The sequence below is a fragment of the Herbiconiux sp. J20-20 genome (genome assembly GCF_057365085.1).
In genome coordinates this window covers 2,527,856-2,582,394 of record NZ_CP195122.1, presented here as the reverse complement: position 1 = coordinate 2,582,394, position 54,539 = coordinate 2,527,856, and the positions used below count along the sequence as shown (strand labels likewise).

At 70.8% G+C, this 54,539-nt stretch carries 57 protein-coding genes and 1 tRNA gene (2 of these 58 running past the window's edge); 28 read left to right on the top strand and 30 right to left on the bottom strand.

Features of this window, described 5'->3' with window-relative positions; genetic code table 11:
* The 7 genes from ACR3ZA_RS12535 to ACR3ZA_RS12505 all read right to left on the bottom strand — a co-directional run.
* Positions 1 to 319 carry the 5' end (the start) of a F0F1 ATP synthase subunit delta gene (locus ACR3ZA_RS12535; protein ID WP_473658844.1) on the bottom strand. Its footprint begins 473 nt before the window's first position, so the window shows 319 of its 792 coding nt (coding positions 1-319); the start codon lies at positions 317 to 319; its stop codon lies off the left edge, out of view.
* The gene (locus ACR3ZA_RS12530; RefSeq protein WP_473556007.1) at positions 319 to 864 is read right to left on the bottom strand and encodes a F0F1 ATP synthase subunit B; all 546 of its coding nucleotides are present in this window, start codon (positions 862 to 864) and stop codon (positions 319 to 321) included. Before ACR3ZA_RS12530 ends, ACR3ZA_RS12535 begins: the two co-directional genes overlap by 1 nt.
* A gap of 25 nt (positions 865 to 889) precedes the next feature.
* The gene (gene atpE / locus ACR3ZA_RS12525; RefSeq protein WP_473556003.1) at positions 890 to 1,114 is read right to left on the bottom strand and encodes an ATP synthase F0 subunit C; all 225 of its coding nucleotides are present in this window, start codon (positions 1,112 to 1,114) and stop codon (positions 890 to 892) included.
* 46 nt (positions 1,115 to 1,160) lie between these two features.
* Positions 1,161 to 1,850: a F0F1 ATP synthase subunit A gene (gene atpB, locus ACR3ZA_RS12520; protein ID WP_486179535.1), complete on the bottom strand. Its 690-nt coding sequence runs from the start codon at positions 1,848 to 1,850 to the stop codon at positions 1,161 to 1,163.
* Positions 1,851 to 2,077: 227 nt separating this feature from the next.
* On the bottom strand, positions 2,078 to 2,515 hold the full coding sequence (locus ACR3ZA_RS12515; RefSeq protein WP_473658842.1) for a Cg1360 family ATP-synthase-associated protein: 438 nt from the start codon (positions 2,513 to 2,515) through the stop codon (positions 2,078 to 2,080).
* Entirely contained in the window at positions 2,515 to 3,810 is a 1,296-nt protein-coding gene (locus ACR3ZA_RS12510; RefSeq protein ID WP_473658840.1) for an MraY family glycosyltransferase, read from the bottom strand. The genes ACR3ZA_RS12515 and ACR3ZA_RS12510 overlap by 1 nt, the downstream gene beginning before the upstream one ends.
* Positions 3,807 to 4,484, bottom strand: coding sequence for an L-threonylcarbamoyladenylate synthase (locus tag ACR3ZA_RS12505; protein WP_473658838.1), 678 nt, complete (start codon positions 4,482 to 4,484; stop codon positions 3,807 to 3,809). Before ACR3ZA_RS12505 ends, ACR3ZA_RS12510 begins: the two co-directional genes overlap by 4 nt.
* 58 nt (positions 4,485 to 4,542) lie before the next feature.
* Between ACR3ZA_RS12505 and ACR3ZA_RS12500 the strand changes: the two genes are divergently transcribed.
* Positions 4,543 to 5,160, top strand: coding sequence for an HAD family hydrolase (locus ACR3ZA_RS12500; RefSeq protein ID WP_473658836.1), 618 nt, complete (start codon positions 4,543 to 4,545; stop codon positions 5,158 to 5,160).
* 11 nt (positions 5,161 to 5,171) lie between these two features.
* Here ACR3ZA_RS12500 and prmC read toward each other — a convergent pair whose 3' ends face one another.
* The 7 genes from prmC to lysA form a co-directional block, all read right to left on the bottom strand.
* A complete protein-coding gene (prmC, locus tag ACR3ZA_RS12495) occupies positions 5,172 to 6,065 on the bottom strand; it encodes a peptide chain release factor N(5)-glutamine methyltransferase (protein ID WP_473658834.1) in 894 nt (297 codons plus the stop codon).
* A 17-nt stretch (positions 6,066 to 6,082) separates the two neighbouring features.
* Complete coding sequence (prfA, locus tag ACR3ZA_RS12490) at positions 6,083 to 7,162, bottom strand: peptide chain release factor 1 (protein ID WP_473658832.1); 1,080 nt, start codon at positions 7,160 to 7,162, stop codon at positions 6,083 to 6,085.
* Positions 7,163 to 7,165: 3 nt separating this feature from the next.
* A complete protein-coding gene (gene rho, locus ACR3ZA_RS12485; RefSeq protein WP_473658830.1) occupies positions 7,166 to 9,193 on the bottom strand; it encodes a transcription termination factor Rho in 2,028 nt (675 codons plus the stop codon).
* Positions 9,194 to 9,339: 146 nt separating this feature from the next.
* On the bottom strand, positions 9,340 to 10,296 hold the full coding sequence (thrB, locus tag ACR3ZA_RS12480; RefSeq protein ID WP_473662249.1) for a homoserine kinase: 957 nt from the start codon (positions 10,294 to 10,296) through the stop codon (positions 9,340 to 9,342).
* On the bottom strand, positions 10,290 to 11,384 hold the full coding sequence (gene thrC / locus ACR3ZA_RS12475) for a threonine synthase (protein ID WP_473658828.1): 1,095 nt from the start codon (positions 11,382 to 11,384) through the stop codon (positions 10,290 to 10,292). The genes thrB and thrC overlap by 7 nt, the downstream gene beginning before the upstream one ends.
* Positions 11,385 to 11,388: 4 nt before the next feature.
* Positions 11,389 to 12,732, bottom strand: a complete 1,344-nt coding sequence (locus ACR3ZA_RS12470; protein ID WP_473658826.1) for a homoserine dehydrogenase — start codon at positions 12,730 to 12,732, stop codon at positions 11,389 to 11,391.
* Positions 12,729 to 14,147, bottom strand: coding sequence for a diaminopimelate decarboxylase (lysA, locus tag ACR3ZA_RS12465; protein WP_473658824.1), 1,419 nt, complete (start codon positions 14,145 to 14,147; stop codon positions 12,729 to 12,731). Before lysA ends, ACR3ZA_RS12470 begins: the two co-directional genes overlap by 4 nt.
* Positions 14,148 to 14,610: 463 nt before the next feature.
* Between lysA and ACR3ZA_RS12460 the strand changes: the two genes are divergently transcribed.
* Entirely contained in the window at positions 14,611 to 14,853 is a 243-nt protein-coding gene (locus tag ACR3ZA_RS12460) for a hypothetical protein (protein ID WP_473658822.1), read from the top strand.
* A 29-nt stretch (positions 14,854 to 14,882) separates the two neighbouring features.
* Here the strand turns inward: ACR3ZA_RS12460 and ACR3ZA_RS12455 are convergent, their stop codons facing one another.
* On the bottom strand, positions 14,883 to 15,719 hold the full coding sequence (locus tag ACR3ZA_RS12455) for an LmeA family phospholipid-binding protein (RefSeq protein ID WP_473658820.1): 837 nt from the start codon (positions 15,717 to 15,719) through the stop codon (positions 14,883 to 14,885).
* A gap of 2 nt (positions 15,720 to 15,721) precedes the next feature.
* Positions 15,722 to 17,374 carry an arginine--tRNA ligase gene (gene argS / locus ACR3ZA_RS12450; RefSeq protein ID WP_473658818.1) on the bottom strand — a complete coding sequence of 551 codons (1,653 nt, stop codon included), beginning with the start codon at positions 17,372 to 17,374 and terminating at the stop codon, positions 15,722 to 15,724.
* A gap of 66 nt (positions 17,375 to 17,440) precedes the next feature.
* Between argS and ACR3ZA_RS12445 the strand changes: the two genes are divergently transcribed.
* Positions 17,441 to 18,046, top strand: a complete 606-nt coding sequence (locus tag ACR3ZA_RS12445) for a hypothetical protein (RefSeq protein ID WP_473658816.1) — start codon at positions 17,441 to 17,443, stop codon at positions 18,044 to 18,046.
* Here the strand turns inward: ACR3ZA_RS12445 and ACR3ZA_RS12440 are convergent.
* The gene (locus tag ACR3ZA_RS12440; protein ID WP_473658814.1) at positions 18,039 to 18,845 is read right to left on the bottom strand and encodes a transglutaminase domain-containing protein; all 807 of its coding nucleotides are present in this window, start codon (positions 18,843 to 18,845) and stop codon (positions 18,039 to 18,041) included. The genes ACR3ZA_RS12445 and ACR3ZA_RS12440 overlap by 8 nt on opposite strands.
* Positions 18,846 to 18,868: 23 nt before the next feature.
* Here ACR3ZA_RS12440 and ACR3ZA_RS12435 point away from each other — a divergent pair.
* Positions 18,869 to 18,944 (top strand) — tRNA-Arg (locus tag ACR3ZA_RS12435).
* Positions 18,945 to 18,959: 15 nt separating this feature from the next.
* Here ACR3ZA_RS12435 and ACR3ZA_RS12430 read toward each other — a convergent pair.
* Positions 18,960 to 20,390, bottom strand: a complete 1,431-nt coding sequence (locus tag ACR3ZA_RS12430; RefSeq protein ID WP_473658812.1) for a helix-turn-helix domain-containing protein — start codon at positions 20,388 to 20,390, stop codon at positions 18,960 to 18,962.
* A gap of 124 nt (positions 20,391 to 20,514) precedes the next feature.
* Between ACR3ZA_RS12430 and ACR3ZA_RS12425 the strand changes: the two genes are divergently transcribed.
* From ACR3ZA_RS12425 to ACR3ZA_RS12390, 8 genes are all read left to right on the top strand, one after another.
* Positions 20,515 to 22,416, top strand: coding sequence for a phosphoenolpyruvate carboxykinase (GTP) (locus ACR3ZA_RS12425; RefSeq protein WP_473658810.1), 1,902 nt, complete (start codon positions 20,515 to 20,517; stop codon positions 22,414 to 22,416).
* Between the two features lie 82 nt (positions 22,417 to 22,498).
* Positions 22,499 to 23,089 (top strand): sigma-70 family RNA polymerase sigma factor, encoded by a 591-nt coding sequence (locus ACR3ZA_RS12420; protein WP_473658808.1) that lies wholly within the window; start codon positions 22,499 to 22,501, stop codon positions 23,087 to 23,089.
* On the top strand, positions 23,079 to 23,834 hold the full coding sequence (locus ACR3ZA_RS12415; protein WP_473658806.1) for a hypothetical protein: 756 nt from the start codon (positions 23,079 to 23,081) through the stop codon (positions 23,832 to 23,834). Before ACR3ZA_RS12420 ends, ACR3ZA_RS12415 begins: the two co-directional genes overlap by 11 nt.
* Before the next feature lie 98 nt (positions 23,835 to 23,932).
* Entirely contained in the window at positions 23,933 to 25,885 is a 1,953-nt protein-coding gene (locus ACR3ZA_RS12410; RefSeq protein WP_473658804.1) for a TPM domain-containing protein, read from the top strand.
* Between the two features lie 30 nt (positions 25,886 to 25,915).
* The gene (locus ACR3ZA_RS12405) at positions 25,916 to 26,641 is read left to right on the top strand and encodes a PspA/IM30 family protein (protein ID WP_473658802.1); all 726 of its coding nucleotides are present in this window, start codon (positions 25,916 to 25,918) and stop codon (positions 26,639 to 26,641) included.
* A gap of 59 nt (positions 26,642 to 26,700) precedes the next feature.
* Positions 26,701 to 27,540: an arginase family protein gene (locus ACR3ZA_RS12400; RefSeq protein ID WP_473658800.1), complete on the top strand. Its 840-nt coding sequence runs from the start codon at positions 26,701 to 26,703 to the stop codon at positions 27,538 to 27,540.
* A 9-nt stretch (positions 27,541 to 27,549) separates the two neighbouring features.
* Entirely contained in the window at positions 27,550 to 28,965 is a 1,416-nt protein-coding gene (locus ACR3ZA_RS12395) for an FAD-dependent oxidoreductase (protein WP_473658798.1), read from the top strand.
* Complete coding sequence (locus ACR3ZA_RS12390; protein ID WP_473658796.1) at positions 28,955 to 29,359, top strand: Fe-S oxidoreductase; 405 nt, start codon at positions 28,955 to 28,957, stop codon at positions 29,357 to 29,359. The genes ACR3ZA_RS12395 and ACR3ZA_RS12390 overlap by 11 nt, the downstream gene beginning before the upstream one ends.
* Here ACR3ZA_RS12390 and ACR3ZA_RS12385 read toward each other — a convergent pair.
* Both ACR3ZA_RS12385 and ACR3ZA_RS12380 read right to left on the bottom strand, forming a co-directional pair.
* Complete coding sequence (locus tag ACR3ZA_RS12385) at positions 29,346 to 29,702, bottom strand: SIP domain-containing protein (RefSeq protein WP_473658794.1); 357 nt, start codon at positions 29,700 to 29,702, stop codon at positions 29,346 to 29,348. The genes ACR3ZA_RS12390 and ACR3ZA_RS12385 overlap by 14 nt on opposite strands.
* Before the next feature lie 65 nt (positions 29,703 to 29,767).
* Positions 29,768 to 31,192, bottom strand: coding sequence for an amidase family protein (locus ACR3ZA_RS12380; RefSeq protein ID WP_473658792.1), 1,425 nt, complete (start codon positions 31,190 to 31,192; stop codon positions 29,768 to 29,770).
* A 141-nt stretch (positions 31,193 to 31,333) separates the two neighbouring features.
* Between ACR3ZA_RS12380 and ACR3ZA_RS12375 the strand changes: the two genes are divergently transcribed.
* From ACR3ZA_RS12375 to ACR3ZA_RS12360, 4 genes are all read left to right on the top strand, one after another.
* Positions 31,334 to 31,693 (top strand): GntR family transcriptional regulator, encoded by a 360-nt coding sequence (locus tag ACR3ZA_RS12375; protein ID WP_473658790.1) that lies wholly within the window; start codon positions 31,334 to 31,336, stop codon positions 31,691 to 31,693.
* Positions 31,694 to 31,715: 22 nt separating this feature from the next.
* Positions 31,716 to 32,603: an ATP-binding cassette domain-containing protein gene (locus ACR3ZA_RS12370; protein WP_473658788.1), complete on the top strand. Its 888-nt coding sequence runs from the start codon at positions 31,716 to 31,718 to the stop codon at positions 32,601 to 32,603.
* Positions 32,600 to 33,367 (top strand): ABC transporter permease, encoded by a 768-nt coding sequence (locus ACR3ZA_RS12365; protein WP_473658786.1) that lies wholly within the window; start codon positions 32,600 to 32,602, stop codon positions 33,365 to 33,367. Before ACR3ZA_RS12370 ends, ACR3ZA_RS12365 begins: the two co-directional genes overlap by 4 nt.
* Before the next feature lie 96 nt (positions 33,368 to 33,463).
* A complete protein-coding gene (locus tag ACR3ZA_RS12360; RefSeq protein ID WP_473658783.1) occupies positions 33,464 to 34,084 on the top strand; it encodes a hypothetical protein in 621 nt (206 codons plus the stop codon).
* Here the strand turns inward: ACR3ZA_RS12360 and ACR3ZA_RS12355 are convergent.
* From ACR3ZA_RS12355 to ACR3ZA_RS12340, 4 genes are read right to left on the bottom strand one after another with little or no spacing between them, the layout of a single operon-like run.
* Positions 34,069 to 34,491: a VOC family protein gene (locus ACR3ZA_RS12355; protein WP_473658780.1), complete on the bottom strand. Its 423-nt coding sequence runs from the start codon at positions 34,489 to 34,491 to the stop codon at positions 34,069 to 34,071. The genes ACR3ZA_RS12360 and ACR3ZA_RS12355 overlap by 16 nt on opposite strands.
* Positions 34,492 to 34,532: 41 nt before the next feature.
* Positions 34,533 to 35,135, bottom strand: a complete 603-nt coding sequence (locus ACR3ZA_RS12350) for a GNAT family N-acetyltransferase (RefSeq protein WP_473662238.1) — start codon at positions 35,133 to 35,135, stop codon at positions 34,533 to 34,535.
* Positions 35,122 to 35,814, bottom strand: a complete 693-nt coding sequence (locus tag ACR3ZA_RS12345) for a uracil-DNA glycosylase (protein ID WP_473662237.1) — start codon at positions 35,812 to 35,814, stop codon at positions 35,122 to 35,124. The genes ACR3ZA_RS12350 and ACR3ZA_RS12345 overlap by 14 nt, the downstream gene beginning before the upstream one ends.
* Complete coding sequence (locus ACR3ZA_RS12340; RefSeq protein ID WP_473662236.1) at positions 35,811 to 36,305, bottom strand: phosphoribosyltransferase family protein; 495 nt, start codon at positions 36,303 to 36,305, stop codon at positions 35,811 to 35,813. The genes ACR3ZA_RS12345 and ACR3ZA_RS12340 overlap by 4 nt, the downstream gene beginning before the upstream one ends.
* Before the next feature lie 58 nt (positions 36,306 to 36,363).
* Here ACR3ZA_RS12340 and ACR3ZA_RS12335 point away from each other — a divergent pair, with 58 nt between their 5' ends.
* A complete protein-coding gene (locus ACR3ZA_RS12335) occupies positions 36,364 to 37,872 on the top strand; it encodes an MFS transporter (RefSeq protein ID WP_473662235.1) in 1,509 nt (502 codons plus the stop codon).
* Here the strand turns inward: ACR3ZA_RS12335 and ACR3ZA_RS12330 are convergent.
* Positions 37,869 to 38,642 carry an SDR family NAD(P)-dependent oxidoreductase gene (locus ACR3ZA_RS12330; protein ID WP_473662234.1) on the bottom strand — a complete coding sequence of 258 codons (774 nt, stop codon included), beginning with the start codon at positions 38,640 to 38,642 and terminating at the stop codon, positions 37,869 to 37,871. The two genes, ACR3ZA_RS12335 and ACR3ZA_RS12330, sit on opposite strands and share 4 nt — an antisense overlap.
* Before the next feature lie 33 nt (positions 38,643 to 38,675).
* Between ACR3ZA_RS12330 and ACR3ZA_RS12325 the strand changes: the two genes are divergently transcribed.
* From ACR3ZA_RS12325 to ACR3ZA_RS12295, 7 genes are all read left to right on the top strand, one after another.
* The gene (locus ACR3ZA_RS12325) at positions 38,676 to 39,725 is read left to right on the top strand and encodes an acyltransferase family protein (protein WP_473662233.1); all 1,050 of its coding nucleotides are present in this window, start codon (positions 38,676 to 38,678) and stop codon (positions 39,723 to 39,725) included.
* A gap of 123 nt (positions 39,726 to 39,848) precedes the next feature.
* Positions 39,849 to 41,162 carry a bifunctional o-acetylhomoserine/o-acetylserine sulfhydrylase gene (locus ACR3ZA_RS12320; RefSeq protein WP_473662232.1) on the top strand — a complete coding sequence of 438 codons (1,314 nt, stop codon included), beginning with the start codon at positions 39,849 to 39,851 and terminating at the stop codon, positions 41,160 to 41,162.
* Positions 41,163 to 41,242: 80 nt separating this feature from the next.
* Complete coding sequence (metX, locus tag ACR3ZA_RS12315) at positions 41,243 to 42,499, top strand: homoserine O-acetyltransferase MetX (RefSeq protein WP_473662231.1); 1,257 nt, start codon at positions 41,243 to 41,245, stop codon at positions 42,497 to 42,499.
* Positions 42,499 to 43,365, top strand: a complete 867-nt coding sequence (locus ACR3ZA_RS12310) for a hypothetical protein (RefSeq protein ID WP_473662230.1) — start codon at positions 42,499 to 42,501, stop codon at positions 43,363 to 43,365. Before metX ends, ACR3ZA_RS12310 begins: the two co-directional genes overlap by 1 nt.
* A gap of 317 nt (positions 43,366 to 43,682) precedes the next feature.
* A complete protein-coding gene (locus ACR3ZA_RS12305) occupies positions 43,683 to 44,840 on the top strand; it encodes an ATP-binding protein (protein WP_473662229.1) in 1,158 nt (385 codons plus the stop codon).
* A complete protein-coding gene (locus ACR3ZA_RS12300; RefSeq protein ID WP_473662228.1) occupies positions 44,837 to 46,099 on the top strand; it encodes a hypothetical protein in 1,263 nt (420 codons plus the stop codon). The genes ACR3ZA_RS12305 and ACR3ZA_RS12300 overlap by 4 nt, the downstream gene beginning before the upstream one ends.
* Before the next feature lie 91 nt (positions 46,100 to 46,190).
* The gene (locus ACR3ZA_RS12295) at positions 46,191 to 46,811 is read left to right on the top strand and encodes a LuxR C-terminal-related transcriptional regulator (RefSeq protein ID WP_473558231.1); all 621 of its coding nucleotides are present in this window, start codon (positions 46,191 to 46,193) and stop codon (positions 46,809 to 46,811) included.
* Here the strand turns inward: ACR3ZA_RS12295 and ACR3ZA_RS12290 are convergent.
* From ACR3ZA_RS12290 to ACR3ZA_RS12280, 3 genes are read right to left on the bottom strand one after another with little or no spacing between them, the layout of a single operon-like run.
* Positions 46,749 to 48,041 carry an MFS transporter gene (locus tag ACR3ZA_RS12290; RefSeq protein WP_473662227.1) on the bottom strand — a complete coding sequence of 431 codons (1,293 nt, stop codon included), beginning with the start codon at positions 48,039 to 48,041 and terminating at the stop codon, positions 46,749 to 46,751. The two genes, ACR3ZA_RS12295 and ACR3ZA_RS12290, sit on opposite strands and share 63 nt — an antisense overlap.
* A 60-nt stretch (positions 48,042 to 48,101) precedes the next feature.
* Positions 48,102 to 48,440 (bottom strand): thiamine-binding protein, encoded by a 339-nt coding sequence (locus ACR3ZA_RS12285; RefSeq protein ID WP_473662226.1) that lies wholly within the window; start codon positions 48,438 to 48,440, stop codon positions 48,102 to 48,104.
* Complete coding sequence (locus ACR3ZA_RS12280; RefSeq protein WP_473662225.1) at positions 48,437 to 49,747, bottom strand: glycosyltransferase 87 family protein; 1,311 nt, start codon at positions 49,745 to 49,747, stop codon at positions 48,437 to 48,439. Before ACR3ZA_RS12280 ends, ACR3ZA_RS12285 begins: the two co-directional genes overlap by 4 nt.
* A gap of 126 nt (positions 49,748 to 49,873) precedes the next feature.
* On the opposite strand from ACR3ZA_RS12280, the gene ACR3ZA_RS12275 reads away from it, so the two are divergent.
* The 3 genes from ACR3ZA_RS12275 to ACR3ZA_RS12265 are packed head-to-tail and all read left to right on the top strand — an operon-like array spanning position 49,874 to position 52,345.
* Entirely contained in the window at positions 49,874 to 50,713 is an 840-nt protein-coding gene (locus ACR3ZA_RS12275; RefSeq protein WP_473662224.1) for a transporter substrate-binding domain-containing protein, read from the top strand.
* Between the two features lie 49 nt (positions 50,714 to 50,762).
* Complete coding sequence (locus tag ACR3ZA_RS12270; protein ID WP_473662248.1) at positions 50,763 to 51,614, top strand: ABC transporter permease subunit; 852 nt, start codon at positions 50,763 to 50,765, stop codon at positions 51,612 to 51,614.
* Complete coding sequence (locus ACR3ZA_RS12265) at positions 51,611 to 52,345, top strand: ATP-binding cassette domain-containing protein (RefSeq protein WP_473662223.1); 735 nt, start codon at positions 51,611 to 51,613, stop codon at positions 52,343 to 52,345. Before ACR3ZA_RS12270 ends, ACR3ZA_RS12265 begins: the two co-directional genes overlap by 4 nt.
* Positions 52,346 to 52,370: 25 nt before the next feature.
* Here ACR3ZA_RS12265 and ACR3ZA_RS12260 read toward each other — a convergent pair whose 3' ends face one another.
* On the bottom strand, positions 52,371 to 53,192 hold the full coding sequence (locus ACR3ZA_RS12260; protein WP_473662222.1) for an NAD(P)H-hydrate dehydratase: 822 nt from the start codon (positions 53,190 to 53,192) through the stop codon (positions 52,371 to 52,373).
* Between the two features lie 89 nt (positions 53,193 to 53,281).
* On the opposite strand from ACR3ZA_RS12260, the gene ACR3ZA_RS12255 reads away from it, so the two are divergent.
* On the top strand, positions 53,282 to 54,346 hold the full coding sequence (locus ACR3ZA_RS12255; RefSeq protein ID WP_473662221.1) for an oxidoreductase: 1,065 nt from the start codon (positions 53,282 to 53,284) through the stop codon (positions 54,344 to 54,346).
* A 54-nt stretch (positions 54,347 to 54,400) separates the two neighbouring features.
* Here the strand turns inward: ACR3ZA_RS12255 and ACR3ZA_RS12250 are convergent, their stop codons facing one another.
* Positions 54,401 to 54,539: the final stretch of a CNNM domain-containing protein gene (locus ACR3ZA_RS12250; RefSeq protein WP_473662220.1), read on the bottom strand. 902 nt of this gene lie beyond the right edge of the window; the window shows 139 of its 1,041 coding nt (coding positions 903-1,041); its start codon lies beyond the right edge, outside the window; the stop codon is at positions 54,401 to 54,403.

Sequence of the window (54,539 nt, the reverse complement as noted above, 5' to 3'; positions counted from 1 at the left end):
CCGCCGACTGGGCGATCGCCCGGATGCCGATCTCTTCGATGCCGTCCAGGAACTCGCCGCGGGTCGACCACCGCGCGCTCGCCAGGTCCGACAGGAGCGCCGACGCGGTGGCGTCGAGAGCTCCGAAGATCGACGTGATCAGGGCCGACTTCTCGGACGCCTCGATCGCCGGGTCGGCGAGGACCGCGCGCAGCTGCGCGGAGCCTTCGATCGCCCGACCGGCGGAGAGCAGCTGCTCTCCGCTCGCGAGGGTGACGCCCTTGCGCGCGGCGAGGTCCTGCTTCGCCGCCGCGAGGGCGGTCCGAGTCGCCGAGCCCATTACTTGCTCGCCTTCTCGAGGTCAGCCAGGAAGCGGTCGACGACGCCGGCCGACTTCTTGTCGTCGCTGAGGTTCTCGCCGATCACGCCGGACGCGAGGTCCAGCGCGAGCGAGCCGACCTCGGCCCGCAGCGAGACGAGAGCCGCCTGGCGCTCGGCCTCGATCTGCACCTGCGCGTTCGCGGTGATGCGCGCGGCTTCGGCGCTGGCCTGCTCCTTGAGCTCGGCGAGGATCTGCGCGCCTTCGGCACGCGCCTTGTCGCGGATCTGCGCGGCCTCGGCACGCGCCTCGGCGAGCTGAGCGTTGTACTCGTCGAGCGCGGCCGAGGCGCTGGCCTGGGCCTCCTCGGCGCGCTTGATGCCGCCCTCGATCGCGTCCTTGCGCTCGTCGAGCGTCTTGTTGACTGCCGGCAGCACCTTCCAGAAGAAGAATGCGAGCAGGACAACGAAGACGACGAGCGACCAGAAGACGTCGTAGAACTCCGGGAAGAGGAGCGAGAACTCGGTCTCGGTTTCCTCTTCGGCGGCCAGGAATGCGTTCAGCATTCCGCCTCCTTAGGTTTCGGGGTGACTACGGGAACGGGATGAAGCCGACGGCGATCGCGACGAAGGCGAGCGCCTCGGTGAACGCGATGCCGAGGAACATCAGACCGGTCAGACGGCCCTGAAGCTCGGGCTGACGCGCAACCGACTCGACGGTCTTGCCGACGACGATGCCGACGCCGATGGCCGGGCCGATGGTCGCGACGCCGAAGGCGAGCGGGGCGATGTGACCAGTGACTTCAGCGAGGTTCACGGTTTTTCCTTTCGGTGGAGAGTGTTCGCGGCGGGCGCCGGAACGATTAGTGCTCGTCGGCCAGCGAGAGCTGGATGTAGACGGCGGCGAGGAAGGTGAAGACGTAGGCCTGGAGGACGGCGACGAGGATCTCGAACAGCGTGAAGATGAAGCCGAACGCGAGGGTGCCGATGCCGAGGAAGCCGAGCAGGTTTCCTTCGGCCAGAACGGTGAAGAAGAAGAAGTGCGTCGCCGAGAAGCAGAGCACCAGCAGCATGTGGCCGGCGACCATGTTCATCAGGAGACGCAGGGTGAGCGTGACCGGGCGGAGGATGAAGGTCGAGAGGAACTCCATGATCGCCACGAGCGGCAGCACGATCGCGGGAACGCCCGCGGGGAACAGCGCGCTCTTGAAGAAGTTGAGCCCGTGCTTCTTGATGCCGGCGTAGATGAACATCACGTAGGCGATCACCGCGAGCACCAGCGGCAGGCCGATGACCGAGGATCCGGCGATGTTGAGTCCGGGGATGATGCCGGTGAGGTTCAGTCCGAGGATGAGGAAGAACATCGCCATCAGGATCGGCATGAAGCGCTTGCCGTCCTTCTCGCCGAGCGTCTCGATCACGATGTTCTGGCGCACGAAGCCGATCGCCATCTCGGTGACGACCTGGCCGCGACCGGGCACGACGCTCATCTTGCGGGTGCCGAGCCAGAAGAGCAGCATCAGCACGGCCACGACGAGCAGCCGGATGATCATGATCCGGTTCAGCTCGAAAGGAGTACCGGCGAAGAGAACCGCATCGGGGAAGAAATCCGCGAGGGTGGGACCGTGGAAACCACCGTCACCCGTTTCGTCATCTGTGGCGAACGGGAGGAGGGAGGCGAGGGCGGAAGCTAGCAGTGCTTTCTCCTGCTTCGGGGCGTGCGGTGACGCGGGCGAATTAGGGGGAAGGTTCGCTTCACCCTATCAACATTTTCGGGTGGTCAGGGACGCTCGTCGGGCAGATCGATGTCGCTCACGTACGGAACGCGCGAGCGCTGGAACGCGAGCACGTCGACGACGAGCGAGCCGAGCACGGCGACGATGACGCTGCCGAAGAACACGTACGGGTCCAGCCAGTCCTGGGTGCGGAGCCAGATCGCGGCGATCAGGAACACGACGAGCTTGAGAACCCAGGCGCCGAGGACCACGCCGAAGAAGAGCGGGCTCCCCGGATCCCCCGTCGTCAGGCGCGCGGCAAGCAGGATGCTCGCCGCCGTGACGCCCATGAAGAGCGCCGCCAGCGCGGCGCCGAGGATTCCGCCCCACAGCCCCGGCATGCCGAAGACGAGGTAGCCGACGACACCGCCGACGACCGCGACGGCGATCGCCAGGATGGCGCCATAGCGCAGGGCACGAGTCAGAATCGGGGCAACACTCATCAGGAGTCCTCTCGGTGGAGCCGACGATAGGCGTCGAGCGCCTCGGGGTCGTCGGCCGGGTCCTCGGGTGCATCGTCGGACGCCGCATCCAGCGGGTCGAAACGGTCGAGGGGGTCGGTATCGGGTCCGTCCTCCGCCAGCTGCGCCGCGGCCTCCAGGCGCTTGCGGCGACTGAGCGGCGCGAGCGTGACGATCGTGCAGATCGCCAGGGCCGCGAGGGTGAAGGCCAGCGGCCACCACCAGTCGGCGATCACCAGGAACAGGAAGCAGCCGACCGAGGCGGCGGCGGTCCAGCCGTACAGGATCAGCACGGCGTGGAAGTGCGAGTGCCCCATGTCGAGCAGACGGTGATGCAGGTGCTGGCGATCAGCCGAGAAGGGCGACTTGCCGGCGCGGAGCCGCCGGATCACGGCAAGACCGAAGTCGAGCAGCGGGATCACCAGGACGGCGAACGGCAGAAGGATCGGGATGAAGGCCGGCAGCAGCCCGCTCGCGCCGAGCAGCTGGTTGCTGTCGACGGCGCCCTGACCGGTGATCCGCGCCGGGTCGATCGTGCCGGTCACCGCGAGCGCCGAGGTGGCCATCAGCAGGCCCACGAGCATTGAGCCGGCGTCGCCCATGAACATCTTCGCCGGGTGCCAGTTCAGCGGCAGGAACCCCACGCACGCGCCGATCAGCACGGCGCTGACGAGCGAGGCGAGGTTGAAGTAGTCGCTCTGCTCGGTGGGCCCGTAGGTGATCACGTAGGTGTAGATGAAGAAGACGCCGTTGGCGATGATCGCCACACCCGCGACGAGTCCGTCGAGACCGTCGACGAAGTTGACCGCGTTCATCACCAGCACCACGGTGAAGACGCTGATCACCAGCGACATCGTCGGCGAGATGAGCGCGAGCGTTCCGCCGGGGATCGGGATCGCGCCGAGCTGGACTCCCTGCCAGGCGAGCACGAAGGCGGCGATGAACTGCCCGGCGAGCTTGGTCAGCCAGTCGAGATCCCAGACGTCGTCGGCGACGCCGAGCAGCACGATGATCGAGGCTGCCCCGATCACCGCGAGGATCTTGCCCGGCTCGTCGTAGACGAGCGAGAGGGGCGGCAGCAGCGCGCCGATTCCGAACGCGATCACGACGCCCGCGAACATCGCGATGCCGCCGAGTCGCGGGGTCGGCCTCGTGTGCACGTCGCGCTCGCGCACCTTCGGATACAGCCGATGCTTGAGGCTCAGTCGATAGATGACGATGGCGAGCACGAACGTGACGATCGCCGCGATCAGGGCGACCGCGACGTAGAAGATCATGCGCATCGTTCGGCCCCGACCACCCGAATGATCTCGGCGTCGGGGATGACCCCATGGCGGACGATGCGCAGCTTGCCGTCAGGGTGCTCGAGCGCCGTCGCGTCGACGATCGTCGACCCGGAGCGCGGGTCGGCGCTCGGATAGCTGGAGCCGACCGGTCCGGCGTCGAGGTAGACGGCGACGCGGTCCCCCAGCATGCGCTCCGCCTCCTCGGCGGTGGTGGCGGCCGGCTCGCCGGTCAGGTTGGCGCTGGACACCGCGAGCGGACCCGTCTCCGACAGCAGTTCGAGGGCGATCGGGTCGGCGGGCTGACGCAGCGCGACGGTTCCGCGCGTCTCTCCCAGATCCCAGTCAAGGCTCGCGCGCGCGCGAAGGATCACGGTGAGTCCCCCGGGCCAGAACTCCTCGACGAGTCGGCGGACCTCGGGCGGCACGACCTCGGCCAGCGCGTCAAGGGTCGGGATCCCCGGCACGAGCACGGGCGGCGGGGACGTGCGACCGCGCCCCTTCGCCTCCAGCAGTGCGTCGACGGCGTCCGGCGAGAAGGCGTTCGCCGCCACCCCATAGACGGTGTCAGTGGGGATGACGACGAGTTCGCCTCGCCCGAGCGCTGCCCGAGAAAGCCGCATCCCCGTGAGCAGTTCGGACGGGACCGAAGTGTCGTAGCGCGCCATGTCGGGTCCATGTTATCGGCGCGCGACCGAAGGCGAGGTGCGAGAGGATGGAAGAGCCATGACCCTTCTCTTTGTCTTCGACATGGACGACGTCCTCTACGACTACGACTGGCGACGCCGAATGGAGGGTCTCGTCGAGCTGACGGGCGTGCCCTTCGCGGAGCTGCGTCGACGCTGGTGGCACGACGAGGGCGAGTTCGCGGCCGAGGCCGGGGCCTTCCCCGATGCCGACAGCTACCATCGCGCCGCCCTCGCGGCCTTCGGCGCCGAGGTCAGCGTCGAGGACTGGATCACGAACCGCCGACGCGCGATGACCCCGTTCCCCGACTCCTTCGCCGCCGTGGCGCGAGCGCGCGAACTGGGCGCGGTGAGCCTGCTCACCAACAACGGGCCGCTCGTGCACGCGCACCTCGCCACGCTGGCGCACGAGCTCGTCGAGCTGTTCGAGCCGGAGGACCTGCGCACCTCGAGCTTCTACGGCGCACGCAAGCCCGACCCGCTGGTCTTCGAGCGGATGCTCGACAGCTACCGAGCCGACCCTGCCGACGTGTTCTTCGCCGACGATCTGCCCGAGAATGTCGCGAGCGCGGCGGGCCTCGGCATCACGGCGCACCGCTTCACGGATCCCGCCGGGCTGCGCGCGGCCATCGAGGACTTCGCCGCGTCGCGCGGCTGAACCTTTCCGCGCTAGCGGGTGGCGGTGGTCGCGCGATCGCGGCCGAGCAGGTCGCGGTGCGTCATCGCCATGCGCCAGCCGTCGGCCTCCAGCAGCGCACGCACGGCCGCGCCCTGCTGCTCGGCGTGCTCGAGCACGAGGCTGCCGCCGGGGCGAAGCCACCGGAGCGCACGGCGCGAGATGATCCGCACCAGGTCGAGCCCGTCCGCTCCCCCGAACAGCGCCATCTCCGGATCGTGCAGGCGCACCTCGGGGTCGCGCGGGATCGCCCCCTGCGGGATGTACGGCGGGTTCGAGACGACGACGTCGAACGCCTCCCCGGCATCGGGGAGCACATCGGCGAGGTCGCCGAAGATCAGCCGCAGGTTCTCACCCGCCAGCTCGCGAGCATTCTGCTTCGCCCAGATGAACGCAGCGGGCGAGGCCTCCACGGCGACGACGCCGGCGTGCGAGACCTCGGTCGCCAGGGAGATCGCGATCGCTCCGCTGCCCGTCCCGAGATCCAGAGCGCGAGGCTCGGGATGCGGCACCTCGAGAAGCGCGTCGATCGCGAGCTGCGCCGCGAGCTCGGTCTCCGGCCGCGGCACGAAGACACCCGGCCCGACGGCGAGCTCGAGGTGTCGGAACGGGGCGCGACCGGTGATGTGCTGCAGCGGCTCCCGGGCGGCCCGGCGCTCCACCGCCGTCGCGACCGCCAGATAGTCATCGAGTCCCAGTTCGGAACCGCCGATCGCGCGCGCCTGGACCTGACCGCGCGAGATCCCCATGACGTGCCCGATGAGCAGCTCGGCGTCGACCTCGGGGTGGGCGATTCCGGCGGCGGCGAGCGTGCCGACCGCCCATTCGCGCACGGCAGCCACGCGGCGCGCCGGCGCCGCCTCCGAGGTCGTCGCGGGATCGGTCATCGCCGGGATCGACACGATCAGGACTCGTCGCCGAGGGCGGCCAGTCGGGCCTCCTCGTCGGCGCGGATGCACGACTCGATCACCGGCTCGAGAGCCCCGTTGAGCACGGCGTCGAGGTTGTAGGCCTTGTAGCCGGTGCGGTGATCGGCGATCCGGTTCTCGGGGAAGTTGTAGGTGCGGATGCGCTCGGAGCGATCCATACCGCGGATCTGGCTGCGGCGCGCGTCGCTCGCGATCGCGTCGAGCTCCTCCTGCTGCTTCGCCAGCAGCCGTGCGCGCAGCACGCGCATGCCCGCTTCGCGGTTCTGCAGCTGGCTCTTCTCGTTCTGCATGCTCACGACGATGCCGGTCGGCACGTGCGTGATGCGCACCGCCGAGTCGGTCGTGTTGACGCTCTGGCCGCCGGGGCCGGACGAGCGGAACACGTCGATCTTGAGGTCGTTGGGGTTGATCTCGACCTCTTCGGGCTCGTCGACCTCGGGGAAGACGAGCACACCGGTGGTCGAGGTGTGGATGCGCCCCTGCGACTCGGTCGCCGGCACCCGCTGAACGCGGTGCACGCCGCCCTCGTACTTGAGGTGCGCCCAGACGCCCTGGGCCGGGTCGCTCGAGCTGCCCTTGATCGCGAGCTGCACATCCTTGTAGCCACCGAGATCGGACTCGGTGCGCTCCAGCAGCTCCGTCTTCCACCCCTTGCTCTCGGCGTAGTGCACATACATGCGCACCAGGTCCGCCGCGAACAGGGCCGACTCCTCGCCGCCCTCGCCGCCCTTGATCTCCATGATCACGTCGCGCCCGTCGTCGGGGTCGCGCGGGATCAGCAGTCGACGCAGCTTCTCGGCCGCGACCGGGAGCGCCTCTTCGAGCGCCGGGATCTCCTCGGCGAACGTCGCGTCCTCCGCCGCGAGCTCCCGCGCGGCATCGAGGTCGTCGCTCAGCTTCTGCCACTCCGAGTGCGCCGCGACGATCCGGCTCAGCTCGGCGTAGCGCCGGTTGACCTTCTTGGAGCGCGCCGGATCGGCGTGCAGCGCGGGGTCGGAGAGCTGCTGCTGCAGGTCCTCGTGCTCGGCGAGGAGCCCGGCGACGGACTCGAACACCGCTTACTCCTTGTGGCCGTTGGTGCCGTTCGGCAGCGACTTCTGGATCTGCACGAGGAACTCGGTGTTCGACTGCGTCTCCTTGAGCTTGCCCAGCACGACTTCGAGCTGCTGCTGCAGTTCGAGACCGGCCAGCGCGCGGCGCAGACGCCAGGTGATCTTGACCTCTTCGGCCGAGAGCAGCTCCTCTTCGCGGCGGGTGCTCGACGCGTAGATGTCGACCGCCGGGAAGATGCGCTTGTCGGCGAGCTGACGCGAGAGGCGCAGCTCCATGTTTCCGGTGCCCTTGAACTCCTCGAAGATCACCTCGTCCATCTTGGATCCGGTCTCGACGAGCGCCGTCGCGAGGATGGTGAGCGAGCCGCCGCCCTCGATGTTGCGCGCCGCGCCGAAGAAGCGCTTCGGCGGGTAGAGCGCGCTCGCGTCGACGCCACCGGAGAGGATGCGTCCGGAGGCCGGCGCGGCCAGGTTGTAGGCGCGGCCGAGTCGCGTGATCGAATCGAGCAGCACGACCACGTCGTTGCCGAGCTCCACCAGGCGCTTGGCGCGCTCGATGGCGAGCTCGGCGACGGTGGTGTGGTCCTCCGCGGGGCGGTCGAAGGTCGAGGCGATGACCTCGCCCTTGACCGAGCGCTGCATGTCGGTGACCTCTTCGGGGCGCTCGTCGACGAGCACGACCATGATGTGCACCTCGGGGTTGTTCACCGCGATGGCCTTGGCGATCGCCTGCAGGATCAGCGTCTTGCCCGCCTTCGGCGGAGCCACGATGAGACCGCGCTGGCCCTTGCCGATCGGCGCGATCAGGTCGATGATCCGCGTCGAGAGCTTCTCGGGCGTGGTCTCGAGGCGCAGGCGCTCGTTCGGGTAGATCGGCGTCAGCTTGCCGAACTCGACGCGGTCGCCCGCGGAGTCGACGGTGAGGCCGTTGATCGAGTCGATCTTGACGATCGCGTTGTACTTCTGGCGCCCGCCCTGCTGGTCGCCTTCGCGCGGCTGGCGGATGGCGCCGACCACGGCGTCGCCCTTGCGCAGGTTGTACTTCTTGACCTGGCCGAGCGAGACGTAGACGTCGTTCGGGCCGGGCAGGTAGCCGGTCGTGCGGACGAAGGCGTAGTTGTCGAGCACGTCGAGGATGCCGGCGACCGGGATGAGCACGTCATCGTCGCTGATCTCGGGCTCGTCGATGTCGTTCTGACCGCCGCGCCCGCGCTTGCGGTCGCGGTAGCGGCCCCGGCCACGGCCTTCGCCGTCGGCCTGCGCGCCGCCCTGGTTGCCCTGGTTGCCCTGCTGGCCGCCCTTGCCGCCCTCGTTCGAGTCGCTGCTGCCGCCCTCGGAGGCGTTGTCGCCACCCTGGCGGTTGCCGCCGGAGCGGTTGCGGCCCCGACCGCGGCCGCGGTTGGACGAACCGCTCTCGCCGTTGTCGGCGGACTCGGTCGATCCCGACTCCTTGTCGGCGGAGCCGGCGGTCTTCGCGTCGTCCGATTCGGCGGAGTCGGCGGACTGCTTGGCGGAGGCCCCCTTCGACGAGGCGCGGCGGGCTCCGTTCTTCTCGGCGCTGCCGTAGGTCTTCTCGGGCAGGAGCTTCTCGAGCTCGACACCGAGCTCAGCGGCCGCGACGTGGCCACCGGTGGCGCGCACCGGCTCGGTCGAGGCCTTCGGCGCGAGCTCGGCGGCGAGGCTGGCAGCCTCGGCGCTCGACGCGGAGGCGCGACGCGACCCGCGGCGTGCGGGCGCGGTCTTGGCTGCCGGAGCGTCGGCGGCCGGAGCGGCCTCGTCGCTCGGCGCGACGGCCGGAGCAGCCGCGTCGGCGGTGGCCGGAGCGGCGTCCGAGGCGGCGGGCGCCGCAGCGCCGGTCTCGGCGGCGGTGCCGTCCTGGTTGTCAGCGAGGATGTCCACGAGTTCTCCCTTTCGGAGCTTGGCCGCACCGGTGATCCCCCGTTCGGCCGCGAGAGCCTGGAGTTCGGGGAGGCGCTTGAGCGCGAGCTCAGCGCGGGCATCCGCGGCAGGGGCGGAGGCGTTGACGTCAGTCACAGTGCAGGGTTCCTTTCGGCCCGGGCACAGAACATCCCGGGGTTCAGCGCCGTCGGCTGCGGAGTCGGATGCACGAATAATGCGGAAACCGCGGTCGGCGAGTGCCGGTGAGATCGCACCCTGTCGCGGGTTCGCGTCGCTGAGCTCTAGGCCACAGCTTCGATCGGGTGCGAGACCACTGTAGCACCACGGAAGTCGACCGCGAGCACCAGGCAGTCCCAGGCCGTCGTGGCGTTCTTCTCGATGAGCTCCGTGGCCAGCAGGCGCTGGGCGGGATCGCTGCCGAGCACCAGGATCGACGGGCCCGCACCGGAGACGACCGCGGCGAGGCCTTCGGCCCGCAGCATGCGGATGAGGGCATCCGTCTCGGGCATGGCGCTCGCCCGGTAGCTCTGGTGCAGCTTGTCCTCCGTCGCCTCGAGCAGCAGCTCGGGGCTCTGGATGAGCGCTGCGATCAGCAGAGCGGAGCGCGAGACGTTGAAGATCGCGTCCTCGTGCGGCACCGAGACGGGCTGAAGACTGCGCGCGAGCGCCGTCGACATCGTCGTCTCGTTGGGCACCGCCACCAGCGGCGAGACGCCGCGGTGCACGATGAGCTTCTTGTGCCGCGGGCCCTCCGGGGTCATCCAGGCGATCGTGAGACCGCCGAACAGCGCGGGGGCGACGTTGTCGGGGTGACCTTCGAGCTCGGTCGCGAGCGCCAGCAGCTGCTGCGAGTCGAACTCGACGACGCCCTCGAGCAGCCCCTTGGCCGCCATGATCCCGGAGACGATCGCGGCCCCGCTGGAGCCCATCCCCCGACCGTGCGGGATCGCGTTGCGCGCCACCAGGTCGAGGCCGGGCAGCTTCTGCCCGACGGAGGCGAAGGCGTGCGCGATCGACCGGACGACGAGGTTCGACTCGTCGGTCGGAACCTCGCCGGCGCCCACGCCCTCGACGCGCACGCGCGCACCGGGTTCGGCGCTCGCGGTCACCTCGAGCTCGTCGTACACCGACAGGGCGAGCCCCAGGGTGTCGAAGCCGGGTCCGAGGTTCGCGGTGGTCGCCGGAACCTTCACCGTGACGGTCCGCCCGACGAGCGAGGCCGGGGCCGCGGTCACGATGACGCCGTATCGGTGGAGTTCTTGGCCAGGCCGAGCACCTCGGCGATGCTCGCGGTGTCGACCGGGACGCTCGTCGGCTGGATCTCGGCGCCGTCCGGCGTGCGCAGGGCCCACTGCGGGTCCTTCAGGCCGTGTCCGGTGACCGTCAGCACGACGGTCGCGTCCTTCGGCACGGCGCCGGCCGCGGCGCGCTCCAGAAGGCCGGCGACGCTGATCGCCGAGGCGGGCTCGACGAAGACGCCGACCTCGGCCGACAGGATGCGGTGGGCTTCGAGGATCGTGTCGTCGTCGATCGCCCCGAAGTAGCCGTTCGTCAGATCGCGCGCCTCGAGCGCAAGCTCCCACGACGCCGGGTTGCCGATGCGGATCGCGCTCGCGATCGTCTCGGGGTGCTTGACGACCTCGCCGCGCACGATCGGGGCGCTGCCAGCGGCCTGGAAGCCGAACATCCGCGGTAGCTTCGTCGTGGCGCCGCGCTCGACCTCTTCGCGGTAGCCGCGCGTGTACGCGGTGTAGTTGCCGGCGTTGCCGACCGGGATGAAGTGGAAGTCGGGTGCGTCGCCGAGCACCTCGACGACCTCGAACGCGGCCGTCTTCTGGCCTTCGATGCGGTCGTTGTTGACCGAGTTCACGAGGTGCACCGGGTAGTTGGCGGCCAGTTCGCGGGCGATGTCGAGGCAGTCGTCGAAGTTGCCCTGCACCTGCAGCAGCTCGGCGCCGTGCGCGATCGCCTGAGCGAGCTTGCCCATCGCGATCTTGCCTTCGGGCACGAGCACGGCGGCGGTGATGCCCGCGTGGGTCGCGAACGCCGCGGCCGAGGCCGAGGTGTTGCCGGTCGAGGCGCAGATGACGGCCTTCGCACCGTGCTCGACGGCCTTCGACACCGCCATGGTCATCCCGCGGTCCTTGAACGACCCGGTGGGGTTCATGCCCTCGAACTTGACCCAGACGCGCGCGCCGGTGCGCGCCGACAGCGCGGGGGCCGGGATGAGCGGGGTTCCGCCCTCACCGAGCGTGATGATCGGCGTCGCGTCCGTCACATCGAGACGATCGCGGTACTCGTGCAGCACTCCGCGCCACTGTGCCATGTCTTTACAGTCCCTCTACTCGCAGAACGCTCGTCACCTCGGCGACGACCTCGCTCGCCTCCAGAGCGGCGACGGTGTCGGCCAGTGCGGCCTCGGTGGCCTCGTGCGTCCCGATGACCAGGGTAGCGGTCGGCGCCGGGGCCTCCTCGCCAGCCTCGTGACCGTGCTCGGGCTCGGTGGCGACCGACTGCTGCACGGCCTCGACCGAGACCTCGTGCGTGCTGAACACCGTGGCGATCTCGGCGAGCACGCCCGGGCGGTCGAGCACCTGCAGCGTGATCTGGTAGCGGGTCGTGACGCTGGCGATCGGCAGCACGGCCAGGTTGGCGTGCGTCGACTCGGCCACCCCGGGGCCGCCGATGACGTGGCGACGGGCCGCCGAGACGACGTCACCGAGGACGGCCGAGGCGGTCTGGATGCCGCCGGCGCCGGCGCCGTAGAACATCAGGCTGCCGGCGGCCTCGGCTTCGAGAAAGACCGCGTTGTTCGCGCCGTGCACGGCCGCGAGCGGGTGCGTGGCGGGGATGAGCGCGGGATGCACGCGAGCGCTCACGCCCTCGACGCCGGTCTCGGGGTCGACGAGCCGCTCGCACACCGCGAGCAGCTTCACGACGAACCCGGACTTCTTCGCAGCCACCACCTGATCGCGTGTGACGCCGAGAATGCCCTCGCGGTGCACGGCGTCCAGCGGGACGGTGGTGTGGAAGGCGAGGCTCGCCAGGATCGCGGCCTTCTGCGCGGCGTCGTAGCCTTCGACGTCCGCCGTGGGGTCCGCCTCCGCGTAGCCGAGCTCCTGCGCCGTGGTGAGCGCCTCGTCGAGGCTCGACCCCTCGGTGTCCATGCGGTCGAGGATGTAGTTGGTGGTGCCGTTGACGATGCCGAGGATGCGGTGCACGCGGTCACCGGCGAGGCTGTCGCGCAGCGGACGGATGATCGGGATCGCTCCGCCGACCGCGGCCTCGTAGTACAGCTGGGCGCCGACCTGGCTGGCCAGCTCGAACAGCTCGGGACCGTGCGTGGCCAGGAGCGCCTTGTTCGCGGTGATGACGTCGGCACCCGAGGTGAGTGCGAGCGTCAGGTACTCGCGGGCGGGTTCGAGCCCGCCGATCAGCTCGACGACGATGTCGGCGCCGAGGATCAGCGAATGAGCGTCCGTGGTGAGGAGGTGGCGCGGGATGTCGATGTCGCGCGGCGCATCGAGGTCGCGCACGGCGACGCCGACCAGCTCGAGGCCGGCACCGACGCGGGCCGCGAGCTCGTCACCATGCTCCAGCAGAAGACTCGCGACCTGGGAGCCGACCGAGCCGGCGCCGAGGAGGGCGATTCGAAGGTTGCGGTATTCCATCATGCGCGGACTGCTCCCTGGGGTTGCGCGCCGAGATCACGGCGGAGAAGGTCGTCCTCGGTCTCGCGACGCACGAGCAGGCGCGCACGCCCGTCGCGCACCGCGACGACCGCGGGTCGGGTGAGGTAGTTGTAGTTGCTCGCGAGAGAGAAGCAGTAGGCGCCGGTCGCCGGGACGGCGAGCAGATCCTCCGGGGCGACGTCACCGGGAAGGTAGTCGGCGCGCACCACGATGTCGCCGGACTCGCAGTGCTTGCCGGCCACGCGCACCAGCGCGGGCTCCGCCGATGAGGCGCGATTGGCGATCCGCACCGTGTAGTCGGCCTCGTACAGCGCGGGGCGCGCGTTGTCGCTCATCCCGCCGTCGACGCTCACATACAGACGGGTCGCGCTCCCCCCGTCATCGAGGGTGACCTCGACGGGCTTCGTGGTGCCGACCTCGTAGAGCGTGATGCCGGGGGTGCCGATGATGGCGCGGCCGGGCTCGATGGCCAGGTCCGGGACGGGGATGCCGCGCGCCGCGCACTCCGCCGCGATGACGCGCGCGAAGTCGGCCGCGATCTCCTCGATCGGGGTGACGCGATCGACGCTCGTGTAGGCGATGCCGAAGCCGCCGCCGAGGTTGAGCTCGGGAACCGGGCCCGTCTCGAGAAGCTCGGCGTGCACGGCCAGCAGCCGCCGCGCGGCCTCGGCGAAGCCGTCGGACTCGAAGATCTGCGAGCCGATGTGCGAGTGCAGGCCGAGGAACGCGAGACTCGCGTGCTGGCGGATGCGGGCGACCGTGTCGACCGCCTCCGCGAGCGGGATGCCGAACTTCTGGTCCTCGCGCGCCGTCGCCAGGTACTCGTGCGTCGAGGCGTGCACGCCCGAGTTGATGCGCAGCCGCACCGGCTGCACGCGCCCGGCGGCGTGCGCCGCCGCCGCGACCCGGTCGATCTCGACCAGGCTGTCGACGATGATCGTGCCGACGCCGACGCCGACGGCGCGGTCGATCTCGGCGAGGCTCTTGTTGTTGCCGTGAAAGCCGAGCTCGGCGGAGTCGACCCCGGCGGCGAGCGCGACCGCGAGCTCTCCGCCGCTGGCGACGTCGATCCGCAGACCCGCCTCCGTCATCCAACGGGCGACCTCGGTCGACAGGAACGCCTTGCCGGCGTAGTAGACGTGGACTGCCGCTCCGAGCGGCGCGAGTGCCGTCGTGAACGCGTCTCGCACGCGCATCGCGCGGTCCCGAGCGTCCTGCTCGTCGAAGACGTAGAGCGGCGTGCCGAACTCCGCGGCGAGCGCCGAGGCGCTCACGCCCGCGATTCGAAGCTCGCCGGTCTCGCCGCGGTCGGCGTGCGCAGGCCAGACCGCGGGAGCGAGCGCGTTCGCATCGACCGGTGGGCTGAGCCACTCGGGTGCCAGCGGATTTGAAGTCACAACCTGCCTCACGAGGACGTCGGAACGAAGGGTGAGGCGAGCGAACCCGGATTGGTCCCTGAAGCCGCCAGACAGTCTACCGGGGCGCGGGCCTGGCTCGAATCTCCGTTCCGAGATCAGCGGGGGCGCGACGAATAGGGTTGCATCATGGCCATCACGAGCCCCGCGATCGAGGCTCTTCGGCGTGCGCGTGTCACGTTCCGGCTCATGCCCACCGCCGACGCTCACGGCGAGGAGCCCACCAAGCAGACACAGGGTCTGATCAAGCCGTTCCGTCCGGTCGCCTGCTGCGCCGTGCACCGAGCGGAGCTCCCACCCGTGTTCGTGGTGCTGTCGCCTGAGCGCACGATATCTCGGCGCAAGGTCGCCGATGCCGTCGAGGGCACCATCACATCGATCAGGTCGCGGGAGCCGGGCAGCGTCGCGACGCAGTTGGGCGCCACGCGTCCCCGTGTGGGAGCGCGTGGAGCCCTACTTCGCGGTCACTGCCGACGGGATCAGATCGCTCGAGGCCGGCAAGGAGCACTTCCACGTGGGCCGCGGTGAGATCTACTTCCCCGAGGTTCGCCAGATCGTGAGCATCGGTGCCACGGACGAGTACCTGGAGTGCTTCGACCGTGCGATCGCGGCGGCCAAGCGACATCATCCGAAGCCGTCAGCCTCCGAGCACGCGGCAGCGCACTTCGCCTTCCTCAAGGAGCGCTAGCTGCCCTGACCACGACGTCTGGTGACCGGTCAGTCAGCGCAGCTTCCGCGCTCCCCCGGCGAGCCCACGGCGATGTCGCTCGCGGTGAAGGTCACCACCAGCTGATCGCCGACCACCTCGACGTCGTCGAGGACGATCGCCGCGGGAAGCATGTCCGCCAGACAGATCGGCTCCTGCTGCAGGAACATCCGGGCGAGGCTCTCGAACACGGGGTTGCTGGTGAGCTCCTCCGCCGTGAGCGCCTCGTCCCCCAGCCGGAAGCTCGTCGGAGTGAACACGAGCGCCCCCTCGTCGATGCCGGGCTCCACCCCGAGCCCGACGGTGAACTCGAAGCCGAACAGCTCCAGGGTGGCCGTGACGACGATCTCCGGCGCGTCGAGGGTGATGCTCTCCGGGTCCAGCCCGCTGAGCTGAGCCGCCACCGCGAGCAGCGCGCCGGCATCGATCGTGAACCGTCCCGTCACCAGGTCCGTCGTCGCCGTCTCGTCCAGCGGCACCGACTCGGCGTGCAGTTCGAGCGCTCCGGTGAGCTCCCCCAGCGTGAACTCCGAGATCTCGATGTCGATCGAGTCGAGGCGGCCGGCGATGAGCTGCGGGATGACGGGCGAGCTCCCGAGGGTCACCTCGACGTCGTCGGCCGACTCGAGCTCGAACTCGGCGGCGACGCGCGCGGCGATGGTGTCGGCGACGTAGCCGCGCGCCACGCCCTCCGCCAGGACGACCGCGACGGCGAGCACCAGCACGATGACGCCGCCGAGCACCCACGGCCAGCGTCGACGACGTCGGGGCACCCGGGTGATCGCGGTCGGCGCCACGACCATCGTCTCCGTGGAGCGCGGGTGGGGGGTCTCGGGCGCCGGGTTCACCTCTACATCTTTTCGGGTGCGCCGACCCCGAGCAAGGAGAGCCCGTTGCGCAGCACCTGGCTGGTGGCCTTGTTCACCATCAGGCGGGAGGCGTGCACCGGCTCGATCGGCGCGTCGCCGAGCGGGATCACGCGGCACGCGGCGTACCAGGTGTGGTACGCCCCGGCGAGCTCCTCGAGGTACCGCGCGATGCGGTGCGGCTCGCGCAGCTCCGCGGCCTGACGCACGATCCGCGGGAACTCCGCGAGCTGCCCGAGCAGCGCGCTCTCGGTCTCGTGGACGAGGGTCGAGGCGTCGAAGGCGTCGGTGGTCACCCCGGCCTCCGCCGCGTTGCGCGCGACGGCGCAGGTGCGGGCGTGGGCGTACTGCACGTAGAAGACCGGGTTGTCGTTCGTCTTCTTGGTCAGCAGGTCGAGATCGATGTCCAGCTGGCTGTCCGCCGAGCTGCGCACGAGGGCGTAACGCGCCGCGTCGACGCCGACCGCCTCGACGAGATCCTCCATCGTCACCACCGTGCCGGCCCGCTTGGACATCCGGACCGGCTCGCCGTTGCGAACCAGATTCACGAGCTGTCCGATGAGGATCTCGAGGTTGACGTAGGGCTCGTCGCCGAACGCGGCGGTCATCGCCATCAGCCGCTTGACGTAGCCATGGTGGTCGGCGCCGAGCAGGATCAGGTTCCGCTCGAAGCCGCGCTCGCGCTTGTTGAGGTAATAGGCGAGGTCGCCGGAGATGTAGGCGCCCTCCCCGTCGCTCTTGATGACGACGCGGTCCTTGTCATCGCCGAACTCGGTCGTCCGCAGCCAGGTCGCGCCCTCGGACTCGAAGATGTGCCCGAGCTCCCGCAGGCGCTCGACCGCGTGCTCGACGGCGCCGGACTCGTGCAGCGAGTCCTCGTGGAAGTAGACGTCGAAATCCACCCCGAAGTCGTGCAGGCTCTGCCGGATCTCGCCGAACATCAGCTCGACCCCGTGCGCCCGGAAGTGCTCGGTCTGCGCCGCGCGATCGAGCGCGGCGATGTCGACCTCGCTGGCGGCGACGACGCGCGCGGCGATGTCGTGGATGTACTGGCCGCCGTAGCCGTCCTCCGGGGCGGGTTCGCCGAGGTACGACGCGACCAGCGAGCGGGCGAAGCGATCGATCTGCGCCCCGTGGTCGTTGAAGTAGTACTCGCGCGTGACCAGGCCGCCCTCGGCCTGGAAGACACGGGCCAGCGAGTCGCCGACCGCGGCCCAGCGCGTGCCGCCGATGTGGATCGGGCCGGTGGGGTTGGCCGAGACGAACTCGAGGTTGATCGTGACGCCCGCGTACAGGTCACCGTGACCGTAGGACTCGCCCGCGTCGACGATGCGCGCGGCGACAACGCCCGCCGCGGCGGCGTCGAGTGTGATGTTGACGAAGCCGGGCCCGGCCACCGAGGCCTCCGCGATGCCGTCGACCCGGGCGAGCGCGGTCACCAGCTCGGCCGCGAACTCTCGGGGAACCCGGCCGAGGCGCTTGCCCAGCTTCATCGCGACGTTGGAGGCCCAGTCGCCGTGCTCGCGATTGCGGGGACGCTCGAGCGTCACATCGGCGTCGGAGATCTCGCCCGCGCGCTCCCCCGCGACCTCGCGAGCGGCGTGGAGGACAACGGCAGTCAGTTCGGCGGGATTCACGAGGGACGATCCTATCTGCCGGGCGTGGCGTGCACGGGCACTCGTCGACCGCCGCACAATGGTCGGGTGCTGAATCGAGTCGTTCGTCGTCCTGCCGGAGTCACCATCGCGGCCACCGTCGCCGGTGGCCTCCTCCTCCTGCTGTCCGCCTGCGCGGTCGCGCCGGCGCCGCTGCCGGGCGCCAGTGCCTCGAGCGAGCCGACGCCGACGGTGTCGACGATTGCGACCCCCGACGCCTCGCCGACCCCCGAGGTCGAGGCCTCGATCCCGCTGGAGCTGGGGTGCGCCGACCTGATCTCGGCGGACACGATGTTCGCCTTCAACCCGAACTTCGCCGCCCTGTCCGAGTGGACGCCCGAGGCGGGCACCCCCGGGGCCGCCGCGCTCGCCGCGGACGGCGTCGCCTGCCGCTGGGTGCGGGAGTCCGGCGGCGCGAGCGTCGACCTCGCCGCGTCGCGTCTCGGCGAAGCGGCGCTCGCGGCCGCGATCGACGCTGCAACCGGAAGCCCGGCCGCGTTCGGCGACGAGGCCTACTTCTCGAGCGATGCGAACGAGCGCGGGACGCTCGTGGTCTTCTCCGGCTCCGCCCGGCTGGTGCTCTCCAGCGTCTACTTCGGCGAGGCGGGCGACGCGACGGTGCTCGTGGAGTCGGCGCTCGACGCGCTCAACTGAGTTCGACGAGCTCGTTCGGGTCGTCGGGCTCGAGCTCAGACGCCTGGGCCGACACCCGCAGCTCGGTGAGGTCGACGTCGGCCAGCGTGTTGGTGAGGAACGCGGTGTCGGCGGCGTCACGTCCCGTGGCGATGCGCACCATCGCCCGCCGGGGCGCCAGCCGCGTCGCATCCACCAGCAGCCAGCGATCGTCGATGAGTGCTTCGACCACGGCGTGGAAGTCCATCGGGACCAGCCCCGGGGCGTACACCGCGACCAGTCGCGCGGGCACATCCAGCGCCCGCAGCAGCGCCAGCACGACGTGGGCGAAGTCGCGGCACACGCCGACGCCGGAGGCGAGCGTCGCCTCGGCCCCGCCGCGCCAAGCCTGGTCGGTCGACGCGTAGCGCAGGCGCTCGTGCACCCACCGCTCGACCGCCAGCAGCAGGTCGACCCCCGCCAGGCCCGCGAACTGCGAGCGCGCGAACGGCGTCAGCACGTCGGCCTCGACGTAGCGGCTGGGGCGCGCATAGGCGATGACGTCGAGCGGATCCACGGGCGCGGTCGGAGCTCGCCCGACCCGCGCCTCGTAGGCGACGCGCAGCACACCCGCCTCGGCCGCACCGACGTGCAGCCGGGTTCCGTGCGGACCGGCGAGCTCACGCACGGGGAGCTCAGCACCGTCGAGGGTCACGGCGAGAGTCTCGGCGACCTCGGAGTGGGTGGCCGAAACCGCCACGGAGAGCACGAATTCGGTGTGCGCCACCACGGTGGCGGCGAATTCGGCGCGAACGACGCGGTCAGAGTCGAACGAAGCCATACTGCTAACCTAGTTGCGCATCCGCCCTCGTAGCTCAGTGGATAGAGCGCTTCCCTCCGGAGGAAGAAGTCGCACGTTCGAATCGTGTCGAGGGCACCATGATCTGACGCCGCCTCACTCGCGCGCGTGCGCCTCGAGAAACTCGTACAGCTCGCGATCGTCGACGCCGGGGAAGGTCCCGGCTGGCAGCGGCGAGAAGATGTGCGCGTGCACCTTGGCGCTCGACCAGGCGCGTCCCGACCAGCGCTCGGAGAGCTCGGCCGCCGGCCGCTTGCAGCAGCTGAGCTCGGGGCAGGTGGAGCGGTAGCGCACCTTCGTCTCGCGCCCGCGGAACCACTTGGACTCGGCGAACGGCACGCCCAGGGTGATCGAGAACTCGTCGGTCGCCCCGGACCCGGTCTGCGTCGACTCGAAATAGGTGCCCGCCGGGGTGTCGGTGTACTGGTAGTACTCGGTCGTCCGGTTGGTGCGCTCGAAGGCCTCCCGGGCGCTCCAGTGCCGGCACACGATCTCGCCTTCGATCGAGCCGGTGGCGTCGACCGGGAGCGGAAGATCGTCGTTCTCGTAAGCCTTCGAGATCGAACCGTCGCCGCCGACGCGCAGGAAGTGCAGCGTGATGCCGAGATGCTCGGTCGCGAGGTTGGTGAAGCGCAGCGCCGCCGCCTCGTGCGTGACGCCGAAGGCGTCCCGGAAGTCCTCGATCGCGATATTGCGGTCGTCTTTGGCCTGCCGCAGGAACTCCAGCGACTGCGTGAGCGGCATCAGGCAGGCTGCCGCGTAGTAGTTGATCTCCAGCCGCTGGCGCAGGAATTCGGCGTAGCTGGTGGGCGCCGCGTGGCCGAGCAGCCGGTGAGCCATCGCCTGCAGGGCCATCGAGCGCAGGCCGTGACCGCCCGGGATCGAGGCGGGCGGCAGATAGATGCGGCCGTTCTCCAGATCGGTCACCGATCGCGCCGAGTGCGGCAGATCGTCGACGTGGACGAGTTCGAAGCCGAGGCGTTCGGCCATCCGGCTCACGGATCGGTGAGTGAGTGCGCCGGTCGTGTGGCCGACCGCGGCGAGCGCCTCCTCGGCGAGCACCTCGATGTCGGGCAGGTAGTTGTTGCGGGTGCGCATCAGGGCGCGCAGCTCCGTGTTGGCGCGCCGCGCCTCCTCGGGGGTCGCGACCGCTTCGCGCGCCCTCCGCTCGATCTCCCGATGCAGCCCGACGAGAGCACGAAGCACGTCATCGGTCATCGCCTTGGAGGCGCGCAGCGGCGGCAGCCCGAGCTCGCGGTACGTCGACGCGGACTGGGCGCGCTCCAGTTCGATCTCGAGGGCCGCTCGCTCGCTCGGCGGCTCCGCCTCGAGGAGGGTGCCCACGGGGATCCCGAGCTCGTCGGCGACCGCCGAGAGCAGCGACAGGCGCGGCTCGCGTCGACCGTTCTCCATCAGCGAGAGCTGGCTGGCGGCGACTCCGACCGCAGCGCCGAGCTGATCGAGGGTCAGCCCCGCCTCGGTGCGGAAGTGCCGCATGCGCTGACCGAGGGTCGCAAGATCCTTCATGTCTCCACAATACCGAAAGAACAGGAGAACTTTTCGCAGTGATCTGGCACATGGCCCGCAAAAACTGCGGAAAGTGGAGACAAGAAGAGATCTTGCCACCGGATCACGACACCTCGGAGTAACGATGACCGTTATCGACCGCCCCACCGCCCCCGTCGCCGGCAGCCGTCCGACGCCGGCCGCCGCGCTCCGCCCCGTCGACGCGGCCGCGCCGGCCGCCTCCCCCGCACCCGCCGGAACGAACCCGCAGATCGTCGCATGGGTGGACGACATGGCCGGTCTGGCCCGGCCCGACCGCGTCGTCTGGTGCGATGGATCCCGCGCCGAGCGGGACCAGCTGTTGCGCACCCTGGTCGACAACGGAACGATCGAGCGCCTCAACGCCGAGCTGCGGCCCTACAGCTTCCTCGCGCGCAGCGACCCGAGCGACGTCGCCCGCGTCGAGTCCCGCACCTTCATCTGCTCCGAGCGCGAACAGGACGCCGGCCCGACGAACCACTGGGTCGATCCGGACGAGATGCGCATCACCCTCGCCGAGAAGTTCGCAGGCGCGATGCGCGGCCGCACGATGTACGTCGTGCCCTTCTCGATGGGCCCCATCGGAAGCCCGCTGTCGCGCTACGGCGTGCAGCTCACCGATTCGCCCTACGTCGTCGTCAGCATGGGCACGATGACCCGCATGGGTTCCGCTGCGCTCGAGCGGATGACGGCGGGCAGCGCGTGGGTGCCGGCGATGCACTCCGTCGGGGCGCCCCTCGAGCCGGGCGAGACCGACGTCGCCTGGCCGTGCAACGCCGAGAAGTACATCAGCCACTTCCCCGAGACGCGCGAGATCTGGTCCTACGGCTCGGCCTACGGGGGCAATGCGATCCTCGCCAAGAAGTCGTTCGCGCTGCGCATCGCCTCGGCGATCGCCCGCGACGAGGGCTGGCTCGCCGAGCACATGCTGCTGCTCAAGGTGACCAACCCGCGCGGTCGCGTGTTCCACGTCGCGGCGGCGTTCCCGAGCGCGTGCGGCAAGACGAACTTCGCCATGCTCAACCCCAGCATCCCGGGCTGGACCGTCGAGACGATCGGCGACGACATCGCGTGGCTCGCCCCGGGCGACGACGGAAAGCTGCGCGCGATCAACCCGGAGGCCGGCTTCTTCGGGGTCGCGCCGGGCACCGGCGTCGACACGAACAAGACGGCGATCGACACCCTGTGGGGAAACACCGTCTTCACCAACGTGGCGCGCACCGACGACGGCGATGTGTGGTGGGAGGGGCTCACCACGACACCGCCCGCCCATCTCACCGACTGGCAGGGACAGGACTGGACGCCCGACTCGGGTCGCCCCGCCGCGCACGCCAACTCCCGATTCACCGTGGCCGCCGAGCAGTGCCCGAACATCTCGGACGACTGGCAGGACCCACGAGGCGTCGTCATCGACGCACTGATCTTCGGCGGCCGCCGAGCCACAAATGTGCCTCTGGTGGCGGAGGCACGGGACTGGGAGCACGGCGTCTTCGTGGGCGCCACTCTCGCCTCCGAGCGGACGGCGGCCGCCGAAGGAACCGTCGGCGAACTGCGCCGCGATCCGTTCGCGATGCTGCCGTTCTGCGGCTACCACATGGCCGACTACTGGCAGCACTGGCTCGACGTCGGGGCGCAGCTGCGCCGCACCGGCTCGGTTCCGCGGGTGTTCCAGGTGAACTGGTTCCGCAAGGACGAGAACGGCCGCTGGCTCTGGCCCGGGTTCTCCGAGAACAGCCGCGTCCTGGCGTGGATTCTCGACCGCGTCGACGGCAGCGCTCCCGCGGTCGCCAGTCCTGCCGGCTGGATTCCGGCCCCCGGCGCGATCGACTACCGCGCCGCCGGGGTCAGCGACGACGACTGGGCGGCGCTGTTCGACATCGATCCGGAGGCGTGGCTGGCCGAAGCTGACGACACCGAGTCGTTCCTCTACGGTTTCGGCGACCGTGTGCCGGCGGCGGTGCGAGCCCAGCTCGCCGAGCTCCGCAGTCGGCTGCACGCCGCCTCCTGACCAGCCGTCTCGCGGAACCCGGCCACACCCCAACGTTTCCCCGCACCTCGTCGTCTGACAGGGTGAAGGCAAGAAACGGGAGGTGGGTGTGCGCCGGGTTCCGGAATGGGAGCAGACGGTCGCGCGACTCGTGGACGAGCGCGGCGACGCGCTGCTGCGCTACGCGCAGCTGCTGTGCGGCGACCGCGAAGACGCCGCCGATCTCGTGCAGGACGCTCTCGTGCGCACCTTCGGACGCCTCCGCAACGGCTTCTCGATCGAGAGCGCCGAGTCCTACGTTCGCCGCGCGATCCTGAATGGTGCGGTCGACCGCACCCGCCGGCGCACCCGGTGGCGGCGCATCGCTCCGCTCGAGTACCGACCCGACGAGCACGAGCCCGATTCGCTGGCCAGCGAGACGCGCCTCGATCTTCACGATGAGCTGCGCAAGCTCAGCCCGCGCGAGCGCGCCTGCATCGTGCTGCGCTACTACGACGATCTCAAGGTCGACGACATCGCCGCCGAGCTCGGCATCAGCGCCGGAACCGTCAAGCGCTACCTGAGCGACGGACTCGCCAAGATGGCGATCACCCTCGCCGACGATGGCACTCGCGCCGATCGGCTCGGCCCCGGCGGAGCGATGCCGCCCGCATCCCGTTCCCTGACCGACCGTGGAGGACTCCGTGGCAAGTGAGACCGACCTGCGCCACCGCTTCCGTGACCCGGAGACGCCCGCGGGCACGATCGATGTCGACTCCGTGGTGCGCCGCGCTCGCGCTCGACGACGGCCCCGCGTGATCGCCGCGGCGAGCGCGTCGACCCTGGCCGCGGTCGCCATCGTCGTGCCGTTGACGCTCGTCGGCATCGGATCGCTTGCGCCGGCGGGCCCCGACGCCACCCTCGCGGGGGGCACGGCCGAGTCTTCTGCCGACGCGAGCCTCACCGACTCCGACGCGACGATCGAGCGTGCCCCCGCCTCGCGTCTCAACCTGTGCGAAGGCGCCCTCGCCCAGGTCGACACGACTGACAGCGGTCTCGCGCTCGCGGTGCCGACGCTGGCGGCGACCGCCGCGGCCGGCCCGATCGTGCTCGATGTCACGCTCGCCAACACGAGCGATGCGGAGATCCGCGGGACCGTCCTCGGGGATCCGGTCCTCACCGTCAGCGACGAGGGCATCGTGGTCTGGCACAGCAACGGCCCCGACACCGGCGAGCAGCGGCCGTTCGTGCTGCAGCCCGGAGAGTCGACGAGCTTCGAGGCGCACCTCGAACTGGTGCGCTGCGAGATCGCGGACGACGAGGGGTCCGGGTTCCGGCCCGATCTGCCGGCCCTGCCGGCGGGCGAGTACACCCTGACCGCTCTGCTTGAGATCGACCTCGGCGACGGCGAGGGACCGATCCTGGTCGGGGGTCCCTCGGCGCCGATCCGCGTCGACTGACTGCCCGTCCCGCTGCGTGCGGGCCTTTGCGCTCTGGTCGAAATCCCACCCGTTCTCGCTAGGATTCCTCCCACTGCACGCCATCGGGAGGAGCACGAATGCTCAGCCGGACCGCCGCCGCCGTTGCCGCCGCCGGTATCGTCCTCGCGAGCCCGGTCGCCGCATCCGCTTCCCCGTTGACCGACCCGGTCGATCTCGGCGGTGCCTACCTGTTCGACTCCACGGGCGTCGTGGGAACTGACAGCGCCGACGTGACGGCGGCGCTCGATGAGCTGTACGAGAGCACCCGGTCGCAGCTCTTCGTGATCGTCGTCGACCGGTTCACCGGCGCCGCCGACGACCAGTCGTGGGTCGACACGAGCGCCCAGCTGAGCGGACTCGGCGAGGCCGACGCCCTGCTGGCGATCGCCGTCGACGATCGCACCTACCGCTGGTCCGTCAGCGAGTCGTATCCACTCAGCGACGACACCCTCAACGAGATCGCGCAGGAGCGGCTCGTGCCGGAGCTGCGGCAAGACCGCTGGTCTGCCGGCATCATCGGCTTCGCCGATGGACTGTCCGAGTCGATGAGCGGCGGCCCGTCGCTGCTGCTGCCGGTTCTCGGCGGCGTCGCCGTGCTGGGCGTCGGCACGGCCGTCATCGTCGCGGTGCGGCGGCGACGCCGCGGCGCGGAGCTCGCGCCGGGTGAGCAGAGCCAGGCGCAGCTGGATCGCACGGCGGGAAGCCTGCTGGTGCAGCTCGACGATGCCCTGCGCGAAAGCGACGAGGAGCTGGGCTTCGCCGAGGCCCAGTTCGGAGCCGCGGCGACCGCCGAGTTCCGTGCCGCGCTGGCGTCGGCCCGCGACCAGGTGCGGCAGGCCTTCGCGATCCGCCAGCGTCTCGACGACGCCGAGGTCGAGACCCCGGAGGAGCGTCGTGCGCTGACCCGTGAGCTGATCGAGCTGTGCACCGCCGCGGACGCCTCCCTCGACGCCCACGCCGACGCCTTCGAGCAGCTGCGCGACCTCGAGGCGAACGCCGGCGCGATGCTCGCCGACCTGACCACGGCCCACGCCGCGCTGCCCGGCCGGATCGCGACGGCCGAGACGACGCGCGACCGGCTCCGCGAGCGCTACGGCGACGACGCCGTCGCGTCGATCGCGGGCGCCGTCGAACAGGCACGCGAGCTGGAGTCGTTCGCGGCGACCTCCCTCGGTGCCGCGCGCGATCAGCTCGCCGCCGGCGCCTCGAGCGAGGCCGCGATCTCGGTCCGCGCCGCGCAGCAGTCGATCGCGCAGATCGAGCAGCTCGCGCTGAGCATCGAGACGCTCAACACCGAGCTGCCCCGGATGGTGGAGCGGCGCGACGCCGCGGCCGCTGACCTCCGCGCCGATCTCGGGGAGGCCCGGTCCCTCAGCGCGAACGCCACCGGCGCGGTCGACGCCCCCGCCCTCGCGGCCGCGATCGCGACAGCCGAGTCCGCCCTGGCTGCCCTCGGCACCCAGGACCCCGGCAGCGCACTGGCGTTGCTCGATGCTGCGGATGCCGCGCTCGCGACGAGCCTCGCCGCCGCGCGGGAGCGGCAGGAGCGCCAGGCCCGGGCGCAGCAGCAACTGGCGCGCACGCGGGAAACCGCGCTCGACCAGATCTCGAGCGCGCACTCGTTCATCTCGACCCGACGCGGCGGAATCGGCGCCGGTGCCCGCACGCGCCTCGCGGAGGCCGAGCGCCACCTGGAGCGCGCCGCGGCTCTGGAAGCCGCCGACGCTGAGGCGGCACTCGCTGAGGCACGCCTCGCGGCAGAGAACGCCCGCGAGGCGCTCCGTCTGGCGCGCAGCGACGTCGCCGGCCACGCGAGTGCGGGCCGCTCGTCGACGACACCGGACCTCGGCGCCGCCCTGCTCGGCGGACTGCTCGGCGGAAGCCTCGTCGGCCCGTCCCGCGGCGGGCGCTCCGGCAGCTCCCGCGGCGGATTCGGCGGCGCGTCCCGGCGCTCGTCCCCCACGTCCGCACGCCGGTCGGCCCCCCGCGCCCGCCGTTCGTCTCGTCGCGGAGGCGGCGGACGCTTCTAGACTCCATCCATCCACTCAGGAAGGCACACCATGGCAAAGCAATCGATTCTGGGCCGCATCTCGCAGCTCATGCGCGCGAACATCCACGCGCTGCTGGACCAGGCCGAGGACCCCGAGCTCATGCTCGACCAGTTGGTCCGCGACTACACCAACTCCATCGCGGAGGCGGAGAGCGCGGTCGCGCAGACGATCGGCAACCTCCGTCTGATGGAGCAGGACCACGCCGAGGACGTCGCCGCCGCCACCGACTGGGGCCGCAAGGCGCTCGCCGCGAGCTCCAAGGCCGACGAGCTGCGCTCCGCGGGCGACACCGCGGATGCCGACAAGTTCGACAAGCTCGCGAAGATCGCGCTCGGCAAGCAGCTCGCGGCCGAGAACGAGGCCCGATCGGCCGAACCGACCATCGCCTCGCAGAACGAGGTCGTCGCCAAGCTGAAGGATGGCCTCGACGGCATGCGCTCGCGCCTCGGCGAGCTGACCGCCAAGCGCAACGAGCTGGTGGCGCGTTCGAAGACGGCGGCCGCGCAGAGCCAGGTTCACGACGCCATCAAGAGCATCGACGTGCTCGACCCGACGAGCGAACTCGGTCGCTTCGAGGAGAAGGTGCGCCGCGAAGAGGCCAAGGTCCTCGGCCAGCAGGAGCTCGCCGCCTCGAGCCTGGATGCGCAGTTCGAGAGCCTCGAAGACCTCGACAAGCAGGTCGAGATCGAAGCTCGGCTCGCGGCGCTCAAGTCCGGCGGCGCGCTGGAGTCGTAGAGCGCGATGACTGCGCACATCCGCTGTGCCCCGTCGGGTCGCCGACGTAGAGTGGCGGGGTGAGCGTGCGCTATCTCGTCGTGCCGCAGTGGCAAGGGTCGCCGTCGGATCGAGCGATGACGCTCATCGACGGCGCCCGCGCCATCGCCAGCGACCTGCCGGCGTCGGTGACGACGACCCTCGAGGTGCCGCTGGAGGCGGGCGACGCGGAGGGCACCGGCATCCACCGGCACAGCTCGCTGCGACTGGTTCAGCAGCGTGTGGCCCGCGCGCTGCACGATGAGCACTCGCCGGTGATCACGATCGGCGGCGACTGCGCGGTCAGCTACCCGGCGGTGCGCCACGCGGCCGCGCAGGGCACCGCCGGCGACCTTGCTCTCGTCTGGTTCGACGCCCACGGCGACTCCAACTCGGTGGAGACCTCGTCCTCGGGCGCGTTCGCCGGAATGGCCGTCCGGGCGCTGGCGGACGACGGCATCGTGGCGGCTTCGCAGATCGTGCTCGCCGGGACGCGCGCCTGGGACGACGCCGAGCGGAGCTGGGTCGCCGAGGCAGGTGTTCGCGCGATCGCTGCCGACGCCATCGGCGCGGCCGGCCCGGTGCTGGACGCGGTGACGGCGACCGGAGCCTCGCGCCTGTATCTGCACATCGATCTGGATGTCCTCGACCCGTCCGAAATCTCCTCCACCGCGTGGGCGGAGCCCTTCGGTGCCAGTCTCGACAGCCTTCTCGCGGCGCTGCGCGAGCTGCGCGAGCGCTACCCGCTTGCCGGGGCGACGATCGCCGGATTCTCGCCGCGTGACCCCGAATCCACGGCGGGCGATCTCGCGACCGTGCTGCGCATTCTCGCCGCGCTCACCTCGCGCGCGAGCCAGCCCCGTGACGGAGCCGAAGGCTAGCCTCGACGGATGACAGCACGCGAATACGACGTCATCGTGATCGGAGCCGGCGCGGTCGGCGAGAACGTCGCGGACCGCACCGTGCAGGGCGGTCTGCGCACCGCGATCGTGGAGGCGGAGCTCGTCGGCGGCGAATGCTCCTATTGGGCGTGCATGCCCTCGAAAGCCCTGCTCCGGGCGGGAACGGTGCTGCGCGCCGCGCGGGCCGTCGAGGGGGCGAGCGCCGCGGTGACCGGCGAACTCGATCCGCGGGCGGCACTGGCTCGCCGCGACCGCATCGTGCACGAGTGGAACGACGACTCCCAGGTGTCCTGGCTCGACAGCGCCGGGATCGACCTGGTTCGCGGCCACGGCCGGCTGACCGGCGAGCGCGCGGTCGAGGTGACGGCGGCCGACGGCACCGTGACCGAGCTCCGCGCCCGGCACGCCGTCGTGCTCAGCACCGGAAGCGCCGCGCTGCTGCCGGGGATCCCCGGCCTCGCCGATTCGGCGCCGTGGACGAGTCGCGAGGCGACGAGCGCCAAGACCGTGCCCGAGCGGCTCGCGATCATCGGCGGAGGCGTCGTCGCCGCCGAGATGGCGAGCGCCTATGTCGATCTCGGCGCGCAGGTCACCCTCCTGGTGCGCAGCACGCTGCTGGCAGATCAGGAGCCGTTCGCCGGCGAGGCGGTGGCCGAGGCGCTGCGGGCTCGCGGCGCGAGGATCCTCACCGGCGTCGAGCCGACCTCGGTCTCGCGCGACGGCAGTGGCGCGCACCTGCTGCTGAGCGACGGCTCTCGCCTCGACGCCGATGAGCTCATCGTCGCCACGGGTCGGACTCCGCGCACCGAGGATCTCGGAGTCGAGACGGCGGGCCTCACCCCCGGCGCATGGCTCGACGTCGACGACACGCTCCGCGTACGCGGCGTCGACTGGCTGTACGGCGTCGGCGACGTGAACCACCGCGCCCTGCTGACGCACCAGGGCAAATATCAGGCGCGCGCCGCCGGAGATGTCATCGTTGCGCGCGCCACCGGCGCCGCGGTCGACGACGCCCCGTGGGGTCGCCACGTGGCCACCGCGGACGCCCGCGTCGTGCCCCAGGTGACGTTCACCGACCCGGAGGTCGCCTCGGTCGGACTGACGGCGGCGGCCGCCGAAAAGGCCGGCATCCGGACCCGGGTCATCGACTACGACCTGGCCTGGGTCGGCGGTGCGACGGCGCAGTCGGACGACTACCGGGGGCAGGCGCGCGCGGTGGTCGATGAGGATCGGCACGTCCTCGTCGGGGTCACGTTCGTCGGCCCGGAGGTGGGCGAGATGCTGCACGCGGCGACGATCGCGATCGCGGCCGAGGTGCCGCTCGACCGGCTGTGGCACGCGGTGCCCGCCTACCCGACGGTCAGCGAGGTCTGGCTGCGCTTCCTCGAGACCTATGGTCTCTGACGGCCGCATCCGCGGCTTTGCCCGTGCCGTCGCGTGCTGGCCGCCGGTCGCCCGCACCGGGTTCGCGTTCGCGACGGTGTGCGCGTTCCTCTGGGGCTGTCTGTGGCTCGGCCACTACCAGCACCGCTGTGGCGTGCACTTCTTCGAGCACCTGCCGCGCTGGGCGTTCGGGCGCGGCGGCACCACGATCGGGGCGATCTATCTGACGCGCACGAACACGAGCGAAGCGGTGCTCGCGCACGAGCGCGTGCACGTGGAGCAGTGGCGCCGCTACGGCCTCGCGTTCATCCCGCTCTATCTGGTGGCGGGCCGCGAGGCGACGCGCAATCGCTTCGAGATCGAGGCGGGGCTGGAGCGCGGCGGCTACCTGCCGCGGCGCGTCAGTCGCTCGTGAGCGCGCGGGCGGCGCGGTCGCCGGCGAACCAGGCGTAGACGCGGTGCGTGCGCGCGGCGTCGGTCGGCAGCATCTCGGCGAGCCACGCCTCGGCGGCGCGCGCGGAGGACTGCCCCCGGTCGGCGTCGAGCCAGGTCACGCAGACCCGACCCGGGGCGCGGAGCTCGCGCGGTGCAACTCCCCCGCGCGACTCGAGGAAGACCTGGCCGCGGGTGCGCGGCGGCAGCGTCTGGAGCACCGTCTCGACCAGCTCGAGGTCGCCTTCTCGCGCGGCGAGCAGCACGACGTCGCCGGAACCGGGGTTCCAGGAGATCGTCGCGGGCAGCAGGTCGGAGAGCAGCATCACGCTCAGTATAGGTAAGGCTTGGCTAACTCACCTGACCGTGAGCATGGCGCTGCCCGACCGCGCTACCACTGCGGCGGGTGGTGGCGGTCCCAGCGCAGGCGTCGTTCCAGCTGCGCGCCGATCGCCAGCAGCACGTCCTCCCCGCCCGGCCGCCCGATCAGCTGCACCCCCATCGGGATGCCCTCCGCCGTGCGCGCGACCGGGAGTGCGAGCGCGGGAAGCCCCGCCACGTTGACCATGCTCGTGTACGGGCTCACGCGCACCTGCTGCGCGAAGTTGCGCTCGGCATCCTCGGCGTCGTACCAGCCGAGCGCCGGCGGCGTGACCGCGAGCACGGGCGTCAGCACGGCATCGAAGCTTGCGAAGCGGGTGATCAGCCGACGCTCGAACGCGGCGGCGAACTGCAGCGCCTCGCCCAGTTCGCGCGCCGCCATCGCGCGCCCCTGGGCGATCAACCAGCGAGTCAGGGGCTCAGTGCGCGCGAGAGCGTCCCCCTCGAGCGGAACTCCGGCCGCCGCCGCCTGCCACAGTCTCGAGAACATCCGCGGATAGTCCGGCTCCGGCTCGAGTCCGAACTCCTCGACTCCGTGGCCGATGGCCGCCAGCTCGGCCGTCGCACGCTCGAGCGCGACGCGCGCCTCGGGTTCGAGCCCGACTTCGAAGTCGCCCGCCCACGGCGAGTCGGTCGTGACTCCCACCTGGAACCGCCCCTCCCCGCGCACCGCCGCGTTGAGGAACGCGCCCCCCGCCCAGCTCGGGGCGGCCGTCGCATGACGATACGGGGCCGCGCCGACCAGGGCGTCGAGGACGAGCGCCGCATCGGCGACGGTCCGAGTCAGCGGACCGTGCGTCACGAGTCCCCCGAGCGAGGCGAACCCGGCGGCGCTCGGGATGCGACCGCGCGAGGGCTTCAGCCCGACGAGACCCGTGGCGGCGGCCGGGATGCGGATGGACCCGCCGCCATCGGAACCGGGAGCGAAGGGCAGCAAGCCGGCGGCGACCGCCGCGGCGGCACCGCCGCTGGATCCGCCGACACCGAGCGTGCGGTCGTAGGGGTTCCGGACGGGGCGACCGGCGAGCGGCTCCGTGTAGCCGGCGAGACCGAACTCCGGGGTCGCGGTCTTGCCGAGGCTCACGGCACCGGCGACATCGAAGGCGAGCGCGATGTCGTCCGAGGCATCGGGCACGACGTCGGCCATCGCCCGCGAGCCGTAACGGGTCGGAACGCCGGTGCGGGCGACGAGGTCCTTGTCGGCGAACGGCAGCCCCCACAGTGCCGAGGCCCGCGAGACCGACGAATCGGCGTTCTCGAGGAATGCCGCGCGCGCGAGCGCGCCCTCCGCCGTCACCTCCGCGAAGGCACCCAGCTCGGGATCGAGGCGCGCGATCCGCTCGAGGTAGTGCTCCGTGAGCTCCCGCGGCGTCCAGTCGCCGCGGCGCATGCCGTCGAGCTGCTCGCTCGCGCTGAGGTGATGCAATTCGAACACGCCTCGAGCCTAGGTCGCGGATCGCCCGGCGGCCGAGCGGTGCAGCACTTGACATGCGCCCGAAAGCCTGATTGGTTAGTTACATGACTAATGAACCCGTGGAGCTCGCGCGAGACGGATCCCCCCGCCAGGAGGGCGCCCATGGATGAGAACCGGCCGATCTTCCTGCAGATCGCAGAGCAGCTCGAGAACGACATCATCGCCGGGACGCTCCCCGAAGAATCCCAGGTCCCGTCGACGAACGAGCTCGCCGCGTTCTTGCGCATCAACCCAGCAACCGCCGGCAAGGGCGTCAACCTGCTCGTCGACGCCGGGATCCTCTACAAGAAACGAGGCATCGGCATGTTTGTCGCCTCCGGCGCGCGCGACCGCCTCGTCGCCGCACGACGCGAGCAGTTCCGCGATCAGTACCTCGTGCCCCTGCTGGCCGAGGCCGCCAAGCTCGACATCTCCGCCGAGCAGCTCGCGGGCATGATCCGCACGACTCCCCCCGCCCCCTGATCAGCACAAAGGACACACGACTATGACCACCATCGCCCGGGTGACCGACGTCACCAAGCGCTTCCGCCACGTCACGGCGGTCGACGGCGTGAGCTTCACCCTCGAGGAGGGGAAGATCTACGGCCTGCTCGGCCGCAACGGCGCCGGCAAGACGACCCTGATGTCCCTGCTCACGGGCCAGGAGTTCGCGAGCTCCGGCACCATCGAGCTCTACGGCGCCTCCCCCGTCGAGAACGCGCGCGTGCTCGAGCACATCTCGTTCATCAAGGAGAGCCAGCGCTACCCCGACGACTTCAAGGTGAAGCACATCCTGCGCACCGCTCCGTGGTTCTTCACCAACTGGGACGCCGAGTACGCCCGGGAGCTGGTCGCCGATTTCCGACTGCCCGTCGACCGCAGGATCAAGAAGCTCTCCCGAGGCCAGCTCTCCGCCGTCGGCGTGATCGTGGGGCTCGCCTCGCGCGCGCCGCTGACCTTCTTCGACGAGCCCTACCTCGGCCTCGATGCCGTCGCCCGGCAGCTGTTCTACGACCGCCTGCTCGCCGACGTCGCCGAGCACCCTCGCACCGTCGTGCTCTCGACCCACCTGATCGACGAGGTGAGCAACCTCCTCGAGCACGTTCTCGTCATCGACCAGGGACGCCTCCTCATCGACGAGAGCGCGGAGGAGCTGCGCGGCTCCGCCACCACGCTCGTCGGCGCCGCCTCGGTGGTCGACCGGTTCATCGCCGGTCGCGATGTGATCCATCGCGACGGCCTCGGCGGACTGGCCTCCGTGACCGTCGGACGACTGACGGACGCGGAACGCGCCGAAGCCCGCGCGGCGGGTCTTGAGCTGGCCCCCGTCTCGCTGCAGCAGCTCGTCGTCCGTCTCACCAACTCGAGCGACAAGGAGTACCTCGCATCATGACCACCCTCGACACCTCACGCCCGCTGGCGCCGACTCCGGCGCGCCGTCTGCTCAACGTGGCCCAGCTCCACGTCGCGAACCCGGCCACCGTGATCGTGACGCCGCTGCTGATCCTGGCGACGATCTTCGTGCTGAACTGGCTGATCTGGCTGCTGCTGACCGCCACCCTGCCCGCCGGCGGCGGGCTCGCCGCCGGTGATGGGACCGAGTGGAGCGGCGCCGTCTCCTTCGTGTTCGTCTACATGCTCGTCGTCGCCGTCCAGGCGATGAATGCGACCTTCCCACTCGCGCTCGGCTACGGCGCGACCCGCCGCGACTTCTACCTGGGCAGCGCCCTGGCCTTCGTGGCGCTCTCGGCCGGATGGGCCCTGCTGCTCGGCGCGCTCGGGCTCCTCGAAGAGGTCACGAACGGCTGGGGGCTCGGCGGAACCATGTTCCGCAGCGCCATCTTCGGCGACGGCGGGACGCTCGAGCGCACCTGGATCTTCTTCGTCCTGCTGCTGTTCTTCTTCTTCACCGGAAGCGCGGTCGCAGCACTCTATGTGCGGTGGCGGCAGTACGGCCTGATCAGCTACTTCGTCGTCATGGCCTTCGCGGTCGTCGGCGCGGTCGCCCTGATCGTGCTGACCGACAGCGGCGGACTGATCGTCGAGACGCTCAGCTCCCTCGGATTCGCCGGCTCCTACGCGCTCCTGCTCATCCCGACGCTGATCTCCGCGATCGCGGGCTTCGGACTGCTGCGCGGGGCCACGCCGCGCGGGTGACATGGAGCCTCCCGCCGAGCGGACCGGCGGGAGGCCCCACCCCGAGCGGCATTGTGTGAGTTATCCTCGATAGAGGCGCACGCGGAGGGGGGGACCATGTCGGCAGCTCGAGCACTCCGCACCGCGATTCCCGCTGCTCTGCTGGCCGCTCTGGCCGGATGCGCCGCGGCACCGGCACCCGTGGCGGCGCCCCCGCCGCCCGTCGCTGCGGTGACCCCCGCTCCGATGCTCACCACCTCTCCGCCGCGTCCCCCAGGCTTCGCGCAACCGGAGGACTGCCGCGCGATGCTCCCCGCGCACCGGCTGTCCGAGTTCGAGCAGAGCGGCCGCGACCTCCTCGGCGGCCCGGGCGGACGCTACGGCGGCGAGTTCCTGATCGACGAGACCCCCGAGGAGCAGGCCGGCGGAATCACCTGCATCTGGGGCGACGAGGCCGTCCCCGCGACGACGATCACCATCTCGGTGGCGCCGCTCGGATCCGAGACGCGCGCCGCCGTCATCGCCGACCTGCGCGCCCAGGGCCTCAACGAGCAGGCCCTCGACGATCTGCTGCGTTTCGGACAGCTCGGTGACACCGTGAGCTCTCCGGCGGTGCTCAACGTGCTGCGCGAGGACAGTTGGATCTCGATCATCGACGCGCGGGGCGGCGAGTCGGTGTTCGACCGGGTGGTGACGCTCGCCGACGAGGTGGCACGCGCGGTCTACGGCCGCTCCTGATCCCCCGCGAGCTCCTCGAACACGGTCACCTGCATGCCGCCGGGCGCCTCCACCCGCGCGTTCAGAGAGTTCCACGGCGTCGGCGTGGGCGGCGCCACGGGCTCCGCCCCGCCCGCCACGAGGCGATCGGCGGCCTCGCGCGCGTCCGGCACCTCGAACGCGACGCGCACCGTGAGCGGGTACGGATGCGCGACGTCGCGACCGACCTCGACCTCATCGATGTAGCGCACCTGGGCGGGATTCGCGAGCTCCAATGTCGCCGTCGGAACGCCCAGAATCACCACCCGCGCACCGCCCTCGGCCTCGTAGGCCTCCTGCACCGGCAGTCCGACGACGTCGCGATAGAACGCGAGGGCGGCGTCCAGATCCTCGGTCTCCAACACCAGGCGAAGCTGCGCAACAGTCATGCCCGGAGCCTAGAGCGAGTCGGCGTGCACGCGCTGGGATGCTACTTGAGGCTCTTCTGCATCAAGACGGTGCCGAGCCAGCGTCCGAACTTGAAGCCAACCTTGCCCATGTGGCCGATCGTCTTGAAGCCGTAGGCCTCGTGGAGGCGGATCGAGGCCTCGGCACCGCGGTCGGCGATCACCGCCACGATCTCCTTGATGCCCGCCGCCTTGGCGCGCGTCAGCAGCTCCGCCATCAGCGCCGACCCGAGCCCTTTGCCGGTCGAGGCCGGGCCGAGGTAGATCGAGTTCTCGACGGTGAACCGATAGGCGGCCTTCGCCTTCCACGGCGACACGGTCGCATAGCCGAGGATCTCCCCGCGCGGGCTCTCGGCCACGATCCACGGGAAGCCGAGCTTCGACACGGTCCTGAACTTGGCGCGCATCTCCTTGAGGGTCTGCGGGTCCTCATCGAAGGTGACCGTCGAATTCGCAACGTAGTGGTTGTAGATCTCGAGCAGGTAGGGGATGTCCGCCTCGGTCGCATCGCGGAGCGCGAAGGCGAACTCGGCCACCGGGGCCTCCCGACGTCTCTTTGCCCGACGAAGCGCCTCGCGCGGGTTGTACTCCTCGGGAATCATCGCGCCGATCCTACGCCGGGTCATGCGACCTTGTCAGATCCCACTCGATCGGGGCGGCCCCCGCGGCGACCAGAAGCGCGTTCGCGCGGCTGAACGGCCGGGACCCGAAGAACCCGCGCCGCGCGGAGAGCGGGCTCGGGTGCGCCGACTCGATGACCGCCGAGCTGCCCAGAAACGGGCGCACCGTCGCCGCATCGCGCCCCCACAGAATCGCCACCAGGGGCGCGCGGCGGGCGGCGAGCGCGCGGATCGCCTGCTCGGTGACCGCTTCCCAGCCCCAACCGCGATGGGAACCGGGCGTCCCCGCCTGCACGGTGAGCACCCGATTCAGCAGCAGCACGCCGCGGTCGGCCCAACCCGTGAGGTCGCCGCTCGGCAGGCCCGCGCCGACATCGTCGGCGAGCTCCCGCGCGATGTTCTGGAGGCTTCGCGGCAGCGGTCGCACCGCAGCATCCGTCGAGAACGCGAGCCCGACGGCATGCCCCGGCGTCGGGTACGGATCCTGACCGACGATGAGCACGCGCACCGTGTCGAACGGAGTCTGAAACGCTCGCAGAATATTCGGCGCCTCAGGAAGGCACCGTCGCCCTGCCGCGGTCTCCGCGCGCGCGACCTCGAGCAGTCGGAGCACCTCGCCGGCGACCGGTTCGAGGGCCTTCGCCCAGCCGGGCTCGACGAGACCTCGCAGCGACGCCGCGGTCATGCCTCGGGGTAGCTGACCGGACCTTCGGAGCTCCAGGGGAACATGATCCACTTGTCGGTGTGGCGCCAGGTGTAATACGGCTCCTCGACCGTGCCGGGCTTGGCGTAGAGGCACACCGTGCGCACCTCGCCGCCGCCGGCCTTGAGCAGCCGCACCACGAGCGCGAGGGTGCGGCCCGAGTCGGCGACGTCGTCGACGAGCAGGATGCTCTTGCCCTGCAGCGACTCCTGGTCGAGAGTCGGGGGCAGCACGACCGGGGTGTCGAGCGTGGTGCCGACCCCGGTGTAGAACTCGACGTTCAGCGAGCCGAGCATCTTCACGTCGAGCGCGTAGCCGAGCGCCCCGGCGAGAGTCAGTCCGCCGCGGGCGATGCCGACAATCGCGTCGGGTCGGAACCCGTCGTCCGCGATCGTCTGGGCGAGCTCACGGGCCGCCACTCCGAACAATTCATAGCTGAGGATCTCGCGCTCATCGGTCTCGGTCACGTACATAACGTAGTCGTTCGCCGCGCCATCATCCGTCGACTCCCCCGAGCGCTAGCATGCGGTGATGACCGCAGCGCAGACCCCCGGCACCGCCCGCTCGTTCGGAGCGATCACCGTGTCCCTCGTGGGCTTCTTGTTCATGGTGGAGATCACGAGCGGAATCCTGCAGGGGTTCTACATCCCGCTGATCTCCGACCTCGTGGTGCACCTCGGAATCCGGGATGCGGACTTCAACTGGTTCGAGGCCGCACAGCTGATGCTGTCGGCGCTCGCGGTGCCGCTGCTGGCGAAGCTCGGCGACATGGTCGGCCACAAGAAGATCCTGCTGATCTCGACGATCCTGACCGCCGGCGCGAGCTGGTGGCTCGCGTTCGCGGGCGACTTCACGAGCTTCCTGATCGCGTGGGCGCTGCAGGGCTTCTACGTCGTCTGGCTCCCGCTCGAGGTCGCGCTGATCTTCGACCGCGGCCGCCGCACGAACACGGGCGCCTCACAGACGCGCCGCGCCGCCGGTCTCCTCGTCGTCGGCCTCGAGGCGGGCGCGATCATCGGAGCCCTCAGCTCGAGCCTGTTCTTCTCGGCACTCGGCGAGAACGTCACCCTCACCCTCATGGTGCCCGCGGTCTGCGTCACCGCCGTGTTCTTCGTCATCCTGTTCGGCGTTCCCGAGTCGGAGCCGCTGCCGAACCGCTCCCTCGACCTGATGGGCTTCACGCTCCTCGCGGTCGGCCTGCTGCTGATCACCTCGAGCCTGACCTTCCTGCGCATCAACGGCCCCGAGACCTGGTGGGTCTGGGCGCTGCTCGCGGCCGGTGTGCTGACCTTCATCCCGTTCGCCCGCTTCGAACTGCGCCAGAAGGACCCGGCCATCGACCTGCGCGTCATGAGCCGGCCCGAGCTCTGGCCGGTCCTGCTCACGGCGGGGCTCTTCGGGATCGCGGTCCTCGGCGCGCAGGCGCCGCTGTCGACCTACGCGGGCACCGACCCGTCCCTCGGCTACGGCCTCGGACTCGCCGCCGGCATGCGCTCGATCCTGATCGGCGTGTACCTCATCGCGATGATCGTCGGCGCGCTGCTCTTCCCGCTGCTGGCACGGCGCACGACCCCGCGGATCTCACTCATCACGGCCGCGTTCGTCGTCGCCCTCGGATACCTGCTCTTCCTGCCGTTCCACCTGGAGACCTGGCAGGTGATGACCAACATGGTGATCGCAGGCCTCGGCTCGGGCGCTCTCGTCGCTGCCCTGCCCGCCGCGGCTGCGGCAGCCGCCCCGCGCGGCCAGACGGGCATCGCCGCCGGCCTCACCAACACCACGAAGACGATCGGCGGCTCCTTCGCCTCCGCGGTCTTCGGCGTGGTGCTGTTGACCGGTGTGACGAGCGCCGTCGGAACCGCCGCGAGCCTGAGCGGCTACATGACGGTGTGGGCGATCTGCGGCGGTGGCGCGCTCATCGCGGGCCTCACCCTGTTCATGGTGCCCAAGTCCGCCTTCGGCGACGCTCCCGCCGAGATCGACGAGATCCTGGTTCCGGGCGCCGACGACTCCGAGCTGGAGACGCCGACGAGCCCCTAGGGCTTGGGCTGCAGCTCGCCGCGGATCACCTTGTGCGGGGCTGCCTGGGCGACCGGCTTGATGGTCACCAGGTCCAGGTTGACGTGGCCGGGAAGCTCGATCGCGTGCACGATCGCCTCGGCGATGTCGTCGGCGACCAGCGGCGCCGCGACGTTCTCGTAGACGGCGTCCGCCTTCGACTCGTCGCCCTTGAACCGCACCAGCGAGAACTCTTCGGTGCGCACCATGCCGGGCGCGACCTCGAGCACCCGGAGCGGCTCGCCCGCGAGCTCGAGACGCAGCACCGCCATCAGGGCGTGCGCGGCGAACTTGGCCGCGTTGTAGCCTGCGCCGCGCTCGTAAACGTTGTGCCCGGCGATCGAGGTGATCGTCAGGATGTCGGCGACCCCGGTCTCGCGCGCCCCGTCGCGCAGCAGCGGCAGCAGCTTCTGGATCATCTGCTGCACCGCGATCACGTTGATCTCGAACATGGCGCGCCAGTCGGCCGGGTCGCCCTCTTCGACGGTGGCCATGTCGAAGGCCCCGCCGGCGTTGTTGACCAGCGCGTGGATCGGGCCGAGCGCCGCGAGCTCGTCGCGCACCCGCTCGATGTCCTCGGCGCGCGTCAGGTCGGCGGCGATCACGTCGGCCCCGGTCTCGGCGGCGAGCGCCGCGAGCCGGTCGGCGCGCCGGGCGATTCCGACCACCTTCCAGCCGTGCGCGGCGAACCGCCGGGCGGTCGCCTCCCCGATTCCCGAGCTGGCCCCTGTCACCACAACGCGCTTCACCATTCCCCCAGTATTGCCGGATTAGATTTCATCCCGATGACACGAGTTCCTCTCTGGGACAACGCCCGGGTCGCGATCATCGCGCTCGTGGTGATTGGACACGCGATCCAGCGCCAGACCTACGATTCCAACAACGCCCTCGGCGTGTATTTGGCGATCTACGCCTTCCACATGCCCGCGTTCATGCTCGTGAGCGGATACTTCTCCCGCTCGACGCCGCTGGACACGCGACGGATGCGCGGCATCGTCGCCGATCTGATCGTCCCGTATCTGATCTTCCAGACCATCTGGACCGTCGTGCAGTGGCTCGTCGAGGGGGCCGACTCCTTCAACCCGACCGCCCCCAAGTGGACCCTGTGGTTCCTGCTCACGCTCGCCATCTTCCGGGTTGCGCTGCCCTACCTGGCGCTCGTCCGCTGGCCGCTGGTGTGGGCGATCGCCGGGTCCGTCGCGGTCGGCTACTGGGGCAATGTCGACTCGACCTTCTCGCTCTCGCGCACGATGGGCATCCTGCCGTTCTTCCTGCTCGGCTGGATGCTCGCCCAGACGGACCTGGTCGAGCGCTGGCGCCACGCCTCGCGCGCGGTGGTGGTGGGTGCGCGGGCGGCGTCCGTCGCCGTCTGGGGTGCCTGGATCACGGTCGTCGCGCTCAACATCCAGCTGTTCCGCGACATGGATCTGCGGCTCTGGTTCTTCTACGACGAGTCGTACCGCGAGCTCGACACCTCGGGACCGCAGGCGGCGCTGCTGCGGCTGGCGATCATGGCATTGGCCATCGTGTTGACGGCGGCGTTCCTGGTGCTCGTTCCGCGGCGCGAGACGGTGTTCTCGCACCTGGGCAAGGCGACGATCTACGTGTACCTGCTGCACAGCTTCGTGCTCTACCCGATCCGCGAATCCGGAATCCTCCGCGACGAGCACTCGTCGGCGACCTGGCTGCTCGCGATGATCGCCGTCTCGCTGCTGATCACCCTCGTGCTGTCGAGCTCGTGGGTGCAGCGCCTGTTCCGGCCGCTCGTCCAGCCGCGCGCGCGCTGGCTGTTCCGCGATGCCGAGCCTGCGCCGAGCACGCCACCGCGGGTCTGAGCCCCGCTCGCGCGCCGCGTTACGCCGCATTGCGCCCCGGGTTGAGGCATTCCGCGCGCGCGCCTACTGTCGTCGCGAGCGGCCGAATTGTCGCCGCCCGCAGATGTCACAGAAGGAGCCCTCATGTCGGACTGGAAGTTCGAGACCAAGCAGATCCACTCCGGTGCGGCCCCCGACCCGGTCACCAACGCGCGCGCCACGCCGATCTACAAGACGACGGCCTACGTCTTCAACAACGCGGACCACGCCAAGAACCTGTTCGCGCTCGCCGAGTTCGGCAACATCTACACCCGCATCATGAACCCGACCCAGGCGGTCGTCGAAGAGCGCATCGCGGCGCTCGAGGGCGGCACCGCGGCCCTGGCCACCGCGTCCGGCATGAGTGCGATCACCTACGCGGTGCTCAACCTCGCGAACTCGGGAGACCACATCGTCTCCAGCTCGTCGATCTACGGCGGCACCTACAACCTGTTCAAGTACACGCTGGCCAAGCTCGGCATCGAGGTGACCTTCGTCGAGAACCAGGACGACGCCGAGGAGTGGCGCGCCGCCATCCGCCCGAACACGAAGGCGCTCTTCGCCGAGACCGTCGGCAACCCGCGGATCAACGTGCTCGACATCGAGCTGGTCGCCGATGTCGCGCACGAGAACGCGCTGCCGCTCATCGTCGACAACACGATCGCGACGCCGTACCTCATCCGTCCCTTCGAGCACGGCGCCGACATCGTCGTGCACTCGGCCACGAAGTTCCTCGGCGGCCACGGCACCGTCGTCGCCGGCGCGATCGTGGACGGCGGGAAGTTCCCGTGGAGCCAGCACGTCGACAAGTTCCCGGGCCTCACCGAGCCGGACCCCTCGTACCACGGAGCGAGCTACACCGGCGTGCTCGGAGACGCCATCGCCTACATCATCAAGGCGCGGGTGACCCTGCTGCGCGACACCGGCGCCGCGATCGCCCCCGACACCGCCTTCGCGATCATCCAGGGCATCGAGACGCTGTCGCTGCGCATCGAGCGCCACGTCGAGAACGCGCAGAAGATCGCCGAGTGGCTGGAGGCGCACCCGGACGTGGCGAGCGTCAGCTACGCGGGCCTCGCCTCGAGCCCGTGGTACGCCGCCGCGCAGAAGTACGCCCCGCTCGGCGTCGGAGCCGTGCTGAGCTTCGAGCTGAAGGGCGGCGTCGACGCGGGCCGCGCGCTCGTGGAGAACGTGGCGCTGTTCAGCCACCTCGCGAACATCGGCGACGTGCGCAGCCTCATCATCCACCCGGCCTCGACGACGCACTCGCAGCTCACGCCCGAGCAGCAGCTGACGACGGGCGTCACGCCCGGCCTCGTGCGCCTCTCCGTGGGCCTCGAGAACATCGACGACCTCATCGCAGACCTCGAGCTCGGCTTCGCGGCCGCGCGCAAGGTCAACGCGGCGGCCAGCGCGTAACCCGCATTTCCCGCGCACGACGGGGCCCGGTGGCGTAACACGGCCACCGGGCTTCGTCGTGTACGGAACAATGGGTCTCGATGGACTGGCAGACACCGGAAGATGCGGTGCCGTCGGCGTTCGTCACCGAGTCCCACCGACGTGCCTTGTCGGCGAAGCCTCCCGCCTCGGGAGCCTGGAGGGTCGGCGACGACCCCGGGCACCGCCGATTTGCGGCGATCGGGGATCTCACCCTCGAGCGCGGCGGCGTCCTGCCCTCCACCGTGGTCGCCTACGAGACCTGGGGCGAGCTCAACGCCGACGCCAGCAACGCGGTTCTGGTGCTGCACGCGCTCACCGGCGACAGCCATGTCATCGGGCACGCCGGCCCCGGACACGCGACGGCCGGCTGGTGGTCGGGGCTGCTCGGCAGCGGGAAGGCCCTCGACCCGGCCGACTGGTTCATCGTCGCCCCGAATCTGATCGGCGGCTGCCAGGGCAGCACCGGTCCGGCCTCTTTCGCGCCCGACGGCGTCGAGTGGGGGGCGCGGTTCCCCTACCTGACGATCCGCGACCAGGCGACGGCGCAGGCGCGGCTCGCCGATGAACTCGGCATCGGGCGCTTCGCGGCGGTCGTCGGCGGATCGATGGGCGGCATGCACGCCCTCGAATGGGGAGCGATGTTCCCGGACCGCGTCGAGCGCATCGCGGTGCTCGCCGCCCCTCCCGCCGCCACCGCCGACCAGATCGCACTCAACTCGGTGCAGAGCGAGGCGATCCGCATGGATCCGGCGTTCGCGGGAGGCGACTACTACGACGCGCCCGACGGCGAGGGGCCGCACCGCGGCCTCGCCCTGGCGCGTCGCATCGCACTGCTGAACTACCGCTCCCCCACCGAGTTGGACGAGCGGTTCGAGCGAAGCTGGCAGAGCGGGCTCAGTCCGCTCGGCGGCGGCGGCGTCTTCGCGGTCGAGAGCTACCTGGGCTTCCACGGCAACAAGTTCACCCGGCGATTCGACGCCAACAGCTACCTCGTGCTCATCGATGCAATGAGCTCGCACGACGTGGGCCGTGATCGCGGCGGCATCGCGGCGGCGCTCGGCCGCATTCACGCCACGGCACTCGTGCTCGGCATCGAGAGCGATCGGCTGTTCCCGGTCTCCGGGCAGGAGCTGATCGCTCGACACCTGCCGAACAACATCGACGGCGACCGCCCGCACATCATCTCCTCGCCCTACGGTCACGACGCGTTCCTGATCGAGGACGCCCTGGTCGACGCGCAGCTGCGCCGGCTGCTGTCGACGCCGAGCCGGATCGCCGTGACGGCACCCGCCGCGGGATCGGGCACGGAGGCGTAGTGCCCCGGGGCGCAGCCAGGTCGCGGTGTCGCCCTCACCCGCCCCGCGGTCTGCTCGCCCTGGCTGCCCTCGGCTGCGCGGCCCTGACCGGCTGCGCGCCGACGGTCGCCCCCCTCGAACCGGACGGGATCTCGGTCGCGCTGTACCAGACGCGGTCCGACGTGGCGGCGGGGCTTCTCGAGATCCAAGTGATCAACGACGGCACGGAACCGCTGGTGGTGACCGGCGCGAGCTATCGCGGTCCCGAGTTCCGCGACGCGCTCGTCTGGCAGGGAGACGGCTCCACGGTCCACGCGGGGCATCGACTCGACCTCCCCGTGCCGCTCGGCGACATCTCCTGCGCTGACCGCTCCGCACAGCGTGCAATCGTCGAGCTCACGGTCGTGCACGAGGGACGCGAGCACACCGTGACCCGCACCCCGAGCGACCCGTTCGGACAGGTCGAGCGCCTCCAGGAGGAGGGCTGCTTCGCGGCGTCGCTCGCCGAGCTGCGGATCACGGCACTGGAGCCGCCCGCCGAGCCGGGCGCCGCCGCCCACCTCGTCTTCGAGGTCGGCCCCGCGGGCGAGGGCGGCTACACCGTCACCGGGGCACGAAGCACGACACTCGTCTCGCCCGCCGTTGACGGCGTCGGTCGCGACGAAGCTCCGCTCGCCTGGCACGTCGCCGCGCACGCGGACTCGTGGACGCTGGCCATCGTGCCGACGCGCTGCGATCCGCACGCCGTGCTCGAGGACAAGCAGGGCACGCTCATTCCTCTCACCGTGCGCCGCGACGACGGCACGGAGGGACGGCTCGTCGTGGCCGCTCCGGACTCGATCCGCAGCCGGATCATCGACTTCGTGGCCGACGCCTGCGGATTCTGATCGCGCGCGGGCCGGACCGGACGGGTGGGGAAATGGGAAGGGGCCGTGATGTTGTCACGGCCCCCTCGACCCCCCGGTCGCTGTCGGGCTGCGCCCGAGAGCGGTGATCGCGTTGAGCGCGAGCACCCCGTGATCGGCTGCTCGCGCGGCCGTCTCGACGGAAATTGTGGCTATGGCGGTCACCCGCCGACCCCTCTGTATGCATGACTGTACCCCGATTCGCCGATACGTCCCCCCGCGTGGCACCCCCAGTTCACGTGTCACCTTGTGCCACGATCTGTGCGAGCACTCCCTCACCACGGAAAGTCCGCACGCCCATGGAACTCATCACTCGCGATCGCGATCGGCTGCTGCAACGCGCCGCCCGGGTTTACGGACTGAGCTTCACGATCGTCTCGGCGCTGTGCCTGCTGGTTCCGGGCGTCGTCTCGTCGACCACGCTGCTCTGGGCCGCGCCGCTGTACCTGCTGCTCGCCCTCGCACAGTGGCGGATGGGCGCCTCCGACGCGATCGGCTGGGTGCTGCTGTCCCTCGTGGCGGGAGCCGCGATCCTCGTCGTCGTCGTCACGCTGGACTCCGAGACGGGCGCCGCGGCCCTTCCCGCCCTGCTGCACATCAGCGCCGCCTCCCTCGCCTCCGTCGGACTGGTGCTCACCCGGTCACCGCATCGCATCGCGCTGCTCGTCGTCGCCTTCCTGCTGATCACCGCGACGACCGTGCTCCTGACCGCGACCTACCAGGAGCCACTGCGCACGGCGATCGTGCTGCTGCTGGGCTGGATTCTCGCGGCGATCATCGGCGTGTGGATCGGCGCCAGCATCCCGCAGGTCGCCAAGCGCATCGCCAGCATCGGCCGCGCCCACCGCGCCGAACGCCAGGCGAGCGAGCTTGAGGCGCAGCGCCGCCAGTCGGCGCGTCTGCTCCACGACACGGTCCTGGCGACCCTCACCCTCTTGGCGCACTCCGGCGTCGGCGTCAGCACGGACGCCTTGCGCGCGCAGGCCGGGGACGATGCCCGGCTGCTGCGACAGCTGCGACTGGGCACCGTCGGCGGCACCGCCGAGGAGACCAGCTCGCCCGTCGCGACCGACGAGACGGTGCTCGGCACGACGCTCGAGTCGGTCAAGCAGCGATTCGGGCGGATCGGGCTCGAGGTGAGCTGGCACGGCACCGGCCAGGTGCTGCTTCCGAGCGACGTCCTCGACGCCTTCCTGCTCGCCCTCGCGGAGTGCCTGGAGAACGTGCGGCGCCACTCCGGGGTCACCCAGGCCCACGTCACGATCACCGAGGACACCACGACGGTGCGGGCCCTGGTGACCGACTCCGGGGTCGGCTTCGACATCGCCGACATCGATGAGGCCAAGCTCGGGTTCGCCGAGTCCGTGGTCGCACGCCTGCGCGATGTCGGCGGCAACGCCCGCCTGTTCTCCGCCCCCGGCGCCGGCACGACCGTCGCATTGGAGGTCCCGCGGTGAGCTTCCTGCAACTTGAAGAGAACACTCTCGGCGTCATCGTCGGGCACGCCAAGCGGGCCGCCTCCTCGACGGCGCGCTGGATCGGGCGCGCGAACGCCGCCCACCACGCCAGCCTCGGAACGGCGTTCCTCGGGCTCGGCGCCGCGATCATCGTCGGCCTCCGCGCCGTCTACGGGTTCAGCTGGTTCGTCGCGCTCTGGAACACCTACCCGCTCGCGGTCGTGAGTCTCATCGCGTGGATCCTGCTCGCCGCGTCGCTCGCCGCCACCATCCTGAGCGCCCGCGTCGCCGGCGATCGCCTGCACGATTGGATGTTCGTCATCTTCCTTCTCGGCATCGCGGGCACGGTCGCCCTCGACGTGTATGCCGTGTGGGAGCTGCACGACCTCGGGCGGAACGCGACGGCCGCCCTCGTCACCGGCATGGCGCTCCTGGTCGTGGTGACCTTCCGCGACAAGTGGGAGGTGCTCGGCGCGGCCGGAGTCCTGGGTGCCGCGTTCACCGTCCTCGTGTTCTTGAACATCGAGCCCGGGACCGAACTCGACCCGCGCTGGGTGGCCGCGCAGCTGACCGCGATCGCCCTGCTGGTGCTTCCGGCCGTCATCGGCGTGGTCATCGTCGAGGCCTTCCGCCGCCTCGTGCAGGTGGAGCTCGACCGCGTTCTCGTGCAGAGCACCGTCTCCGCGCCGCGCTTCGCCGTCGGCATGCTCGCCTCGGAGGAGCTGGCCCGGCTCGACTTCGCTGCGGAGGAGCTCCTCGACTCGATCGCGACCGGCACGACTCCCCTGCCGCTCACACCCAAGACCGCCTCGGTGGCCGCGTCGCTGGCGACCGAGCTGCGACTGCACCTCATCGAGGGCCGGCGTGAGACGTGGCTGTATCACGCCGTGAGCGAGTCCGAGATGCTCGGCCGCTCGGTGACGCTCATCGACAAGTCGAGCCTCGCCGGCCTGCTCGATCCGACACAGCGCGACGGCCTCCTCGCCACGGCCTGGCTGCTGCTGAGCGACACCGCGAAGGCGAACGCGCACCGCTCGATGACGCTCCAGGTCGGCCCCCTCGACCCGACCGCCACGGGTGTTCCCGACCGCAAGATCCTCGTTCCGATCTCGATCACCACCACGGGCGCTCCGCGCAACCGCGTCGACCCGGCGGTCTGGGATGCAATCGAGCGCGTCGGCAAGTACACCGACACCACACAGGATTCCAGCCTGCGCATCGACATCGAGTGTCTCGTCGACAACCCGGCCGACTCATGACACCTCAGCCCGATCTCTCACACCCACCCCAGAAAGGAGCGTGCAGGTGACGTCTTCCCCGATCCGCCTCGCCCTCGTCGATGACCACCGGATGCTGCTCGGAGCACTCACCGAATGGATCCGCAATGCCGCCGACGACATCGCCATGGTCGCGGCGGTCGCCTCGTGGCCCGAGCTCACGCTGCACCCCGAGTTTCCGGTCGACGTCGTGCTGCTCGACCTTGACCTGAAGGACAACATCCCGGTCGCCCTCAAGATCAACACCCTGCGCTCGGCCGGCGTCCGCGTCGTGCTGATGAGCACCTACTCCGAGCCGAACGTGGTGCGCGAAGCGCTCGCCTCGGGCGCGCTGGGCTATCTCGTCAAGAGCGAGGACGCCGAGATGATCGTCGAGGCCATCCGTGCCGCGTCGAAGGGCGAGAGCTTCATCTCGGCCGAGCTCGATCTCGCGCTCAATGCCTCCGACATCGGCGGGGCTCCCAAGCTCTCGGCGCAGGAGCGGCGCGTCATGGCGCTCTACGGCGGCGGCGAACCGGTCAAGAGCGTCGCGTACGAGCTCGGCATCTCGGAGGAGACCGCGAAGAGCTACCTCAAGCGGATCCGTGAGAAGTACCGCGTCGCCGGCATCGACGTCGGCACCAAGGTGGCGCTACGTCGTCGCGCCATCCAGGACGGAATCCTCATCCAGGACGGGCCGGCCGGAAGCCTCTGACCGCTGCGGGCTGTGACCGCTGATCGGGCGCGCGCCCGGTCGGCGGTCCGCTGCGAGGCCCGCGAGCGCGAACGCGACGCCGGGCACGCACAGCGCCAGCCCGACCCAGACCGGGGCGATATAGCCCCACTGTGCGGCGATGACGGCGCCGCCGAGCGCCGCCCCCAGGCTGTTGCCGAGGTTCAGTGAGGCGTGGTTGCCGGCGGCGGCAAGCGTCTGGCTCTCCCCGGCGACGTCCATCAGCCGGGTCTGGATCGCGGGCGACAGCGCCGCCGCCGCGGCCGTCACCAGGAACATCCCGCCGAACAGGCCGAGCGGGCTCGCGGCGGTGAGGGCCAGCAGCACGAGCGACACCGCGAATGCCCCGAAGCACCAGAACACGGCACGCAGCGGTCCGTGATCGGCGAGCCGGCCGCCGGCGAGGTTGCCGATGGTCATCCCGAGACCGGCGACGACGAGCACCCAGGGCACCATCGATGCGTCCAGCCGGGTGACCTCGGTCGACAGTGGCGCCACGTAGCTGTACACCGCGAAGAAGCCGCCGAAGCCGATCGCACCGGTGAGCAGGGCGAGCCAGACCCGGCCACGGGCGAAGCCCGACAGCTCACGACGCACCGTCGCGTGCGGGTCACCGGCCTGGGCCGGCACCACCAGACGGATGGCGACCACGGTGACGGCGAAGATCACGGAGACGGCGACGTAGGCGATGCGCCAGCCCGCCGCCTGCCCGAGTGCCGTGATGAGCGGCACGCCGACGACGTTCGAGATCGTCAGACCGGACAGCACGATCGCGACACCTCGCCCCCGGTTGCCCGGGCCCATCAGGGATGCCGCCACGAGCGCGGCGACCCCGAAGTAGGCGCCGTGCGGCAGTGCGGCCAGGAACCGCGCCGCGACGACGAGTTCGAACGTCGGCGCGAACGCGGAGGCGAAGGTGCCGAGGGTGAACGCCGTGGCGAGCGCGACGAGCAGCCCGCGGCGCGGCAGCCGCGCGGCGAAGACGGCGATCGTCGGGGCACCGACCACCACACCCGCCGCGTACGCGGAGATCAGGATCCCGGCACGGCCGATCGCGTCTTCCGGCGAGGTCGAGTAGAGCGACGGCAGCAGATCCCGCGCGAGGTCGGGCAGGAGGCCCATCGCCACGAACTCAGTCGCGCCGATTCCGAACCCGCCGAGAGCCAGCGCCAGCAGCGCGAGGTTCGTGCGAGCGCGAGAAAGCTGAGGCATGGCGAACGACCAATCTGGAGAGAGAACTTCGAATCGACTCGCCGTTGAGCCGCATTCAGCCTAGAGCGACGTCGGCGACTCGCGCTCGGCGCGCTCCAGGGCCGCCTCGAGGCGCTCGACCTTGCCGGTCAGCTCGCCCGTGCGGCCCGGGCGGATGTCGGCCTTGAGCACGAGCGAGACGCGCGAGCCGTACGCGGCGACCGCCTCGGTGGCGCGCTTGACGACGTCGAAGACCTCGTCCCACTCGCCCTCGATCTCGGTGAACATCGAGCTGGTGCGGTTCGGAAGTCCCGATTCGCGCACCACGCGAACGGCCGCGGCGACAGCATCGTGCACGGAATCGGCTTCGGCGCCGGCGGGGGCGCCGCCGCTCGGGGCAACAGAGAAGGCGACGATCATGACGACCATCCTGCCGTGTCCGCCGCCGCCGCGTCGGCACGCCCGGATCTGGCGCCCGCGACCAGCCCCGCGAGTGTCCAGACCGCCCAGACGAACAGCACCAGGTAGAGCAGGTTGCGCGCGGTGAGGATCACGAGCGGCACGATGTTGAGCGCGATCAGGTCGTCGTACAGGAACGGATAGATCGCCTGCGTCAGCGCCGCGATCAGGAGCGCGAGCACCGCCGGCACCCGGAAGCTGGGCCCGTCGCCGCGAATCGCCGTGACAAGCCCCCAGACCACGGGCACCGCGAGCCAGGAGACGAACTGCGGCGATCCGACCTTGTTGAACACGATGAGGGCCGTCGTGACCGCCAGGGCGAGCACCGGAAGCAGTTCCCCGCTGGCGGCCCCGCGGCGCATCGCGACCGCCGCGAGAATCAGCAGCAGCGCGACCGCCGCCGCGAGCAGCGGCGTGGCGATCGCGGCCGCGTCGGCGACGCCGTCGCCGCGCAGCTGGAAGGTCAGAATCGAGGTGTCGTAGTACACGGCGCTCGCACCCGAGGGGTGCAGGAAGGCATCCCACATCCACACGGTCGCGCTGATCGCCTCGACCTGCAGCCCGCGCCCGGTCTGCTCGGTGATGAAGCTGAAGACCGTTCCGCCCGCCCCGGCCGCGAGCGCGACCGCCAGCACCGCGACGGTCGTTGCCGCGGCCGCGATCACCACGCGGAGTCGCGAGCGGTCGACCAGCACGATCGCCGCGACGAGCGCCGCGGGCCACACCTTGATCCACGCGGCGAGGGTCAGCAGCACCCCGGCGACGCGCGGGGCGGCCGCGAGCACCACCACGCCGGCGAGCGCGACCGCCACCGTTACGGTGTCGATGCGGCCGAGAGCCACCGGACCCAGCAGCACGAGGAACCCGATCCACCACCAGGCGACCGGAGCGACCCGGCGTGCCCCGCCCGCCCGTGCGCCGAGCGCCAGCAGCACGGCGAAGGCCGCCGCGTTGATGAGCATCATCAGACTCAGCCAGGTGCTGACGTAGAGGTCGAGGCCGAGCACTGTCGCGGCGAGCATCGGCACGATCGCGACGATCGGATACACCCAGACCGTGTCGATGCCGACCCACTGCCCGGTCGTCTGGCCGTGCTCCATCCAGAACCGGTAGACGAAGCCCACATCGCCCAGCGGATTCCCCGGCGCGTAGAGACCGAGCATTCCGAGCCAGAGGTGCGCGAGCACCAGGGCGAGCCACAGCGCGATCGGATGCGAGGCGGCGTGAAGGATCCGGCGGCCGCGACGGCCACGCGCGGCAGGCGGCATGCGCCCAGCGTAATCGCGCGGGCGCGTCACGTTTCGCAACACCGCACGCCGGTCCTCCCCCGCGCACCCCAGAATGGAACCACCGCACCACGGTTTCCCACATCCGCTACGACCCGGAGGTCCTCGATGCCCCGTTCCGCCCGTCACCGCACTGCTGCTCGCGCGGTCGCGCTCCTCGCCGCCGCCTCGCTCACCGCCGGCCTCGCCGCCTGCCAGACCACCGAGGCCACCTCGGACTACGTCACCGAGGGCAAGCTCACGATCGGCACCGGCGAGCCCGCCTACTACCCCTACGTGATCGACGACGCCCCGGAGTCGGGCGAGGGCTTCGAGGCGGCCATCGCCTACGCCGTCGCCGCCGAACTCGGCTTCGACGCCGCCGATGTCGTGTGGGTGCGCACCACGTTCGAGGAGGCGATCGCCCCCGGCCCGAAGAGCTTCGACTTCAACCTGCAGCAGTACACGATCACCGAGGAGCGCGCCGCGAGCGTCGACTTCTCCTCGCCGTACTACGCGACGCCGCAGGCGGTCATCACCGTCGACAGCACGGGGGTCGCGGGTGCGACGACGGTCGCCGAGCTCGCCGGTGCCCTCGTGGGGGCGGCATCCGGGTCGACGAGCCTCACCGCGGCCGAGAGCGGCATCGCGCCGACCGCGGGGGTGCAGGTGTTCAACAGCAACGACGACGCCGTGCTGGCCCTGCAGACTGGCCAGATCGACGCGCTCGTCGTGGACCTGCCGACCGCGTTCTACCTCGTCGGCGTCGTGCTCGAGGGCGGCGTGCTGCTCGGTCAGCTCCCCGCCGACGAGGGTGTGAGCGACGAATGGGGTCTGGTGCTGCCGAAGGACAGCGCGCTGACCGCCGAGGTCACCGCGGCCGTAGACGCGCTGCGCGAGGCGGGAACCCTCGACGAGATCGCGGCGACCTGGCTCGGCGAGAGCGCGGGTGCTCCCGTCCTGCAGTAGCGGGAACGAGAGAGGCGAATCGCTCCCGTAGTCTTTCGTCGTGACTGACATGGAGGCCCGGCAGCCCAGCTCGATCGAGCTGGAGCGCCGGGCCTTCCGTCGTCAGCAGTCGGTGCGCTCGGTGCTGATCGCGGCGATCTCCACCATCGTGTTCGCGGTGGTGGTGTGGCTGACCATCATCAACACGCCCGGCTGGTCGGTCGTGCAGCAGAGCTTCTTCGATCCCGGCAGCTGGGTCGCGGCCTGGCCGCGCGTCTTCGAGGGGTTCCTGCTCAACCTGCGTGTGCTCGCCGTCGCCACGATCGCCGTCGCGATCCTCGGCACTGCGATCGCGGCGATTCGCACGCTGCGCGGCCCGGTGTTCTTCCCGCTGCGAGCGCTCGCCGCCGGCTACACCGACGTGTTCCGCGGCCTGCCGCTCATCATCGTGCTGTACCTGGTCGGCTTCGGCGTTCCGGGGCTGGGGATGACCTCGGAGCGCATTCCCGCCGAGGTGCTCGGCACGGTCGCGCTCACCCTCACCTACTCGGCCTACGTCTCCGAGGTGATCCGCGCCGGCATCGAGGCGGTGCATCCCTCGCAGCGTCTCGCCGCGCGGGCGCTCGGCCTCTCGAACGCCCGCACGATGCGACTGGTGGTGCTGCCGCAGGCCTTCCGCAAGGTGACCCCCGCGCTCATGAATGACTTCGTCGCCATGCAGAAGGATGTCGGCCTGATCTCGGTGCTCGGCGCGGTGGATGCGGTGCGGGCCGCCCAGATCGAGACGGCGAAGGCCTTCGACTTCACGCCCTACGTGGTCGCCGGGGTGCTGTTCGTGCTGCTCGCCCTGCCGATGATCCGACTCACCGACTGGTACACAGCCCGCGTGCGCCAGCGCGAGCAAGCGGGAGCGATCGTATGAGCATCGTGCTGCGGGCGCGCGACCTGCACAAGTCCTTCGACACCGCCCCCGTGCTGCGCGGCATCGACCTCGACCTCGCCGAGCACGAGGTGGTCGCCCTCATCGGGCCGAGCGGCTCGGGCAAGTCGACCCTGCTGCGCTGCCTCAACCTGCTGGAGCGGGTCGACGATGGGCAGATCTGGCTCGGCGACACCGACATCAGCGACCCCCGCATCCGGCCTGACGCGGTGCGCGCCCGGTTCGGCGTCGTCTTCCAGAGCTACAACCTGTTCCCGCATCTGTCGGTGCTCGACAATGTCACGCTCGCCGCGCGCCACGTTCACGGCACGAGCCGCGCCGAGGCGGAGGCGACCGGCATGCGGCTGCTCGAGCGGATCGGGCTCGCCGAGAAGGCGCGCGCGCACCCCGACCGGCTCTCCGGCGGGCAGCAGCAGCGCGCCGCGATCGCGCGCGCGCTCGCGACCGACCCCGAGGTGCTGCTGCTCGACGAGATCACCAGCGCGCTCGACCCCGAACTGGTCGGCGAGGTGCTCGAGCTGGTGCGCGAGCTGGGACGCGACGGCGCCACGATCCTGATGGCGACCCACGAGATGGCCTTCGCCCGCGAGGTCGCCGACCGCGTGCTGTTCCTCGACGGGGGCATCGTCGTCGAGGAGGGCCCGCCCGCCCAGGTCTTCGGCGCGCCGCGCGAGCCGCGCACGCGCGAGTTCCTCGCCCGCCTGGCGCCCTAGTCGTGCACGCCGCGCGGCAGCGCGGCTACCCGTAGACCAGCAGCGCCCGCACCACGTGCGGGAGCTCGGCGCAGAGGTCGAGGATGGTGAACGGTCCGCCAGCGCTCGCCCGCTCGGCGGCGAGACCGTGGATGACGGCCGCGGTCGCCGCGAGCGGCAGCAGGGCGCGCGCGTCCGAGGCGAGCCGCTCGTGATGCGTCGCGATGAGCGCGCCGAGCACCCCGGCGAGGGCATCGCCGGCTCCGGCGGTCGCGAGCCAGGCGGGCGCGGAGCGCACCCGGAGCAGCGCCCCGCCGGGATCCGCGAGGTGGGTGGTGTGCCCCTTGAGCAGCACCACGGCACCGAACCGGTCCGCCGCCGACAGCGCCGCGGCGGCAGGGTCGGCAGTGATCGCCTCGACGCTCTCCCCGGTCAGCCGCGCCAGTTCTCGCGCGTGCGGGGTGAGCACGAGGGGTCCGCTCGCGCTGGCGTGCAGGTCGAGCGCGCCGCCGTCGAGCACGGTCGGGAGCCCCTCGGAGAGGGCGTCCTGGAGCCGAGTCGCCTCCGCCTCCTCGCGGGCCGAGGCATCCTGGCCGGAGCCGAGCACCCAGGCCTGCACCCGACCGGGAGCGGCCACCGCCTCGGGACGCCGGGCCAGGACGAGACCGGCCACCGAGTCCGACCCGACGTAGCGGACCATGCCGACGCCCGTGCGCAGCGCCGCCTCGACGCCGAGCACGGCCGCGCCGGGGTAGCGTGGTGATCCGGTGACGAAGCCGACCACCCCGCGCGAGTACTTGTCGTCGCCCTCCCCGGGCACCGCGATCCAGGATGCGGCTTCGGTCACGCCAAAGAGCTCGTCGGTCACCCCTCCACGCTAGCGGGCCGATTCGCCGCGGGTCGGAATCATCGCCGCCCGCGACGCGTTGTCCCCGTTATCCGATCCGAAAGGCCTTCATGTCCGCGCTGTTCGACCCGATCTCGCTGAGAGGTCTCACCGCCCGCAACCGCATCTGGGTCACCCCGATGTGCCAGTACTCCGCCGAGGACGGTCTGCCGAACGACTGGCACCTGGTGCACCTGGGAGCACTCGCCCGCGGCGGCGCCGGTGTCGTGATCGCGGAGGCGTCGGCGGTCGTGCCGGAGGGTCGGATCACCCCCGGCGATGCCGGGATCTGGAACGACGAGCAGGTCGCCGCGTGGACACGCGTCACCGACTTCATGCGCTCCCAGGGCGCCCTGTCGGGCATCCAGCTGGCGCACGCGGGTCGCAAGTCCTCGACCTTCCGGCCGTTCGACGCCGAGCGCGGCTCCGTGCCGATCGAGGATGGCGGCTGGGAGACGGTCGCCCCCTCGGCGATCGCGTTCAGCGGCTACGCGACACCGCGCGCGCTCGAGGCCGCCGAGATTCCCGCCATCGTGCAGGCCTTCGCCGACGGCGCGGCGCGCGCCATCGCGGCCGGCTTCGATCTGGTGGAGGTGCACGCCGCGCACGGCTACCTGCTGCACCAGTTCCTCTCCCCGCTCTCCAACGAGCGCGACGACGAGTACGGCGGCTCACTCGAGAACCGCGCCCGCCTCACCCTCGAGGTGATCCGTGCCGTGCGCGAGGCGATCGGCGACCGCCCGCTGCTGGTGCGCTTCTCGGCCACCGACTACGCCGAGGGCGGCTGGGACGTCGAGCAGACCGTGACCGTCGCCGAATGGGCGGCGAGCGCGGGCGCCGACTTCGTCGACGTCTCCAGCGGCGGTCTCGTCTCCGGTGTCTCGATGCCGATCGGCCCCGGCTACCAGGTTCCGTTCGCCGAGCGCGTTCGGCGCTCGACGGGCATCCCGACCTCGGCGGTCGGGCTCATCACCGAGCCCGCCCAGGCGGCCGAGATCGTGGAGAGCGGTCAGGCCGATGTCGTGATGCTCGGCCGGGAGCTGCTGCGCGATCCGCACTTCCCGCTCCGTGCCGCGCACGAGCTCGGCGTCGACGTGGACTACTGGCCCGCGCCCTACGAGCGCGCCAAGCCGTAGCCCGCGCACGGCCGGCTCCCGGGCACTCCCCGGTCAGTCGGCCGGCGACGCGGACTAGGCGCGGCGCGTGGCGTCGCGGACCTCGCCGACGAGCACCTCGATGATGTCCTCGAGGAACAGCACGCCCGAGATCTCCCCGGTCTCGTCGAACGAGCGCGCCAGGTGCACGCCCGAGCGTCGCATCATGGCGAGG

Excerpts from the sequence above, each read along its gene's own strand:
- ACR3ZA_RS12325 (WP_473662233.1), top strand. The coding sequence starts at position 38,676 with ATGACACGAGTTCCTCTCTGGGACAACGCCCGGGTCGCGATCATCGCG.
- ACR3ZA_RS12405 (WP_473658802.1), top strand. The coding sequence starts at position 25,916 with ATGGCAAAGCAATCGATTCTGGGCCGCATCTCGCAGCTCATGCGCGCG.
- ACR3ZA_RS12410 (WP_473658804.1), top strand. The coding sequence starts at position 23,933 with ATGCTCAGCCGGACCGCCGCCGCCGTTGCCGCCGCCGGTATCGTCCTC.
- ACR3ZA_RS12375 (WP_473658790.1), top strand. The coding sequence starts at position 31,334 with ATGGATGAGAACCGGCCGATCTTCCTGCAGATCGCAGAGCAGCTCGAG.
- ACR3ZA_RS12385 (WP_473658794.1), bottom strand. The coding sequence starts at position 29,702 with ATGCTGCTCTCCGACCTGCTGCCCGCGACGATCTCCTGGAACCCCGGT.
- ACR3ZA_RS12395 (WP_473658798.1), top strand. The coding sequence starts at position 27,550 with ATGACAGCACGCGAATACGACGTCATCGTGATCGGAGCCGGCGCGGTC.
- ACR3ZA_RS12350 (WP_473662238.1), bottom strand. The coding sequence starts at position 35,135 with ATGACCCGGCGTAGGATCGGCGCGATGATTCCCGAGGAGTACAACCCG.
- ACR3ZA_RS12500 (WP_473658836.1), top strand. The coding sequence starts at position 4,543 with ATGACCCTTCTCTTTGTCTTCGACATGGACGACGTCCTCTACGACTAC.
- ACR3ZA_RS12265 (WP_473662223.1), top strand. The coding sequence starts at position 51,611 with ATGAGCATCGTGCTGCGGGCGCGCGACCTGCACAAGTCCTTCGACACC.
- ACR3ZA_RS12335 (WP_473662235.1), top strand. The coding sequence starts at position 36,364 with ATGACCGCAGCGCAGACCCCCGGCACCGCCCGCTCGTTCGGAGCGATC.
- atpB (WP_486179535.1), bottom strand. The coding sequence starts at position 1,850 with ATGATCATCCGGCTGCTCGTCGTGGCCGTGCTGATGCTGCTCTTCTGG.
- prmC (WP_473658834.1), bottom strand. The coding sequence starts at position 6,065 with ATGACCGATCCCGCGACGACCTCGGAGGCGGCGCCGGCGCGCCGCGTG.
- ACR3ZA_RS12270 (WP_473662248.1), top strand. The coding sequence starts at position 50,763 with ATGGAGGCCCGGCAGCCCAGCTCGATCGAGCTGGAGCGCCGGGCCTTC.
- ACR3ZA_RS12275 (WP_473662224.1), top strand. The coding sequence starts at position 49,874 with ATGCCCCGTTCCGCCCGTCACCGCACTGCTGCTCGCGCGGTCGCGCTC.
- ACR3ZA_RS12280 (WP_473662225.1), bottom strand. The coding sequence starts at position 49,747 with ATGCCGCCTGCCGCGCGTGGCCGTCGCGGCCGCCGGATCCTTCACGCC.
- ACR3ZA_RS12505 (WP_473658838.1), bottom strand. The coding sequence starts at position 4,484 with ATGGCGCGCTACGACACTTCGGTCCCGTCCGAACTGCTCACGGGGATG.
- ACR3ZA_RS12355 (WP_473658780.1), bottom strand. The coding sequence starts at position 34,491 with ATGACTGTTGCGCAGCTTCGCCTGGTGTTGGAGACCGAGGATCTGGAC.
- ACR3ZA_RS12285 (WP_473662226.1), bottom strand. The coding sequence starts at position 48,440 with ATGATCGTCGCCTTCTCTGTTGCCCCGAGCGGCGGCGCCCCCGCCGGC.
- ACR3ZA_RS12290 (WP_473662227.1), bottom strand. The coding sequence starts at position 48,041 with ATGCCTCAGCTTTCTCGCGCTCGCACGAACCTCGCGCTGCTGGCGCTG.
- ACR3ZA_RS12515 (WP_473658842.1), bottom strand. The coding sequence starts at position 2,515 with ATGAGTGTTGCCCCGATTCTGACTCGTGCCCTGCGCTATGGCGCCATC.
- metX (WP_473662231.1), top strand. The coding sequence starts at position 41,243 with ATGGACTGGCAGACACCGGAAGATGCGGTGCCGTCGGCGTTCGTCACC.
- ACR3ZA_RS12365 (WP_473658786.1), top strand. The coding sequence starts at position 32,600 with ATGACCACCCTCGACACCTCACGCCCGCTGGCGCCGACTCCGGCGCGC.
- ACR3ZA_RS12360 (WP_473658783.1), top strand. The coding sequence starts at position 33,464 with ATGTCGGCAGCTCGAGCACTCCGCACCGCGATTCCCGCTGCTCTGCTG.
- ACR3ZA_RS12425 (WP_473658810.1), top strand. The coding sequence starts at position 20,515 with ATGACCGTTATCGACCGCCCCACCGCCCCCGTCGCCGGCAGCCGTCCG.
- ACR3ZA_RS12340 (WP_473662236.1), bottom strand. The coding sequence starts at position 36,305 with ATGTACGTGACCGAGACCGATGAGCGCGAGATCCTCAGCTATGAATTG.
- ACR3ZA_RS12295 (WP_473558231.1), top strand. The coding sequence starts at position 46,191 with ATGCTGCTCGGAGCACTCACCGAATGGATCCGCAATGCCGCCGACGAC.
- ACR3ZA_RS12330 (WP_473662234.1), bottom strand. The coding sequence starts at position 38,642 with ATGGTGAAGCGCGTTGTGGTGACAGGGGCCAGCTCGGGAATCGGGGAG.
- ACR3ZA_RS12255 (WP_473662221.1), top strand. The coding sequence starts at position 53,282 with ATGTCCGCGCTGTTCGACCCGATCTCGCTGAGAGGTCTCACCGCCCGC.
- ACR3ZA_RS12345 (WP_473662237.1), bottom strand. The coding sequence starts at position 35,814 with ATGACCGCGGCGTCGCTGCGAGGTCTCGTCGAGCCCGGCTGGGCGAAG.
- ACR3ZA_RS12470 (WP_473658826.1), bottom strand. The coding sequence starts at position 12,732 with ATGATGGAATACCGCAACCTTCGAATCGCCCTCCTCGGCGCCGGCTCG.
- ACR3ZA_RS12510 (WP_473658840.1), bottom strand. The coding sequence starts at position 3,810 with ATGATCTTCTACGTCGCGGTCGCCCTGATCGCGGCGATCGTCACGTTC.
- thrC (WP_473658828.1), bottom strand. The coding sequence starts at position 11,384 with ATGGCACAGTGGCGCGGAGTGCTGCACGAGTACCGCGATCGTCTCGAT.
- ACR3ZA_RS12320 (WP_473662232.1), top strand. The coding sequence starts at position 39,849 with ATGTCGGACTGGAAGTTCGAGACCAAGCAGATCCACTCCGGTGCGGCC.
- ACR3ZA_RS12370 (WP_473658788.1), top strand. The coding sequence starts at position 31,716 with ATGACCACCATCGCCCGGGTGACCGACGTCACCAAGCGCTTCCGCCAC.
- ACR3ZA_RS12390 (WP_473658796.1), top strand. The coding sequence starts at position 28,955 with ATGGTCTCTGACGGCCGCATCCGCGGCTTTGCCCGTGCCGTCGCGTGC.
- ACR3ZA_RS12530 (WP_473556007.1), bottom strand. The coding sequence starts at position 864 with ATGCTGAACGCATTCCTGGCCGCCGAAGAGGAAACCGAGACCGAGTTC.
- ACR3ZA_RS12440 (WP_473658814.1), bottom strand. The coding sequence starts at position 18,845 with ATGGCTTCGTTCGACTCTGACCGCGTCGTTCGCGCCGAATTCGCCGCC.
- ACR3ZA_RS12305 (WP_473662229.1), top strand. The coding sequence starts at position 43,683 with ATGGAACTCATCACTCGCGATCGCGATCGGCTGCTGCAACGCGCCGCC.
- ACR3ZA_RS12430 (WP_473658812.1), bottom strand. The coding sequence starts at position 20,390 with ATGAAGGATCTTGCGACCCTCGGTCAGCGCATGCGGCACTTCCGCACC.